We start from the raw sequence: 57,671 nt of genomic DNA, 5'->3' as shown, positions 1-57,671 counted from the left end.
CTCGAGTTGGGAGCTCCTTTAGAAAACTCCGAACTCGGATCCAAAAGATCGTCCTTAGCCGCGGTATAAAAACTCCTCGTCTCAAGCCGGAACCAATCGGCAAAAAGTCCTTTTGTGTCGGTTGCAAACGAACCGGTATAACGATCATATCTTCTATGAACTCGGTTAGTTTGATTGGAGCCCGGCCCTGGAAGACCGTGAATCCTATGATTAAAATCGTTTAGGAATTTAAGTTCGGTCTTTCCAATCTGATATTTCAGGGTTCCAAAAAGAGCCGCTCTTTCAAAGGCGGCGTTTTTCCTGCGGTCAACTGTGTCGTCTAATGTGTTTAAAACCACCGTACCGTGATCGTTTTTAAACGAAAAGTTTTGATCCGATTTTTCACCCAGCGCTAAAAAACTTGCGCCCACTCCGTTGTAAGTTCCGGTATGAGAAACACTCGCCTTTCCGGTGTTAAATGAACCGCCTCCGATGTTGATTCTTGTTTTTGGCTTCCCGGAATCTTTTCTTGTCACAAGGTTCACCGATCCGCCGATTGCGGAACCGGAAAAACCGATAGGATTGCCGGACCGATAGACTTCCACACTTTCCAGACTGTCAAAAGGAAGATCCGCGAGATTGACTTCTCCACCCTGCGAATTGTTCAGAGGAATTCCGTCCAAATAAATCCGAGACTGATTCGGATTCGTTCCACGAATCGAAAGGGTGGAATAGGAACCGAGACCTCCGAAAGAACGGACTCGAAGTCCCGCTTCCCTTTCTAAAACCTCGGGCAAAGACGTATAACGCGCCGAAATATCGTCGAGTTTGATCGCTGATTGAAAGCCGCTCGGATTCGAGCGGAAATTTAGGGAGCCGAAGTCCTGCGCCTTACCGAGAACCTGAACCGTTTCCGCCTTTTTAGTCTTTGGAGAATCCGGATTCTCCTGAGCGAAAAGACCTGCTGCCGAAACAAAAAACAGTATTATTTTAGAATATTCTAAATATCGAATGTATTTTCTTGATCCCATTTTTCACACGGTACGGAGTAATGGGAAAGAAAAATTGGAGCTATTTTTCAAACCCGACTTTAGCTCCCGAAAGTCCTATTTGTTTGTTATGGCTTGTTAGGTCTTCTGGCTTTCACCGGCTTTGTCGCCTTCCCGTGTTAGCACAGTGGCATTCTTGACAAAACCTCTTTGGAGGTGATTACAGCTGCGGGTTCAGCTCCGGAATCGAACCGGATTCCCTTCCTCTTTTACGAGGACGAACAAGCTACGATTCCAGAATTCAGGGTGCGGACTCAGGGAGCAAGAGAAAAGATTTTATACCTTTCGACGAAATCGTACGGAAAGGTATAAATTTAAGAATAAAAATGGGAATGAAATCCGATAATTCTGGATGATTCCGTAAAATCTGTTTCGAAAAAGGACTTTTTACGCTCCGGGTAGAATCGTTCCGTCTTCGGAAATTTTAGGACCCTTGGAAGGGAAATCTTCCCTGGTTAGCTTTCTCAAAAGATCGATCGTTTTCTTTTCAGGATCGTATTCCGGAATCGAAGCGGAATCCAATTGAAGAGGAATGATTTTTCCTTTTACAAACTTCCCTTGAGAATCCACTTCAGCCTCCAAGACCAGAGAATAACCGACGATCCCCCGTGAAGAAAGCGCTCTATAACCCATAAAGTTACCGAGAGAATACGCGATCAACCGGCCCTTATACAATTCCATAGCGCGTACAAGATGAGGACCGTGTCCAATGACAAGATCCGCTCCCGCATCGATTAAAGAATGACTGAATTCAACGAGATTTCCTCTATATTCTCCGTAAAAACGTTCCATCTGATTTTTAACGTGAAGAGCGGGACCACCTTCCGCTCCCCCGTGAAAGGAAATAAAAACGAGTTGGGCCTTTTTCTTTGCTTCTTTAACGAGAGCAACACCTTCTTCGATTTCATTCACATTGTTATGCGACTTCAGATGCGAGAATCCGATCCATGCTACGGAAACGTTCTTTACGTTCATATAAGTGATCATTCCCTTTTTGCCGGTATACCGAATTCCCGCATCGGAAAGATTTTTCTGAGTATCTTCAAAACCCTGTTGATGAAAGTCTAAAGAATGATTATTAGCAATGCTTAAAATATCAAAGCCGACTTCCTTCAAGACCTTCGCGTAAGAAGGAGGAGTTCGAAACGCAAAGATCATTTTCCTGGAAGTGTCTTTCGAAGTATTCGGATATGTGGTAAGAGTGCTTTCAAAATTTCCGAAAAGTATATCCGCACCTTTTAGATGATTCTCTACCTTTCCAAAAAGAAAGGTTCTCGGATCTTGAATATTGAGCGATTCCGGATAATTCGTACCGGGCACCATGTCTCCGACCGCCTTGATCTTGATGGTTGTGTTTGCTTGCTGATCGGCAAGAAGAACGGAGGAAGTCAAAATTAAAAAGGAAAAAATGGAATGAACTACTACCTGTTTCATGTCCTTTCATGAGTTTCACGGAGAAGATCCCCGTAAAGCAGAATTTCTATCAAAGTATTTGAAGCTTAACCCGATAGGAATAATAGAATGGAACGTATCCCCTGCAATACCTGCGGCTCCTCGAAGTTCAAACCGCTATTTTCAAAATCCAATCATAAAAACGAAATTTTTCAGATTGTTCAATGCGAACGTTGCGCTCTCGTCCAAGTAAGTCCTCAACCTTCACCCGAAGAGGTTGCCTCTTATTATTCTGAGGAATATTTTTTAAAACGAAGCGACAGAGGTTATGACAATTATTTCTCGGACGGAGTCAGAAATGAGATTTCTCGCGTTTTCGGTCTCAACTTAAAAGATTTGGAATTCGAGGCTTGGGAAAAAAAACTACCCTCCGCGAAACGTTGTCTGGACGTCGGATGCGCCGCCGGCTATTTCGTGGACTACATGCAACAAAGAGGATGGGATTCCTACGGTACGGATATCGCGGAGGCTCCCGTAAAATTTGCACAAGAAAAACTCGGGCTCAAAGTAGAACAAAAAGATTTTTTAGAATGGAAGGAAGATGAATCGGAGAAGTTCGACCTCATCACGTTATGGGCCTCCATCGAACATTTGCACAAACCGAAAGAAACATTAGAAAAAATTCATACACTTCTCAAACCCGGAGGAAGGATTATTCTTTCCACCTGTAGATGGGGGATCCTTTCAAAAGTCCAAGGACCATCTTGGAGATATCTCAATGTTCCGGAACATCTCTACTACTATTCGCTTTCCGGCATCATTCGACTTTGCGAGTCATTAGGATTTCAAAAGAAAAAACACGTTTCCTACGGGAGCGGATTGACCGCAAAAAAAAACGCGGGAGTACTTTATAAAATCCTGAAATACTTAGCCGATCCGACGGTAAAACTTTTCGATCAGGGAGATATGATGGCTCTCTGTTTCGAAAAATTAAATTCCGAATCCGTAGACGATTGGAATCCTCGACCATAGGCTCGGCATTTCGAGACATAAGGATAGGAGGTTTTTCTTCGAACAGAATCTTACGAGATCCATCGATTGATTTCAAAACCTCGAGCTTTCGTCCTTTTCCTCTCGATTTTATAAGAATCGAATATTCCTTTTTTAAATACGCAACACACGACGATCTCGGTTTTTTAGAAAGAAGATTATCGAGGTATTTTGACAAAAGCCAGCACAAAGATGGAAAGAGAAAATAAATTCTTGCCTTTCGCATCATTAGTATACTATAATACTGAATAGAAAGTGATAATTTTTAAGTTTTTCTTGCTATTTTAAATACATTCAAGTAAAAAAGTTATCTCGATTTTCGTTCTCCAAACGGTGTTTTCTTATTCGTTTCTATTCGGAGACGGCCTTGGTTTAGTTTGTTTCCATTCTTTCTATAAGGTTTAGGGATTTCTTGAAGAGTACGATTGAAAAGAACGTCATCCTCGGAATTATAGTCATCATTCTTCTGAATGCGGTAATTGCAGGATCCGCATTCTACGCAATCAATCAATCATCCGATCTAAGAAAATGGGAATCCCATACTCAGGAAGTTCTCACAAATCTGGAAGAGAGCCTTTCCGCCTTTAACGAAATGCACGCGTCTCTTAGGAGTTATATTCTTTATAAAGACTCGAACCTATTGGAAGCATATCATAATAACAAAACGATCCTCCTCGCCGCGATGGAAAATTTAAGATCGTTAACGATCGACAACACACTACAACAAAGTAGAATCTCCGTATTAAAACCACTGATCGATGAAAAGATCGATTTTATGGAATTCACCGTAGTAAAGCAAAACTTAAAACCTCCTGGAAGTTACGCGGCGCCGTTTCATTCTTCCAAAGGAAACACTCTGAGTGAAAGAATTCGAACCCTTCTAAAAGAAATGAAAAAAGAAGAAATTCGTCTTTTTCAACAAAGAAGGGAAAGATCGGAATCCAATCTAAAATTCGCGGTAGGCCTTATCTTTGTCGCGATAGTTCTGAATCTTTCCTTTATTTCGTTTCAGTATATTCTAATATACAAAGAGAATAAAAGACGTCTTGAAGCCGAGATTCTAATCGAAACTTCGAATTCTAACCTGAAAAACTATTCTTCTAAACTCGAAAGATCCAACAGAGATTTGGAATCTTTCTCCTATTCCGTTTCGCACGACCTCCGTGCCCCAATCCGAGGTATATCAGGATTTTCTAAAATTCTTATGGAAGATCATGGAAACGTTTTATCGGAAGAAGGAATAAGAATCCTTGAGATTATAATGAAAAACGCGGAAAACATGGGTCAACTCATAGACGATCTCTTGGAATACTCCCGTCTTGGAAGAAAAGAAATTCAATTTACAACCATCAACATAAAGGATATGGCGCAAAAGGTTCTGGAAGAAGTTGCCAATTCTTTTCCGAACTCAAAAGTTAAGGCTACGGTCGGAGAACTTCCCACAGCAAAAGCGGATTCCGGACTCCTAAAACAACTTCTTTTTAATTTAGTTTCCAATTCCTTCAAATACTCGAGCGGAAAAGAAAATCCGAAAGTTGAAATCGGATCTTTCGAAAGGGATGGAGAGAACGTCTTTTTTGTAAAAGATAACGGAGCGGGTTTTGAAATGAAATACGTGCACAAGTTGTTCAATATTTTCCAGAGGCTTCACCATTCGGATGAATTTGAAGGAACCGGCGTTGGCCTCGCGATCGTAAAAAGGGTCATCGAAAAACACGATGGAAGAGTTTGGGCTGAAAGCAAACTGGACAACGGCGCTTGTTTTTATTTCACATTGGGAGTTCACGACAACGATGCAAAACATAGAGGATAACTCGATTTCGATTCTTTACGCGGAGGATAACGCGCAGGATTCCGAACTTGCTTTGAGAAGTTTAAAAAAGCATAATCTTACCAATCAGCTAAAACTCGTGAAAGACGGAGAGGAGGCTTTAGAATATCTTTTTGCAACGGGGAGATACGAAAACAGGGACAAAATGCAGCTTCCTTCCTTGATTTTACTCGATTTAAAAATGCCGAAGGTCGACGGGATCGAAGTTTTAAGAAAGGTAAGAAGTGAAGAACTCACAAAACTCATTCCAGTTGTCATTCTTACCTCTTCCGCTGAAGAAAAGGATATTGTGGAAAGCTATCGTCTAGGCGTAAACAGCTATGTTGTAAAGCCGCTCGAATTTAATAAATTCAGCGACGTGGCGTCGGAAATCGGATTTTATTGGATTCTAATGAACAAACGCGCTTTATGATGATTCAGAGAAAAATCTACATCGTCTGTATAGAAGACAATCCGAACGACCTTGGTTTAATGATCCGCCAGATCAGTGCGAGCGGTTTAGACTTTTCTTATAAACAAATCCAGACAAAGGAAGAACTCATTCAAGAAGTGCAGGCGAGCGAACCGGACTTGGTTCTCTCCGATTTTTCTTTACCCTCCTTTGACGGAATGGAAGCGCTGGAGATAGTGAGAAAGTATCATCCTTACGTACCTTTTCTTTTTGTTTCCGGCTGGTTAGGAGAGGACGCGGCGATTGAAGCCTTAAAACAAGGTGCTACCGATTATATCTCAAAGAACAAGATCACAAAACTTAATTATTCCATAGAAAGAGCTCTCAAAGAATCGGAAGAGAGAACACTTTTGGAAGAAGCAGAAAAACAGAATGAAACACTGAAGTCTCAGTTGATCCAAGCCCAAAAACTGGAAGCGATTAGTCTTCTCGCAACTGGAGTCGCTCACGAAATAAACAATCCTCTTACGATTATCATCAACTACGCGCAATTGATTCTGGGTCAAAGTCAAGATGACTCCATTCTTAAATACGCAAGCAATATACTTGATGAAGGAGAAAGAATTTCGAAAATCACTAAGGATCTCTTGAGATTAGCTAGGCAAGAAAAACACGTTTTCTCCAGAGTGAATTTTCAGGAAGTGATCCAAAAGACGGTTTCTCTCTGCCAGCAACTTTTCAAAAAAGATACAATCCACATAGAAATGCAATTTCAAGATTCTCTGCCCGACGTTTTCTGCGTACCTCAACAAATTCAGCAAGTAGTTCTCAATCTTTTGAACAATGCAAGAGATGCTCTCAATCAAAAATATCCGAAATACGATTCCAATAAGATCATCGTAATTAAGGCTAAAAAATTCGAAAAGGACACCAACCTTTGGATTCAGATGAGCATCGAGGATCGTGGGATCGGAATTCCGAAAGAAGAAGCAAAAAAAGTATTCAGTCCTTTTTTTACAACGAAAAAAGTGGACAAAGGAACCGGACTCGGCCTTTCCGTAAGCACAGGAATTATCAAAGATCACGGCGGGGAAATATATTACGAAAGTAAGGAAAACGAATATACTCGTTTTTATATCAATCTACCCGTACGCCCCGAAATAAACGAAGACCCCATTCCCCATTCGCAAAAGAATTTTGCTTAACGCGAATCTTAGAAAAAACCAAAAGAAATAACTTTGAGTTCCTTCCCGTCAAAGTTTGGAATCAGATTCAATCTCTGAAAATGTCACGGTTTCTAAAAATAATTCTTTAAGAGAATATGTATCATTTTGTATATTCTATTTGCTAAATATGATTCTGAAAACCAAAAACTTTAAGACCCTCCTATGGCTGTTCTTAGAATTCACATTCTTAGAATGCAATCTTATCGTCGATGCGCATAAGATGTCCGACGGAAGGGCCGATGACTACAAACAAAGAAAATGTTTTGTGGAATGTATGGAAAAAAAGGTCCTTCTGTATCCCGATCCGGATCCGAATCAATACTTCAAGCTCTGTTTGCTCGCTTATACTTTCGGATGTCCAAATTGAAAATTCGAATTTACGTTTTGATTTTACTCCTTCCGGTATGGATTCTTTGCCGAGTCAACGACAACTTGGAAACAAGAAGGGAAGTAAGGCCCGAACTTCCGACCAAACTTATGTCGAGAGAAGAAATCGAAACGATCAAAGCCTGCAACATCAAACTCGACTTTTGTCTCAAAGAATGCGACAAAGTATACCCAGATACGAATGCCAAAGACCAACGGAGAGGAAACTGTCGAGACGTATGTGTACGTCGATTGCAAGGAGAAGAAGGTTGTCTGATTCATTATAATTCCATCCGTCCCAATCGATATCGATCTTCGGTTGCACCCTATCGAGATTAGCGGAAAGAAAGCTGCTCAAGAAAAACTCGATTTGCGGTTTCGAACGTCCAAGAGGAAGGATTCGAAAAAACCGAAACTCAAAACGCAAACGAATTTTTATTCAAAAGTCGATCAGTCTCCGAACCCACAATCGGAAACTCACAACTCCTCTTCTGAGAAAATTTCTACCTTTCAGGGACCTTTTTTTTCGAAATAGAAACGTTCGGATTCCAGCTAAGACTTCAAAGACAAAGATTGAGCGTAAGAATAAAAAAAACGAAAGCTCATTTTAATCTTTCCAGCAATCCTTTTCGCTTAACGATATTCTTGTAATCCCATTGGATCTTCTTGGATTTAACAAGCCAACGCCTTAAATCTTTTTTGTGAATCTGATCGGCATTGGTATAACGAACCTCCGCGGCTTGAAAACTACCTTCCGGCTTTAAACCCTCTTCTTCAAAAGATCGCCCACTCCAAAAAAGAAGTCTGATTCCACCTTTCAGTTTACTGTAGCCGACGATAGGATTTCCATCCAAGAACCACACAGGATGGGCGTGCCAGATTTTATTTTCGGCTTTGGGAAGCTTGAGTTGAATTTCTTGAAAGAGGATTTCACAAATGAGTCTTTCCTCTTTGGATTCTAAACTGCTGTTGTATTTCAGGACGTCTTGGTTCATAGCCTTCCAAAAGATTGAATTTTAAAAATGACTCACTGCGACATAGGAAACAAAGTAAGAAACGAATTTCTATCTTATTTTGAATTTCGTATCACAAATCCGAATTCGAACGTTTCCATTTTCGGCATAGAATTTCCACGCCGACCCGAATTTACGAATTTTATAATGATTGAAAGTAGCGCATCGGATCCCTAGAAAAAGCGCTTCTTCCAAAAAAAAGATTTTCTCCGGAAATCCAAGATACTTGTGATCCCTTCCAAAAATAAGTCCATTCTAAGAATAGAAACTTTTCTCCAACCTTCTAAGAACAAAACGTTCAAAATAAAGAATCATATCCTCGTTCTCGGAAATCAAATCCCGGCCTGAATCCTTTCACTTAGACACAAAATCGAATGAAAATGCGTAAGCCTTTCCAAGACAAGAGGTAATTTTATGAAGCTCACCATCTCAAAAACGATCATCGTATCGATAACGATCTTCTTATCGATTCAATGTAATTCGAATAAAAAAGGACCGGCAGATCCCTCAACGGAGGATCTAATCTTGGGGTTTTTATTATTGAATCCGAATTTCAGCATTTCCGGCGGTTTGAGCGAAACGGGAAAGATTGCTTCGGATCATAGTCAGGCATCCGCAAGTCAAATCCAAGTGACAACGTCGGATCTTGGGGCAGGATCTCTTTCCATATCCGACCTAGATGTATTGGCAAGTGTGATGGATCCAAGAATAGGCTCGATTCTAAAAAGTCCCGTAAAACGATCCGCACCGAATCGAAGTTTTTTTACGATCGAAGGCGGTAACGGAGGAACAGATGGAAACGGTACGTTCGAAATAGCGGGCGACATCAATGGAGAATCGATTTCCTTTTTTATGATGGATCAAACCGTACGACCGTTTTTAACCTGCCCCATTCAGCAAACGCTCGTCAGTTCCATTAGCAGTCCTCAGGGTTTTGTCACGGTCGCAGACGGAGGACAGCTTGTCATCAACGGATCTCGCAAGCCGTTTTTGTCGTCCGGATCGCAATTTATAGGAACGACTCAAATTTCCGGCGCCTTTACGTTTACAGATTACGGAAAGTTAACAGCCGATGATGCGGCCTTCGTTCGGGTTTTAACTCCGGAAGGAAAAGCCGAAATTTTGGCTCCTTACAACGATCCGAACTTAACCCCTTGTGAACAAGCACAACAAGCGTTCCAGAACGGCGCCAGAATCCTTTCCCGTTATATCATTGTTAAAGCGGGAACGGCAGTGATCACGACAAAAACGAGCAGCGTCGAAAACAAAGACGGTTCCACAACTCACGAGAAGATTACGGATATTCATGCGCCGGAAGGGTTACTGATCGAACGCAGAAATTATCCGGAAAATATAAGCGAAGTGTTAGAATCCAAATTGGTTCGTTTTGATAACGTTCGTTTTACGAGTAAAGAAACCTCGGACTATTCTTCGATTTTTTCATTGAGGATTGATCGCAAAGTTACTGTCGACGGAGTCATCGACGGAAAAACGGTTCACGAGGATCTGCAGGCCAAGATCGGAAGATAAGGAAAAGAATTGGGATTCGTTTTGAATGCGGATCCCGATTCTACCGTTCCTTGGATCCGAAAAAAGTAAAAATCAAAATAACCTCCAAAAACAAATTCTCTTTTAGATCGATTCCGTTTCCCGAGAGAGTTTCAACATCGAAACAAAAATGCAAAACCTTGAGAACACGATCCAAAAGGATTCTCCATCGCATCCGGAATAGATTTTGAAAATTTAGAAAAACGGAATATTCTTTAGAACATTCCTATTCGTGCAGAAAGTGATAGATTCTCTCCCATACCTTCGGGTCGCTTAACAAAGAAGAATGTTCAGCATCGGAAAGAAAACTTTTGTGAACGATTTCGTCGGGGGGAATCGAACTTGAAAGCCCTTTTACCCAAATCAAGTGAAACCGATAAGTTTTTCCAAAGTAAATTCATTGCTCTTTAAAAAGATTCTGCGTTTCCTCGAAAATTATTGCGACATCCAATATTTCGTTCCTGAAAAACGCGATTCCGCCCATTCTCTTTAGCTTGATACAAAGCCCTATCGGCCTTGGTGCAAGCCTCCTCGAATGTTCCGCCGATCTTTCCTTCTGCAACTCCTATACTCAGTGTTACGGGAGAACCATCTTTCAAAAAGATTCTTTGCTCGACCTCTTTACGCAGAAATTCAGCGAGTTGAAAAGACGTTTCGGGATCTACATTGCATAAGAGTATTGCAAATTCTTCTCCTCCCCATCGAGAAACGAAATTAGGCTTTAGAACAATGGAATCTATCAACCGCGCAACTTGAACCAAAACCAAGTCCCCCATGTCGTGACCGAACCGATCGTTGACATTCTTAAAAAAATCAATATCAACCATTAAGACCGCCCAGGGCTCCCCTTTACGATTCAGCGTAAGATAATTCTGAACAGAAGACAAAAAATATCTACGGTTCGATATACCCGTTAGATAATCAGAATTAGAAAGGTGAGAGACTGTTTTCAGAGACTTTTTTAGTTTTGAATTCAAAATCATAAGTGTGGACAAAGTTAAGATTAATGCCCAATATGGGATTAAATTTTTTAAAGACAGATAAATGAACTCAAGGATCGATATCTTATGTATCAGAACCATCTTTCCTTCGATTACCTTATACGCAGTCCAAAAGTATTTTCCGGTCATATTTAACTTTTGATAAGAATCGGGTGTGATCCGAACAGAAAAATCCGATAAATCACAGGATTCTCCTTTGCCTATACAATGATCACGCGAATCTAAAAGATAGCTCTCACCTTTGCTGACGCCGGAATTCAAAATCAAATGAGCTTTTTCCAAACTTACATCGACTGAGACGGCCCCTATAACTTTCCCCTTCCAGAAAACCGGTTCAGAAAAGCTGACTATCAAATTTTTGACGGACGGGTCATTATAAAAACCCGAAATCTGTAGAGAATGTCCAAATCTTGAACAATCTGACACATTTAGCAAAAATATGTAGCTACATAAGTCTTTTATAATATAAGGATCTCTCCAACTTCCTTTAGGAAAGGAATAGAAAAAATTTTGTCGAGAAGTATAATAGGATCTTACGATTTCTCTGTTTTCCTTCGTTAATACTTGCATCTGTCCATCCAAACTAAATACCCCCAGCATTTCCTTGCTTAGCGAAGAATTTAAGGTATCAGCAAACAATCCGTTTTCAATAAAAAGCTCCCCAACAAACGGAATTTTCTTCCGGGCATAGGCTATACTTTGAATCGAACGCAAATTCTTTCCAATCTGTTTATCAAACCTCACGTCAAGTGTCGGATGTTCCCCCATCCTAGAATTTTTATTCAAATTGTCGGAGAACGTCACTGCAAAAGCTTGAACTTGAACTTCAAATTTCTTGAAATAGTCGCGCATAAGATTGGTGCGTAAAGAAATCACCTGTTGAGTATTAAAAAGTGTTCTATGAATTTCATAGGACAATGTCGCCAACATCAAGAGAATCACAAATACAAATGCCGCCCAGATTCTTTTTCGTTCCATCCTATCTCCCGTCAATCTCAAGAATTCAACTTAAAAGTTTAGGCCTTCATCTCATAGTAACATATACTAAAATCAAACCTTTTTCAAAAGGCAAACGTCAACAAAATAATGTCGCATTAATTTTTATAATATCGTTCCTTTATATATTCTTTTATACATTACATTTTATTCATTCATTACACCCATCATGTTTCGATAATTCAAAGTCCATATTTTTAAATAAAAACTATACTGAATTTATAAACTCAGTAGCATGGCGGAATAAATAAGATTAAAATAAATAGAAAACTTAGGAGTTAATTACTTTTCCAATGTCTCACGATTTCTATTTTGCAAGCTCATTAGAGTATCTTGCTTTGGGCCTAATCTACCTTTTCAACAGAAGGGAATATTTCCATAGAAGACAAGCCTTGGCTTTAATCTTTATCGGATTTAGTTTGCTTTTATTCTCTATTCAAAATTACTTCGATCAAAGAGCCGTCCGCATTGTCAGCGATTTCTTTTATCTATTATTGATAATTGCGGGAACAATTCTCGTTTTTTTGATTTCCAATAAATTACTAAAGAATAAATCTAATAAATATCTATCGGTTTTCAGAAAGGAACTTTTCTTTCTTTCCATTCTGTTGCTCAGCGCAAGCACGATCATGCTTCTATTCTTGAACAGATCGGAAAACAGATTCCTGCCAAATGTATTTTCATTAGTAAGCGAATTATCTATTTTTATCTTAATTCTATATTGTTTTGCATACCGATATTTAGCGAAAAAGATTTACCTAAAAAAAGGAATGAAGTTGGTTTATCTAATAATCATTCTAATGATCGCGGAAAAAATTATTCCTTTCTTCCAGATTGAAACAAACGGCTTTATCTGGAACCTGAGCGAAATTATTTATATCGTCTCGCCCATATTCCTGTTCAACAATCTGATTTTTTTTCAAAATGAAAGACATAAAACAGATAACACAACGACACAATCCGAAGAACAAAAATTAATGAAGTCGAACTATTATATCACTAACGTAGTTTTAAAAGGAATAGATATCGAAGCAATTAACAATAAATTATACAACCTTCTTGAAAAAGAAAAGATATTCTTTGATGAAGACATAAGACTCCCAAGCGTCGCGGAGGAAATGGGAATTTCAACGCATGTTCTTTCCGCTTTTATCAATCACCACCTCAACACAAACTTCAATACTTTGATAAATTACTATAGAATCAAAGAAGCCATATCCTTACTCAAAGAGGAACCAGGTAGAACCGCAATGTCGGTGGGATTAGCGGTCGGTTTTAATTCAAACTCGACTTTTCAAAGATCTTTTTTGCATTTTACCAAAATGAGCCCGAGCAAATATCGGGAACAAATCCGAAATGGCTACGACTTTGAAATAGACCCAACTTTACGGCTTGATTATAACGATCCCCTCCACGCACCCAATTCGCTCGAACCGGCGTAAATCTTTCGACTTCCATTCAACAAATTCCTACAAATGAATAAAGCTCTCTGTCTAAATAAAAAATGAGGGCTGTCTCTTAAATTGAAGTCGGCTCTTACCTGGTTCAGGTTTTAATTTTTGAATTTATTAGAAGCAAGGTTTGACGGTATCCTAAATGAAAGAAATTTTATTCTTTATATTCCATCACTTAGTCGGGTTTGGAGGAGTTCTTTCAATTATCTTTGCCTTTATTCATATCTCAAAAGGAAAAGCCCTGAAAAATGTAATTTTATTCTCTATTTTCATTTCAATGGGTTTCTTTCTCATCAAAGGTTTGATGCTCTTAATTGGATTCGGGATACAGTATTCGCATTTCTTTTCGATAGAGGTCTTTTTTATTTTTTTAATTGGACCTTCTCTTTTTATATATTTTAATATGCTTCTATTAAATGAAGATATAAGAAAACGAGACATTTTAGTACATTACACACCGTCCTTTATTTTTTTGATCGGATTTTCTTTCGATACTTCCATTTTGATTTTCAAAGGGATCGATTTTCCGGATCTCAATGAAAAATTTCAAGGCAGATACGATATTTTTTACGGTATATCAACCTTGATAACCTTTGTCTACTTAGTAATCATTTTAATCCGAGTATTACGATTGATCAAAGGAACAAACATCGATTCCGTGTGGCCGAAACATATGATCGTAATTTTGTGCATTGGGTTGATGGGGGTGTTAGTAAACCTAATAATTGACTTTAGATTTTTATTCTCTCTCTATGATTATTTCATCGAATTGTATATATTAAGTCTATCGATTCTCACAGCTCTAATCCTTTACGCCTTCGTAATCAGCCAAATTCATCCAATTACATTCAACATCGTATCGGAAACCTTTCGGAAAATGAGCTATCAAAGAAGCACACTTCAAAACATTGACTCAGATTTTGTTTCCAATCAACTAAACAAGTTAATGAATGAAGAAAAAGTATTTCTAGAAAGCGATCTAACGCTTCAAAAGTTAGCAAACAAACTAAATATAAAATCTCACCAACTGTCAGAACTTTTAAACAATAATCTAAATAAAAGTTTCTTCGCCTATGTAAATCAATTTAGAATTAACGAATCGAAAAAGTTACTCTTAACCGAAAAGGATACTACAATCATAAAGATCGCTTTTAACTGCGGATTTAGCTCATTATCAGTATTTAATGCGACATTCAAAAAGGAAGTCGGAATCGCTCCTTCGCAATTTAGAAAAAAAAATCTTTAGAGTAATTTTCGAATTTCACTTTTCTCAGAATCCCGAGATTTTTTTTCAAGATTACTACTTACGCCATCTTCAGATATATCTTTGTAATTATTTCAATGCGATCAAAATAATATGAGTTAATCGCTTTATAGATTCAGCTGATTCTTCAATGAGATATTGTTACTCTTAATCTATCCTAATCAAATACAAATTTGGGAGAGGTTATGAGTATTAAAAATAGATTGTTGCTGGATAGAGTTTATCTTTCCTTTACCTGGCATATTATCCTTGTACTTCAGTTTCTTTTTTTGAATTGTTTGCCGGCCAAAAACGGAAACAAAGGGTTCACAATTTTCCCGCTGAATATCGGGCAGTTTTTTTCCGCGAATGATAGTTCAACTACCAATGCGAACCTTCCTGCGGCAACCGGAACATTGACCTATTCTTCCCAAAACACAGTCTATGTGAGCGGACAAACCGGCGCTTTCGAATACGTAGACGTCCGTTGGAGCAGTTCGCAATCGGCCGATTATGAAATCCGCTATTCTTCAACAAACTGTAGTGATGGGACAGTGGATTCGCAAGGTTCCGTGAGCGCAGAGACTTCAACGATTTCCAGAATTCATGCAATCGCCGGAACAATTCCGTTGAATATCGGAAGCAATTCCGTTCGGATCTGCCTATACAATGTAGGCAAAACTTCGCTCTGGGATTCATACGGTCTAACGGTTCTAAGAGATGACACAGCCCCGATCGTGAGTTTTACGCCGGCTGGCGGAGTTTACGGTACTTCCGCTCCGAACGTTACGATTTCTTGCGCCGACGTAGGAAACTCAAACTGTAACCGAATCTCCTATCGCACAGACGGTAATTCCGCCTCGATCGGAAACGATGGAAGTGCACCGAGCGGAAATGTTCTCTTTTCTTCAGCAATAGCTTTAGCGAACAATACTGTAACGAACTTTAGCGCCATAGCAGTGGACAACGCTGGTAATATAGGAGTTGCAAACACCGCCTCTTATACTGTAGCGTTCGGAAATCCTACCATTACAATCGTGTCTCTCAGTAAGTCCGTAATTAGAAGCGTCGATAATTCTACTCTAACTTGGAAATCCGACATTGCCGGCAATTACTCCATACAAAGTAACGGCACAAATTGTACGGACGGAACCGTTTTGCTTACCGGATCTGCAACGGCAAATACCAACGTTAGTAGTGCTATTTCAGGCTCGACTCTAAACGCCGGCTCAAATACAATTCGAGTTTGCTTTACTACCCCAGGTTCCAATCAAGGCACGACCTCGACATCAGTCAGTAGAGACGATATCGCTCCGAAGATCATAACAGCCTCACCGGCCTTAACTCCGAATGCCGCCGCTTTCGGATTGAGCGTGAATCAGAAAACATTTAGCCTAACGTTCGATGAAGATATGGACACGTCCATATCGCCAATTCCCACACATTGGGACCAGACTCAAGGTGACAAAGAAATCAAATGGCCCGGAGCTATCGGTTCATGGAGTGCAGATAAAAGAACGTATACCTTAAACGTTCAGAGCAATTTACCAGAGTGGCATAAATTCTACTGGCGTTATTCGGATACTTCATTTAAGGATATAGCCGGAAATGTCGTCGTTTCGAGCCCAACAGTAACAATCTCAGCAGGGAATATCAATCTAAACTATGGAACGATTCAGGATACAGCTTATTTCTTTCCGTTAGATACGGAACAAAGTTTTTGCGCTGATCAGAATGGAAATACGATTCCTTGCAATGGCACCGGACAAGATGGCGAAGTTGGCGGTGTAATACCGGTATTGAGTCCTAATACTTTTTTCTCTTTCCCAATGAACATCAATGGTTTTGCAAACGATTTTGTTACAATAGATACCAAAAACAATCGCTTTTGGAGGACTTGTGAGCCCGATTACGAAATGGTTATAGGTTTGAATCTATGTGTAAAAATATGTCCTGGACAAAACAAATGGAATGGTTCTTCGTGCGTAGCCGAATTCGAAAATCCGATGAAAACATTCAATCAAGCGGTGGAAAGTTGTTCCGAACTGAATGGAAGAAATAACGGCACCGGCTACGCGGGTAGAAAAGGTTGGAGAGTACCCACTCTAGCGGAGTATAACACAATTCTTGAATATGATTCGGGCGGATTCGGAAATGAAGCCATTCCGGAGCGTTTCTTTCCAGGACTTTCGCGTAGCAACTACCATAGATTTTGGACCAGTTCGAACTCTATAACAATCAATACGACGAATATTTATACACTAACACCGAATATCGATCTATTGTCAAACGGCCCAATCAATTACTCTGCGATTTCCTCCTTACAATCCTGGGGAGCATGGTCCATTTCGGTTTTTGACGGTATATCGATACCTTACAATAAACTAAAAAACGACGGATGGGATTCAGGGTCTTATTACTACACCACACTTTGTATTTCGGATTAATTAGGAGTTTATATGAAATCACTTTTTATCAATATCATTCGATGTCTGTTTACTTTTATCATAAGCGGCGCCATATTCATAAATCCAATCTATCCATTGGACGGGCCCTTTACGGACAATTTGGACGGGACTATCAAAGCGGGAAGCTTACGTATATGGCAAAAATGCTCTAAGGGTCAAGGCACAATAGTCTGTAACGGATTTCCTGCAGCGACAGCGGACTGGACTTCGGCTCTCGCCTATTGTAATTCGTTAGTTTTAGCTGGTCGTGTTTGGCGATTACCTACTGTGAAAGAACTGCAAAGTCTTGTGGATTTCGGCAGAACCGCATTCCCCATTATCAACACTTCATCCTTTCCGGATACGGTTGGAGGCTATTATTGGACTTCTACTACTGCGATGTCGGCCGGAATCAGCCCAAACACTACCACTGGCTCCGATCCCAAAGCATACAACGAGACGGTCGGAAACAAAAGCGCATACCGAATACCGAACAATACACCTTATAGGAGTATGGCATACATCGTCGATTTCAAAATGGGAGGAGTCATCGAATTTCCAAAAGCGAACAACACAAACGTCTATGTTCGCTGTGTAAGCGGGCCTTAAAATCGGATCCTAACTAATCTCCAACTTCGAGTATGTGGCACACAACTCCAACTCCTCTTTCCCTCTCGCCACATACTCATTTTTTTAAAATTTCAGTCTTTGCATTAATCAAGATTTCAAAAAAGAAACTCTTTGCCCTAACGTGAGGAAATGTCTTCCTTAAATTATCTTTGCCCATGTTGATTTATGCTAAGATTCATAGATGAACATTCACAACAAAAAGGATGAGAAAATTTTTAAGAATCCGTTCCAAACAAAATATTTATTTTCTAAATATCGATCTTTTTCACTCAAGCAAAAGAAATAAAGAATAAATACGTTATGCGGTTATGAATGCGGACTTTCATATTAATAAAGCCAGATGCAATTTATAAATTTCAGCCCATCCTCCAAGGAATTACCGTATTATGAATCTTAGTCAAAATCAGAATCAAAGAAGAACAGGGACAACATGGAAAAGACAATCAATCTAATTAATATATCCCCTAATCAAGGAATTCAATGCAATTGTCGAAAGCAGTGCAATTGCCCTCGTATCATAAATCGTACTCTGAGCGACCCGAGCAACGAATCTCTATCAGACAAAGAAATCGAAGAATGTATCTTGGAATTAAAAAACAGCGCAGAAAAACCCTTCATCGCGGCATATTTGACTGAGGTCCAATTTATCTTTCAGGATGTGACTGAAGAGCCCAATATTTCTTTGTATCAAGAAGCTCTAGATTGTATCTTAGAGTCCGTTCATTTCCTTACTAAAACAAAAATACAAATGTTTCAATTATCCAAAAACAGAATCTTATTATTAATGCCGGTCGAGGAAAAGTTTGACATAGTCACTCTTCCTAGGCAAGTAATCTCTATCATGAACCATCCGATTCGTAGCAATGAAACGGACTTTTTCTTTAAAATTTCTATGGGAGCTTATTTTAGCAAGAAACCCTATGAGCCATATACTGATATCAAGAATAAGCTCACGGACTCCTTTATCAAAGCAAGCCGATATCCACATAGCCACTTCATAGTAGGCGATCTGGAAAAAGAGATTCAAATGATATTCGCACTCAAGGTTGCAAATTTCAATAAGGAATTTTTTCTAAAATATCAGCCTATTTTAGATTCAAAAACAAAAAAAATAGAATATATCGAAACCCTGACAAGATGGAAACATCCGATCACTGGAAATATAAGTCCGGAATTATTCGTTCCCCTGGCCGAAAAGTCCCTCCTCATTTTAAAGTTAGGGGAATGGGTAATTCGAAATGCGGTTAGAGAATTTGCGAATCTTCGAAAATTCGCGGTTATCCAAGAAAGTTGTAAACTGACAATTAATATCTCTCCAATTCAGCTGATTCATAAAAATATTAGCGAAACATTATTAACCGTAACCGATCAATTCGGAATACGACCTGATCAAATATTAATAGAGATTACAGAAACTTCGGTAAATGTGAATAACAATGAATTTTTTAGATTCTGCGAAGAAGCCCAAAGTCTTCACTTTCACGGATTTCAAATTGCGATCGATGATTTTGGAAAAGGACATTCAAATTTTTCAAGATTAGATCAATTTCAATCTGATATTATTAAAATCGATAAAAATCTATTAAGTGGAGCTTTGCAAAATTCTTCAAAGAGAAAGTTGCTCGGTTCAGTGATCGAGATTATGCATACTATGAATAAGAAAGTCATCATTGAAGGAGTGGAAAACCAGGAATATGAAAAAATAGCGACCGAAGCCGGTGCGGACTTTCTTCAAGGCTATCATTATTACTCCCCCATGGATCTTGAGGGATTATCTCAAATCTTCGGAATCAATTTTCAAATCTCAGTTTGAGTATTGTCTTCGAAAAAATAACTTTCTGATATCGAAAGATATTAAGAAAAAAGGAGTAAAGGATGTCTGCAATTCTCTCTTGGAAAGAAAGACTCATAAAACAAATCATTTTTATTATACAATTTACAATGATTTTACAGACTGTGAGTTTCGGATTATCCTGTAAAGGTGGGGCACGTAACAATGATTTGTTGATACCTTTAATAGGTCCTTTAGAGGAACAAGCTAATTCTGAGCTGAAACCGGAACCAGAGTCACCCAATGGTCATCCTCTTTTAAACGATTTAACTGTACAGACTACATACAGAACTGGAACCCCCGACGATCAAAAAATCGAAGTCCGTTTTTCGTTTCAGAAAACGCCTGCTTCTCCCTGGCCATCCATAAAAGCATATCTCGGAAGACCCAACGTCATGACTCTCAATCCGAACGACCTAAGCGTTAATAATTTCATCTTAGAAGAAGCAACCCCTAACCCATTCTTTCCAGATCGTTTCATATTCTTTTCCCCCGAAACTTCCCAGCCCTATAAGATCATAGTTGTCGTATCCAATCCTTTTGGTAAATCCTTTAAAGAAATCAATTCCGTTCCTCCTACGCCTCCTCAGGGACCTTGTTACGGTGCAATCTCGGCTCCAGTTGCCGTGGGAAACTGTGATCAACACTGCATTCAAGTTACTGCAAACGGAAATTTGATAGAATTCGTTGCAAAAGATACAACAGCTTCTATTCAGAATTATTTCTATTTAGATTTAACCACAACCACTCCTGCTGGCGGCGCTACACCGATCCCATATACTTACATCGAGTTTGGTCTTGACGACGCCCAAATTCCGATTGCCTCCTATTCAACTGCCAAGAAAATTTTGGATACGCAAACTTACAATGATGCCTGCGTCAATGTAAGTTCGTATCGAGCTATAGATGGCAACAGCGGCTTTTTCGATAATTTTATCGAACAGAAGATCATTGTCCCTTAAATTCAACTCAAACCTCTTTGGATTGTTTTGTCCAAGAGGTAAACAGCCTATCGGACATAGGTTACGGAGTCTGAAATGTGATTACGATCCAGGATCCGATCGTGGAAGCCAAACCGGATTTATAAAATCCGGTCCTTTGAAAAGTTCGTGCGGATCGATTTTCATCCTAAGAACTTCTCTCCCCACAGAAAAATCCAAAAGGATTCTCCATCGCATCCGGAATAGATTTTGAAAATTTAGAAAAACGGAATATTCTTTAGAACATTCCTATTCGTGCAGAAAGTGATAGATTCTCTCCCATACCTTCGGGTCGCTTAACAAAGAAGAATGTTCAGCATCGGAAAGAAAACTTTTGTGAACGATTTCATCGGGGGGAATCGAACTTGAAAAAGTAACCCTTCCATCTCCCGGCGCAGTCTCCGCATTCTTAAAATCCCAAAACCAATGATCCGGATTTTTTTCGGGTTTTAAAACCCGCATCGTAGGTCGATTCCGAGCGTGGACTACAAGAACGGGCGGATACTGAGTTCCTTTTTTCGGATCGAGAGAATTTCGAAACGCAAGAGCTAAATCCAATCTCGACTGAAACTCTTTCAAAGAAGGCGGCGGCTCACAATGAGCTTCGTGAGAATACGGTCCCAACTCATACTTCTCCCAATCGGAAGCATTAAAAAAACGGAATGGAATATTCTTATCAGCCGAGTCCTTGAGAGGATCCTTCGTATCAAAACTTCCTTCTCTCGGAAAAAAAGTATAAACCGAAATAAAACTGGAAACAACACAAGCGCTCGTAATTTCAGGATTGAGCCCGGTGGAAACTCCCGAAATCAGATCTTCCATAAATCCGATTCCTCCACGAAAAGGAACTCCTACAAAAATCACCTTCGAAGCCGAACTCGGCTTACGATTGATTACGGAAAGAATAAGATTTCCTCCGTTGCTATGACCTACAAGAACGGGCGCGACTCCCGCGTTTTCTTTTTGAACTTTTTCTAAAAAAACTTCCAGAGCTAAAGAAGTTTCTCCGTTATCCTTTCTCCAATCGTAAGGAAAAACATAAGGTCTGATTCTCGCAGAAGTGGAAAGCCACTCCAACCAAGGTTGATAGACTTTCACGTCGATCAATAACGGAATCAGAGTCACGGAAGATAAAACTCCGCCGACTTGAACGTTATCGTTCTTTTTCAAAGTCAGATCGGGTGCGGTAAAATTCAAAGCCTGCCAAGGTGTAAGCCAAATCCGATCCAATGAACCCGATTCGGTTTTTTGAAAAAGTTCGGAACCCTTATAACCGGGAACAAAAACGAGAGGAATCTGCATCGCAACCGTGGAACGACTTCCCCCGGATCCTTGCCCCTTCCATAAGCCCGGACCGTAACTCTGTTCTTTATTACCGGAACAGAATAAAAACGAAAGCAGAATCAAACCCTTTGTTGTAAAGATCGGTAATTTCACGATACAAAGTTTGCGGAACGAAGAAAGTCTGTCTATGGCAAAAACGATTTCTTCTTCGAAATGGATCTTATCTTTTGGAAACGAGATGGATTTCCCTTTTTGACTTGTCAGCCGGAGGCTCGCTGCTTCTGATTGAGGGATGAATTCGTATTGTAAGATTCTTTTAAGAATTTGGATTCTTCTTGGATCTTTTATCGTTCTCGATTGTGCGACATACTCAAGAACCAACTATTCCCAATTCGAACAGGAAAAGTTAGTCAACATAAGCGGAGTTTCTTCGAACAGACTCAGCCTTCTTACTACCCGTTATCTCAAAAGCAACGATCTTGACGAAAAGTTCGAAGATTCTCCCTTGGTCGTCATCTACGACTTGGACAATCGACTTCTCGCTTATAAGTCCAGAGAACTCGCATACTATCTTTCCGAACTCTGTTATCTCACTGGGAATTCCTTGGATACGGATGATCCGCAGTTTGCAAAGATGTATGCTTCCGCATTAGTATATTCTTATACGTATCTTTTTGACTCGAAAGCGACCCCGGCGCCCGATCCCTTCTCGGCCGAGTTTCGTTTCGCCCTCCTCACATACAACCGCTCCTTAGCGCAGTTGGTGCGTTATGCGAAGAAGAATCGAAAATTAGCGAACGTTACCGATCTAAATCTTCCACTCATCCGCGGAAGTCTTGTGATGGACGGCGCCGAAGTTGAAACTTCCTGGACGCCTCAAAATTTTCTACAGATCGAAGTCGCATACGATTATAGAACCAAAGGATTTTCAAACCATATCAGCAAATATGGAATCGGAACCCCCTTAATTCTGATCCGAAAATTTCCGGAGAACGAACCTCAAAAAAGAATCCAGTATGAATTTATCAACGGAGTCGGACAGGCTTATCCCGGAACCGCTTTCGTAAGTCTGAAAGAATCGTATCTCGGAAATCGAGATTTGATGAATCTAAAAGCGAAGATCCACGTCTTTGATCCCGTCTTTCGGGATAGAATCGAATTTGAAGGAATGAGTCTGCCGATGGAAAGCGATACGACCACTCCGCTCGCGTATATGCTAACGATCGCGCAAAAGCGGGACAGTTTGCTTGCGATCTTTGACGGGGAGACAAGTATTTCCAGAAAGGGACTTTATCTTGTCTATCCATACCGCAAAGACAAAATACCGGTCGTGTTCCTGCACGGACTCGCTTCCTCTCCGTTTATATGGTTTCCGATGATCAACGAACTTCTCGCGGATCCTTCCATCAAGGAGAAATATCAGTTTTGGGTATATTGGTATCCGACCGTAAATCCGATGCTGCTTTCGGCGGCAGACTTTAGAGATACGTTATATGATTTACGAAAAGTCTACGATCCCGATCGGGAACATAAAAGTTTCGACCAGATGGTGTTAGTCGGTCATAGTATGGGAGGACTGATCGCGAAGCTGGCAGTAACCAAGGGGAAAAAAGAAGAATGGATGACCGCGGCCAATGTTCCCTACTCCGCTTACCAATCCATGAGCGAAGAATACAAAAAAGAGATCAAAAGGGTCTTCGATTTTGAACCGGTGCCGTTTGTAAAAAGGGCGATCTTCATCGCGACTCCGCACAGGGGCTCCAGTTTGGCGGAAGGAATTTTAGGAACGATCGCAAGATTTCTTTTTATTCTTCCGAAGGAAGTCGCCAAAAAATTCGAAGAGGGTTATAAGTTTCTGATCGTAAACCACAAGGACGGAGATTTGGTCCCTGGAGTTTACGGAGTCGACGGACTCGCACCAAAAAGCCTTTTTATGAAAGTCACGGGAGAATATAAACCTCTCGTAAAATTCCATTCTATCATAGGGAATTCTAAACTTGCGGATCTGGATTGGATCAGCGATTCCGTCGTCCCTTACGAAAGTTCGCATCTCGAACATCCGGAGTCCGAATTACTCATCCAATCCGAACACTCGGTGCAAAATCATCTGCCCACATTTTTGGAGGTAAAAAGAATTTTAAACGAACACGTAAAAGCGGGAACTCCTTAGAATTCGCATTAGAATATTATTTTTTTCTCAACTCTTCAGCTTTATCGATACATCGCTGACGGTTTTCCAACATCGCCTTTTCCACCATAACGCGCGCTTCCTCAAAACCTTTTTCATCCAATTGTCTCGGAATCAAAATTGGTTCTCCGTAGGAAACCACGAACGTCGTAAACGGTTTCGGAATTCTATGTTTATCCCAGGATCTTTCTGCGATCCATTGACGAGTACATTCGTAGTGAAACGGAACGATGGGAACCTGCGAAACTTGACCACAAGCGATCAAACCCGGCTGAACTACGAGTGCGGGCCCCCGAGGCCCGTCCGGCGTGATTGCGGCGGGAAGATTTTTTTTGAGATGAACGATGAGGGCCTTCAGCGCTTTGGATCCGCCCTTGGAAGAACTGCCTCGAATGCTGTAGTTGTCGAAACGATGTACGACCTCGTTGATAAAATCCCCGTCCTTGGATTCGGAGATCAAAACGGCGGCGCCGGCCTTACGATTTAAGTAAGGAGAATACAAAACGTTGGTATGCCAGATCGAAAGGATATAAGGTTTTTTTTCTTTGCGGAGTTTGTCCAAACTTCCGTCACCGATATTGACTCTTCGTGAAGTAAAGCCGATCAGCCTTTGCAGATTGACTACAAGAAAAGGAATCAACCAAACCAGAAATTTTCTTTTGAACGATTGTTTTTCGTCTACTTTAGAATTCTCATCCATGTAACACGAGATTTTTTTGAAATCGAAAATCCATCACCTCTTTTTTAGAATCCGATCCGGCGCAAATCAAGGATAGATTTCCCGAGAATCGTAAAGAGAAATAAACTCCTTATCCCTTGGAAAAAGAATCAGAATTCCCAAAAAGAAAATTCCCATACCGATCCAATGAATCGAATCCGCGAAGATAAAATAAAAAACTCCGTGGATCGTATAACCGAAATCCAAAAAGATAACCGCTCCAATCCTTGGGAAGATTTCCGGACGGATTCGCCGAAAGAACAAATACAATTCCGAAAAGAATTAGGGAACAAACAAAAGCGAGGTAAATGATTTTTAAGTTTTTCATTACTTTTCCCTTTTACGAAGAACAAAAAATCTAATTCCGAAAAATACTTTGTCAAGATATTACAAAAGAAGAACGTTCGATTCTTCTTTGAATCTTAGATTTAGTTCGGACTTTTTGTAATTTGGAGATCGGTGGTCGTCCCAAGGTAAGAACCTTTACCGAGACCCCAAATTCTTATAAGATTTCGCTCAATCGTTCGATAAAAAAGAAATCGGAAATCCCAAACGAATGTAAAATTCGGAAGAATCAAAAATTCAGTCGACTGGAGATGAAAGTTTTTATACAGAGTTTGAAACAAAAAATAGGTTTATATTATGGAATCCAATTTACTAACAGCCGTGTTTCTTCCGCTCGCGTTAGGAATCATCATGCTCGGGATGGGAATGTCTCTCACGATCGACGACTTCAAAAGAATTTTTATTCTTCCCAAGGCGGTGTTGACCGGTCTCACCTTACAGTTGTTACTCCTACCGATCGCGGGTTGGCTCATCGCCGACTTTTCCGGGCTTCCTGGAGAATTGGCGGTGGGTTTGATGTTACTCGCGATCTGCCCGGGTGGAGCCACCTCCAATCTGATCACCCACCTCGCAAAAGGAGACGTAGCTCTTTCCATCACGTTAACCGCAATCACTAGTTGTGTAACCGTCGTTTCTATCCCTATTCTGCTCAACTTTTCAATGCATCATTTTTTGGGAAGCGGTCAGATGATCGAACTCAACGTTCCACAAACGATCTTGCAGATTTTTTTAATAACGGTGCTTCCGGTTTCGATCGGTATGATCCTTAACTCCAAAAAACCGGACCTTTCTAAAAAGTTTGAAAAAGCGGTAAAAATTCTCTCCGGAGTTTTTTTAGTTTTGATCATCGCAGGAGCGATCGTAAGAGAAAGACAGAATATCATTCCGTTTTTTATTCAGGTCGGACCTGCGGCGCTGGCGCTCAATTTGGTGACGATGGTTCTCGGATTTTTAGGAGCCACTTTGATGAGGGTAACAAAAGCGCAGAGGACTTCCATTACGATCGAAGTGGGAATTCAGAACGGAACCCTGGGGATTGCAATCGCCTCTTCAATTCTGAATAACGCGGCAATGGCGATTCCTTCCGCGATTTATAGTTTGATCATGTTTGCAACCGGAGCGATCTTTTCAGTTTGGATGCATAGAATTCCGGACGAAGTATAAAAAACTTTGTAAAAAAGATCGACCGTGGTTTTGATCTCGATCGTTTTGTCTTCGGTGAAAAAAAAAACTTCAACCCCCGAAGACAAAACGGTTTCCTTCCCATTTTAGAAATTGCTTTCCCGACCTTTCCGGCGCCGATCAAAGAACACTGAGTTTTCTACGACGTAGGAACTCCAATTCGAGTGAAACAAGGATCGGTCTTTTCGAAAGTGATCAGTCATTCTAGGAAAATGTGGGAACTCCCCCTTTTTATCGTAGCCGTCCCGGAGCATTCGTATTCTTAGCGATTCCCGTTCAAGTTGTGCAACCACCTTGGAAAATACACGATACATAAGGATTGATCGAAAGTGGACGTCCCACTCGAATCGGAAAAAAACGAAGCAGGTCCCCGCTAATAAAAAAATCTATTCTTTTTGATTCTAAAATAATTGTTCCGACAAAGGATATATTCGTAAAAAATGCTGGAAATCGAATCTCGAATCTGCGACTTCGAAAATTTTTCTCTTTCCATTTTTTGAAATCCAAGAGATTCTCTTTTTTTGTTGGAAATTTTTCCCCAACGAACATAAAAGCAAAGTGTTCACTACTCCTAACTCCGAAAACGGAAAAAAAAATTTGCAAAGACCCGCCGAAATAATTCTCCTTATACTTTGTATTTTTACTCTTTCCTGTACGACAGTCGGCTTTCATAGAACTTCGATTCGGGAAAAGATCGATTTTGGAAAAGAAGAAACACTCAAACTCTGCGTATGGAAGGACAAAAAAATCACTAAGGACGAACTGGAAGGACTGATCGGTGTTTGGAACGAAGAATTAAAACTTTATAAAATCACGATTTTGTTAAGCGAAGTACAAGAATGGGAACGTCCCGGTTGGACCGGGTCCGCAATCATGGATCAAATATTCACTGCAGACCTTCCTTCTTCTTGCGACCGGCTTCTCGCGGTTGCCGGTGGAAAGTTAAGCGACACCGCGTTCGAAATCGTCGGTTTGTTCTTTGCTTTTTTCGGAATTCCGAGTTTTCAAATCCTGGGCGCGGTCGAAACCAAAACCGGAACCAGAGGATATATACTCGGACAAACCAGAACCCTTTCTCACTGGTTGTCCGGAGGAGCCGAAGGAACCCTGATCCACGAAGGATATCATCTTTTGGGATGCGGACATTCTTTTTTTCTAAACAAGTGTTATCTGCAGATCCAAAAAGTGAAAGAGCTCAAACGTAAGAATGCGGAACAAGGGGAGACTTTCTTTCCTTCGGTGGACGAAGAAGGGCAGATTTTTCTTAAAAATCCTTGGCATTCTTAGAATTTGTTTTGTTTCATTACATCCGGTCCTTTCGAGGATGGGTTTATGGAAGTGTCCGAATCCAAATGGAAGCCTTTTTTAGGAGCCTCTCTCGTATTGGCCGGAGCGGTTTTTTTTTCGGCCAAAGCGATCTTTGTAAAACTGATCTATAGATACGATATAGATTCCATTACGGCCCTCACTCTGAGAATGTTGTTTGCGATTCCGGTCTTTGCCTGGATCGCGTTTCGATCCAAGAAAAAGGAGAATTCGGTAAAACTTTCCAACAAAGACTGGTCGCTGATAGTGGCTCTCGCTTTTTTAGGGTATTATCTCGCAAGTCTTTTCGATTTTATCGGTTTGGAATATATTTCCGCAGGTTTGGAGAGACTTACTCTTTTCGTCTATCCGACGATCGTGCTTGTGATCAGTTCCCTCCTTTACAAAAGAAAAATCAAAAGAATCGAGATCTTTGCGATTTTACTCACCTATTCCGGAATTGCAGTCGCGTTTTTCGGAGACATTCAAACGGAGGGCCCGGAAGCCGTCAAGGGTGTGCTTTTTGTATTCGCATCTGCGGTCGCTTATTCTTTGTATCTGGTCGGAAGTGAATCCCTGATTCCAAAAATAGGATCGGTAAAGTTTACTTCGTATCTGATGCTTCTTTCCGGTTTGATCGTCGTCGTTCATTTTTTGATTACAAAGGATCCATCCCTTTTAGTTCAATCACAACCGGTTTATCTTTACGGATTGGCTTTGGGAATTTTGACGACGGTGATACCTGCCTACTTTACGTCGGAGGGGATTCGTATGATTGGATCTGGCCGGGCCGCGATCGTTGGTTCCGTAGGTCCGATTTCCACCATTCTTCTTGCATGGATTTTTTTAGGAGAGGCGATCACTTCAACGGGAATTGCCGGAACGTTTCTCGTTTTAGCAGGGGTTCTTTCGATCGGAAAAAAGAAATCCGATTCTAAGATCGGAAGCTCAGAGTAGAATTTGAATATTCCAATGATTGAATGTTCTGAAAAAATCGTATTTTCACTAAGAGTTGATCCAAAACTTCAAAAGAATCCGTTTTCAAAACCTGCTCAAGTTCGCAATCAGGATGCTGGAAATCCCCCCAGATTCCGTCGCTTTTGCGATTTCTAAACTTTCCAAGGCAATTTTTTCGTTACTTTTCGACTGGAGCTCCCACATTCCGCGAAACTCAGCGTTTTGTTTTTTGAAAAAGTCGAAAGGTTTTGAGGAAAACCCTAAAGATAAAACTTATATCAAGGTCCGTCTTTTACACATCTTACTGAGAGCGAATAAATCGCGTCGGTCTTTGATACAAATGCATAAGAAGCGTCGAAACTAAACACACCGATATTTCCGGCCAACTGACTGACGTTGCTCGTCCAATAACTTCCGTTGCTGATATTCTCAGGAAATACGCTTAGATCGATACTATCCGTTCCCGAGAGCAAATCGAATCTTGCTATGGAAAGATATTCTCGAATGTTCGGAATTCTCCAGCGGCTTCCGGTCGTCGGCAATCCGTTGCACTGCGTAAGTGCGTTCTGCCAATCATAGGAAGTGGTCGCCGAAATTTGACAAGAGGATCCTGACTGACCGACGGAACATTTTTGCCAGAGAAGATTCGTATTCTTATCCAAAACGGTTCCATCTCCAAGATCCGTAAATTTTTGGGACGGATAACTTCCACCCGTAACACAACGAACCGGAAGTGTGTTGGTTTCATCGGAGATTTGGTTGTAACCGTTGGTATAATTGAAAGTCCAACGTCTTGGAGTCATAGAAGCGGGATCAGCCTGAGAACGGGACCAGAAGGTTTCATTCCCTCCGGGGAATACTGTCGTGTTGATGTAGGGAGCCGGGCTATCGTAGGAAGCAAGAGTGAACTGTTCTTGCAGATCCGGGAGTCTCCAATTTTTCAAACCGGCGTATCCGTTTACGTTGAGATTAGAACAAGCAGTTCCCGCATCCGAATAAGTGAAAAGTGTAGGAGCGGCTAACGCTGAACAGTCGATCGGGTTGGTTCCTTCCTTACAAGTTTTCCAGATCAACCCTGTGATTTTATCGACGACGACCGGATGTGAAGAATCGTCTGTTGGAGTCACTCTTTCTAGGAGAGACGCAACTGCGACGTGATCAGCGTCTTGTCCGGGGTAGGCTCCTTGTCCGCAAGCGATCACCGAAGCCGTATTATCAAAACACTCTGTTTGTCCCGCGTCTGTGATCGGAGTAAGAACGTTCACCGTAACAGTGTAAATTTCTTTTTGACCGTTTTCGGCCAGGACCTCATAAGTCAATGGAGAAGAAAAGTTGTTGGAAGTCACACCGCTTATCTGTTCTACTTCGTCGATTAGGATCTTAGAACCCGGAGAGGATTCAAAAGCGGCTTTTAGACGAGAGACCGCTCCGAAAGGGATTCCGGAAACGAGGATCTGATTCCCGGATATGGTCGCAGAATAATCTTTCAAAAGATAATTCTCTCCTGCGCGAAATTGAAAAGAAGTGATCTGTTTTCCGGTGGCTGCGTTTCTGAAAAAATTGAAACCCGCGTTGAAGAGAAGCCCCGCACTCGAAGAAGCATCAAAGCTCACCCGATCTGCTTGTGCGCAATGAAAAAATAAAAAAGCAAAAGGAAGGAGAAGAATGTGGAACTGGATCTTCATCTTAAGTCTTCTTTTACCAAAAAAAGAATCATCTGATAAACGTTTAAATAGTTTTTTATAATCAGCAATATTTTTTAAAAGCGTTAGGATGTCTTTTCTTGGAAATTTTCGTGAGATTTTGTAGAGGCAATGGATTTTGCAAATTTGGCCCAAACGTGTAGGAAAAAAGATCTCCTTTCGGATAAATTTTCGGTTTTCACAGATTCAAAGACCAGAGCCGAAAAGATCTCTCCGACCGCGCTTGTGTGGGAACTCCCCACAAGCTGACTGGATCTTAAAAATGCCTGTCGGAACTACGACGGCTCCTCCGTGAAAGTCGCGCGCCCCACCCAAATTTCGGGTGGAGGGGTGGGAGGCGGGAAAAACTCCAGAAACTTTCCCCTATCACAAAATCAAACTTTTCGCAAGAAAAAATTCTCATGTAGGAACTCCTACCAAACCCTTTCTTGTAAGACGACGATTCCCGTTTCCTTTGCCTCTGCAGGAATACGGCCAAACATCGGATTTTGTGGGAACTCCTCGGTTTCCAAGCAAGGACAAGAATTGGTTCGACAACCGGAACGAAAATTTGTAATAGTTCCTACAAAGCCATATATTTGGGCTTCTTTCGACTTTCAAGAGACGGGCTCCCTCGATTGAAAAAGGAGGAGTTCCCACACAATTACCGATTTCGGAACAGGCTCCAAATACAAAAGTTCTGAATGGGGACAAGACGATCGATTCAAGAATCTCTTTTACCTGAACGAGAGTCCATTTTCCTCTTTAGAATCGTAAAAAAAAACTTCCTAAATCAATAGATATCCATCACCAGAAGAGCGATATCGTCCCCAAAGTTGCCGGCTGAATACGCAAAGATATCCGAAACGATCAATTCGATGTATTCTTCTATAGATTCGGCATCGAGATATTCTCCAAGAATCGAGATCAAACCGGGAAGATCTAAAATGTCACCTTCGGCGTTGAAAATCTCATACATCCCATCGGAAAAAAACACAACCCGATCCCCATGCAAAAGATCGATCGATTGATCGTAGTATTGGGCGCCGTCAAAGGCCAGAAGCGGGAGATTCATTCCGTCGAGCTCGATTTGTTTTCCGTCTCGAAAAAGAAGAATCGGAGGATGACCCGCATAAGCATAGATCAGTTTTTTTGTTTCAGGAATGTATTTTACACGAACCGCGGAAATGTGATGATCCACTACAAGAGATCTCAGGTCTTCTACGATTCTTATCAAACCCTCCGCCGGAGAAAGACCGATCCTCGAAGAATTCTTAAACGAAATCACAACCATCCCGGAGACCATCGCGGAAGAAATCCCGTGCCCCGAAACGTCCGCAAAAAGAATGTCAATACTTCCGTCTTCATTCTGAATCGTGCTTATGACGTCCCCGCCCACTTTTTCAAAAGGACGAAAGTAGGTTTCCATTCGGAAATACGGAGAATTAGGAAAGGTCCGATCCACAAGAGAACGTTGAGTCAATCTTCCCAACTCGAGATCGTAGTGCATTCTATCATAAAAGGCGTTTAACGTGCCTTCTTTGATTTTCCGATCGAACGCAAGCAGAATCAAATCCCCGATCAAACCGAGAATGTTGATCTCCTCCTCGGTCCAAGTCCGGTCCTTTTGTGTCATATCCAAACCGAAAAAGCCGATTTCCTTTCCTTCGTAAGTAAGCCCGATCATCAAAAGAGAACGAATCCCCTTTGGGAGCAGAAGATTTCTTAGAAACGGATTTTCATTTTGAATTTCTTCCACGGAGTTGAGAGCGAAATACCCGAACTTGCGGACTCTTTCGAATCTTTCCTTAGGGATTTGTTCCACCGGAATATTTTGAAAAAAATCCTTTTGAGACGAAATTCCTTCCTTACACCATTCGTATGTGTTCGAAAGGTGTTTATTGGAACTTGAGTATTCTATAATATACGAACGATCGGCTTCGCAGATTCTTCCGGCCCTCTCCAAAGAATTTCGAATCGCCTGATCCAATTCTCTCGGCGGAACCGTGATAAAACTTTTGGAAATATCCGTCAGATTGCTCTGAAGAAGAAGAGAGTATTTCAGTTTGTCTTCGCTCTTTTTGAGAGGAGTAATATCCCTCTGCGAGCCCCAGATTTGAGAAAGTTTTCCGTCCTTTACGACGCCTACGACGCTGTTGAGAAAGTATTTCGAATTTCCAAAACGATCCAATTCCCTGGATTCCACGTCCTTCATGTTGTAACCGGATCGGACAAAGGTAAAAAAATGTCCTAGATCCTCCGGAGAATCGGACGGAATCAACTGAGAAAGGGAGAGCCCCATGAGCTCGGAAGCCGCTCCGTATCCGTACATTCTCGCCATAGAATCGTTACAGAGCGTTAGGCGGGCATTCGACAGAAGAAGGGATACTTGTTCCGCTTCCGCCAAACGGGCGTCAATCGGAGCACTCAGATCGAAACACCAAATTCCCTCGGCGCTCTTGAGAAAAAAATCTCGATAACGCTCTAACTCCGTCGCTTCCGCTTTGATCCGCATAGATTTCAATTCCAAGACTACGGCCTTTATTGTTTCCGTCAGCAACAAAGGTCAAAGGTTTTTATTTCGGAAATCGCGAAAACGATCGCACCATTCCCCAAAAAAAAATTCCGATTTCATTCGAAAGTCCCCTCCTCGCGACTTTTTTGTCCCGGGGTTCCTGTATTCTGAATTTCAGATCAAGGAGCAAACGACATGCAAACAAACGACTCGGAATGGATGGACGAAAGAATCGAGGCAATCGCGGAAATCCTCGCGGATAAACTCATAGAAGAGATCCGGAAAAGGGCCCTCGCAAAAGACGCGCTTCGCAATTCGGAAGCCGCCTAACTCGAACACTGCGGGAACAGTAGAAATTCGAACATCCCGAGGATTTCAAAAAAAATCCGAGGACAAAAAAGCCAAAGCCAAAAGGAGGAAAAGAACATGGCAGAATACGCTCTCAAAGAAAAAAAAGGAAGTCTCTTTAGCAACGCGACCAAAGAAAGGGAAACACAACCGGATTATACCGGAAAGGTTTTGCTGGAAGGCAAAACATATCGTCTCGCCGGCTGGATTCGAAAGTCGGCAACCGGAAGAAACTATCTATCCTTAAGTATCTCCGAGCCCAATCCTGAAAAAAAATCGGGAGGAAACCAAGCCGAAGAGACGGACGGGAACGATTTTACGGACATAGAAGAAGATTTTCCGTTTTGAAGAAAGAAAAATCTGTTTACGATCGGAGTCTAAGTGTAAAAGAATCAAACCCCTACAGGAGAAAAGAATTTCTTGAAAACGAAGATTCTATCCAAAGTGTTTTTGGCTTCCATGCTGGTCCTTGCGGTCTTGTCTTCTTCCAACTGCGGTTACAACACGATCCAGGAAGAAGACGAGGCCGTCACCGCTTCTTGGGCTGAAGTTTTAAACCAATATCAGAGAAGAGCCGATCTCATTCCCAACTTAGTCAACACGGTAAAGGGTTATGCGGCTCAGGAAGAAAAAGTGTTAACCGAAGTGACCAGAGCGCGGGCCGGAGTTGGATCGATCCAAGCCGACGAAAAAACCCTGAACAACCCGGAACTATTTAAGAAATACGCGCAGGCACAATCACAGATGACTTCCGCACTTTCCAGACTTCTGGTAGTTGTGGAAAAATATCCCGATCTAAAATCCAACGAAAATTTTCGGGACCTTCAGGCTCAATTGGAAGGAACTGAAAATAGAATCACCGTCGCAAGAAATCGGTACATCCAATCCGTACAAAAATACAACGTAACGATCCGTCAATTTCCGAGCAATCTAACCGCAAAGGTCTTCGGATTTCAGACTAAACCTTCCTTCACGGTAGAAAACGAAAAAGAAATCTCCAAACCACCGGAAGTTAAATTTTAAGAATTTTGAATCTACTTCGAATGAACAGAAACCTATTCTTCTTTATAAGTTTTCTATTGTTGACCGCGGGTTGGAACGTAAGAACCGAAAATTCTTTTTGGATTCTTCAAAACGAAGAATGGAGAGCGGAAGATCCTGAAATTCCTACACTTAGAACTCAGATCACCGATATGACTTCGACTCTGACCGATTCTCAAAAATCGGTTCTCACAGGACGTCTTGTTCAGTTTGAAAAGAGAAAAGGAAGCCAGATCGCTGTCTTAGTCATCGGTTCCACAAAGGATTGGAGTATAGAAGAATACGCGGTCAAGGCATTTGAAAAATGGAAACTCGGACGCAAAGGTGTGAGCGATGGCGCCTTGGTCGTGGTCGCGATCCAAGACCACAAAACCAGAATCGAAGTAGGATACGGATTGGAAGGTGCGATTCCGGACGCGATCGCCAAACGGATCATCAGCGACTTTATGATTCCTCAATTTAAGAATGGGAACTACTACCAAGGAATCTCCGACGCGATCGACCAGCTCATTGCCGTGGTCAACGGAGAGGAACTTCCGGAAGGAACCGGCCGTGTAGCGGGTTCGGATTCGGAAACCGGAGGCGAGGATCTGCCCGAACTTCCGAACAAACTCATCACCGCCTTTATCCTATTAGTCGTTCTCGGTAAAATATTCGGATTTTTATTCGGAAACGGATTGTCCGGAGGAATCAGCGGAATCATCTTTATCGTGTTAGGTTTGTTCTGGTCGATCACACTTTGGATGTTGATTCCGGGCGCGCTTCTGCTTTGGTTTTTCGTCCTCGCGAACGGCGGAGGAATGGGCGGTTCCGGCTCGTCCTGGGGATCGTCCTCCTCCGGGGGTGGAGGATCTTGGAGCGGCGGAGGCGGAAGTTCCGGAGGCGGAGGAGCTTCCGGAAGTTGGTAAAGAGGATGCGAAGATGACTTTAAAAAATCAAATCAAAGAAAAATCCAAATTCCTCAGAATCGGAAATCATCTTATAGAATCCTTTTTTTCGGCGTTCTCGTTTTCTCCGGATAAATCCAAATCTTTTCTTTTCAAAAAATTCTTCAGTAAAGAAGACTTAAAGAAAATTGAATCTTCGGTTTCCCAATCTGAAAAGTTTCATACCGGAGAAATCAAGGTAATCCTGGAAGGAAATTTTCCCCTTTGGAGAATACTAAGAGGATTGAACGCCAAAAGAAGGGCCGAAGAACTTTTTTCCGAAAGAAGAATCTGGGACACGGAAGAAAACACGGGAATTCTGATCTACGTCCAGTTGGTGGATAAAAAGATAGAACTACTAGCGGACCGCGGGATCTACAAAAAAATCGGACAAGATACGTTAGACGAAATTTGTGACAAAATGGAAAAAGGATTTCGTTCCGGAGAATATCTAAAAAGCATCCTCGATGCCGTAGAAGAGTTTACAAAACTTCTCAGAAAACATTTCCCTGCGGGAAAACAAAATGCGAACGAACTCTCGGACCGTCCTGAATTGATATAAGAGATGATTAGAATTGTAGCTAACGATCCCAGATTCGAGCCAATTCGAAAATTCGCACTTTCTTTACCTTTCGCGACGGAAGACATCAAATGGGAAAAGGACCTTGTCTTTTCAGTTCACAAAAAAATGTTCTGCGTTCTTATGACGGAAGAACCGTTTACTGTCAGTTTCAAATGTAATCCGGAAGACGCGGAAATTCTTTCCCGAAAAAAAGGAGTCGCCCCCGCTCCGTATCTTGCGAGATACGACTGGGTCCAGTGCGAATCCTTGAGTACATTGACATTGAAAGAATTGGAAACGAGAATTAATAATTCTTATCAGTTGATCTGGGACAAACTACCCTTAAAACTTCGAAAAAAGAGTTAAATCAAAAATGAATATTCCGTTCTTTGTATATTTTTAGTTTGGTCGAAATTTCCGATTTTCTTCCAACTCGTAAATTCCGGATTCTAAAACAATAGAAACAACTTACTCCCGTCCGGAATACTATCGAACCACTTATCCACAACTTCGTTGATGAGTTTTTCATCCAAAATTTCATTCTCGGCAAAAACCTCGCCGATGGCAAGAATCCGACCGTCCTTCACGGAAACCAATTTTCCGGTTAGAGTCACTTCATAATTCTTAACATAAGCTCCTCGAACTTTAACTTCGATCTTACTGAGCATAATTAGATCAGCCGTTGCGAGTTTTCCGATCTGAATATTCTTTTCATTATCAAAAAGACCCGTTTGATAAAGAGAGGATTCTTTAAGTAATTTTACGATTTCGGATCTCTCTAAAGGAACCAATTTTTTGGATATAAGAAGCGCATTCATCCGATTGATAATCTTGTTTTCCAATCGCGACAAGATCTCTTTCGTCTTTAACTCGGTATTTTTTACGGCGTGTTCGTAACGATCGGATCTTCGCAGGATTCCTTTTTCTCTTTCGGCGTCGGTAAGTTCATTCGTAGTCTCCAATTGTCTCCTGATATGTTCCATGAGCGAGTCGCCCGCTAACGCATTCGCATCGAATTCAACGGAAAGAACCGCAACTTTATTTTGCATCTTGTAATCATCGTGACTGGTAGAATGCACTTTTGAATAATTTTTACTACACCCGATCGCGAAGATCAGGAGGATTAGCGATTTCATTTTACGAATGTCCTTTGTCCAAAAATTCCTTAAAAAACTTATAGAGAAGTGAGACCTATTTAGGTAGAAATAGGTTCCTCCACAAATCATAAACAAAGACAAAGAATCTTCGGCTTGAATCAAATCAATGAATTCAGTTTTTCCCAACTTTCAAAATCGAAAAAATCTTAAACAAACCCCTCAAAAATCCCTCTTTCGATCGAAATCCCCAAACGTTTGAGCATCGCTGGCATATCAAAACCCTTTCGTTCGTATTCGGCGAGGACGTTTTTTTTGGCGTTTTCTAAAGCGGCCTCGTCTTTCCAAACCGCAAACGTAACAAAAAAAAGAAGACCTCCTTCTTCCCTATAATATGCAGAATCTTGAATAAACCCGGGAATCGTTTTGATAAAGTCACGATTGATCTTGACTCTTTGAAAAAATTCTTCTCGTCCCGGTTCAGGAACGATAAAACGATCGATTAAAATTTTTTGCATTCTTCTTCTCCTTGTAAGAATCAGAATACGATAGGATTAAAAATTAAAATTGTATAAATTCAGGAATTTACCAAAGAGGAGGAGTTTTAAAAAAATCCTTCGGAGTTTGACCGGAAAAGGATCGAAAATCTCTGATAAAGTGAGCTTGATCAAAATAGCCCGCCTCAAGAGCCGCATCCGTAAGTGATCCAATGGGAGAATATCGTTCGATGAGGTTTGTAATTCTTATTAAATTCGCGAACTGTTTCGGGGAAGTTCCAATCGTTTGTCTGAATCGTTTTTCATAAGAATCCCGGCTGATCGGCATTCCTTTCAGAAGATCTTGAATCCGAAGATTCCCTTTTGAATTCCGAATCTTTTGGATCGAGTCCATCACAAGGAGGTCCTCGTTGGATTCCCGAAAAATGGAAAGTAAGAATTTTTCTACGATTCGGATTTTTTCTTCGTCCGATTTTGTTTCCGAGAGTTTTTCTTCCAGCTCGGAAGTTTTGGATTTGGGAAGGAGTTGATCCAGGGATAAATTCACTCCGAAAATTTCGTTCATCGGAATTTTGAAAAATCTTGCAGCGCCTCCTTCTTGAAAATTTACGAGAAGCATGGACGCTTTTTCGGAATAACGGATGAGACGCGCACTTTTTCGAAGACCCGCAATTCCTAAAACCGGGATTCCGTTCTCCTTCGAACGCTCCTCAATACGAACGTCTCCGCGAATTCTAAAAGTGAGAACAATCGAAGAATTTGGTAAGATTCGATTCTCCCTTTGCGTTTCACTTTCCAAGATCCTATATTCTTTGATATAAGATTTTAAAAAACGGTTTGGAGTAAAGGTTTTGATGTTCATCGATTCTAAGCTTGAAATTCGTGAAACAAAGTCAAAGCTGACATCCTTCAAAAATAAAAGAACCCTCTTCAAAAGTGGTTGGAATCTCAAGACAGATCGTCGTCAGATAGACTCTTTCCGTGGAAGGTTCGCGACCCGACTGAGAGCGGAGATCCTTGCCCAAAAGCCGTCTGGATCTTCAGAGAATCCGTCGGAACTCCGACAATCCTCCGTAAAAAGTCGCGCCCCGCCCAAATTTCGGGTGGTGGGGAGCGGTGGCGGGAAAACCTCGGGTCTCTTTTCTATATCACGAAATCCTAATTTTGCAACAAAAAAGCACGCGTCGGAACTCCGACAATTCCCTCTTCTCGAGACGATTCTCATTGCAGTTCCTCTCCATTTGTAGGTAGGTCTCTGAGATCGATCAGTCGGAGTTGGCGCTGAGTTTTTTGAGAGGGTGGCGAAAAAATCAGGGGACTTTTTCGTTCTCTAAAAATAGTTTTTTTGCAAGCACAAAGTCTCCTCACCCTTTTGCGGGAATTCTAACAAAATGCCATCGATCTCTTTCTCGCAGAACCCGTTTTCAAATTCCTTCTAAGGATCTGCAAAAGAGAACCGAGTATTCAACTATTTCTAAGAATGTTTACCATGGAATAAAGACCGTTTCGTCTAGACATCGAAAGATGTTTGTCGAGTCCGATCTCTTTTAAAAATTCGAGGGAGGCGTTCTTGATCTCTTCTCGGGTTCTTCCGGAAAAAACCCGAATCAGAAGAGCGATCATACCTCTTGTGATCGCGGAATCGCTGTCCGCTTGAAAAAGAACTTTTCCATCAGTTTCTTCCGAAACGATCCAGACGCGAGATTGACAACCCGGAACAAGACGTTCTTGAGTTTTTAACGAATCCGGAATAGAACCGAGTTCGTCCCCCATTTCGATAAGAAGTTGATAACGTTCCTGCCAATCCGTACATTCTGAAAATTCCGAAACAATCTCTCTCTGAATTTCTTCAATACCGGCCATAACTTCTCCTTCCAGCTTTTCCGAAAGATGCGGGCAAGCAATCAGAAAAAGGAAATCCTGGATCGGACTGAAACATCCGTTTCTTAGACGATTCTTAACTTCGATCGAACTCCTATTTCTGTTTCCGACGGATCTAGAAGAATTTGAACCGAAACATACCGATGTAAAAGTAAAAAATGAGTTTTCCTGCAAGGTATTTCTCAGAAAACATTCCCAGAGATCCGGGAGAAAATCGTCTTTATGAAAGTATATGAAATCCAAAATCAATTCGGACTTGAGAATTTAAGAATCGCGGAACGCCCGGATCCAACTCCGGCACACGGAGAAGTTTTAGTAAGAATGCGTTCGGCTTCTCTGAACTACAGAGATTATCTGATGGCGATCGGAAAATACAATCCGAAACAGAAACTCCCTTTAGTCCCCCTCTCCGATGGAGCGGGAGAAATCGTTCAGGTTGGTTCGGGAGTCACCAAGTGGAAAGTGGGAGACAAGGTCTGCGCCAACTTCGCTCAGACTTGGTTGGACGGAGCTCCGGACATAGATATGCTCAGAAACACTCTCGGAGGTCCGTTAGACGGAACACTCTGCGAATTCAGAATTTTCGGAGAACAAGGTTTGGTTCCGATGCCGGAGAATATTTCTTTCGCCGAAGCTTCCACTTTACCTTGTGCGGCTCTTACCGCTTACACCGCGATTGTGACACACGGAAATATTCAACCCGGAGCGACAGTAGTCATACAAGGGACGGGAGGGGTTTCCATCTTTGCATTACAATTTGCTAAAATGATGGGAGCCAGGGTGATCGCCACTTCCTCCAGCGACGATAAATTAAAAAAGGTAAAGGCTCTCGGTGCGGACGAGATTATCAACTATAACGAAAAAACGAACTGGGATCGGGAAATAAGGAAGATGACGAACATGAAAGGCGCCGATCTCGTCATCGAAGTCGGAGGCGCCGGAACTTTGCAGAAATCCATTTCCAGTACGAAACCTTGGGGAACCATCGCGCTGATCGGCGTACTCGCGGGCGGCGAAAGCAACAACCTATCCCTTTTTCCGATTTTGATGCAAGGAATCCGAGTGCAAGGAATCATCGTGGGGAGCAGAAGAAATTTCGAAGACATGAACAGAGCGATCAGTATAAACGGAATCAAACCCGTAGTCGATGAAATCTATCCTTTCGAAAAAACGCCGAAAGCGTATGAAGCTCTCAAAGCGGGAAAACATTTCGGAAAAGTTTGCATCGAGATCTGAGAATTTATGAAGTAAACATATTCTTTTTATTGAATTTACTTTTATTCGAAGAGGTTGCGGAATTTTAAAAATCGCCTCTCGAACTTTTCTCCAAGAAATATAAGAATCAGGTCGATGCAAAATTCAATTTCGGTCCACGACCGAAGCGATCCTTGCCGATGACAGGATCACGATTCGTGTGAAAACGCTTTCTCGTTTCTAAATCGACCGAGAAGAATAAACTCAATCCACCAAGCCCGACGAACAAGATTTCAGAAACCGGTTTTTCGGATGAAAAAGAATCATTCATCTCATCCGAACCGTCTCCGGAACAAAATCGAAGTCGGAACTCCGCCGACCAGAAAACGACCAAAACGCCCCGAGCTTTCAAAAATCCATCCCTTGGTGAATAGAATTTTTTCGGATTTGCCTTCCTGGAAACAATTCAATGAGATCCCTGTGATTTCCGTTTTAACGAACGTATTTTATTCAAGAATCTCGTCGCAGAGGATTTGAGTTCTAAAAATGATCTTGTGCAGAATGTAAAATATTCTATTCATTTTCAAAGTGAAAAGAATTTCGAAAGAACCGTCTAATCCTTAGCAAAAACTCCTCTTTTTAGAATCAAGTGTCAGCCCCTGCCCCTTTCGACTGATTCGTTTTATTAAATTTTATTCTGCTATACTAAATTTTTCTTGTGCTCCGGGAAAACCACATTCTTATCGTATTTAAAAAATACCTTTTCCAAATAAATCATTGAGTAGGATCTGGAAATCTTTTCGAGGGACGTTATACATCATGGCGACAAAAACTCTTACTAAACCGAAGTCAAAAGGAAAGACTCAGTCTAAACCGAAACCGAAGTCGGTTGCTCCTAAAAAGGCGGGTGCAAAGTCCGCCCCTTCCTTACAAAAAGGTTTTCTGGATTCTACAAACCCTCTTCCAGTCGTCTATCGGCCGAGTTCACCCGATCAAGCCGCTAAATCTTCTTTGATCCAGTGGATCAAATCCAACAAACGCGCGTTAAATGAAGATCTGAAAGAATACGGCGCTATCCTTTTCAGAGGTTTCGACGTAGTATCTCCTCAAGACTTTGAGGACGTAATCTTAAACGTGGATCCGAATCTAAAGAATAATTATCTTGGGACTTCTCCCCGCAATCAGGTGACGAAGTATGCCTTCACCGCGACCGAACTGCCTCCCGCTTATCCGATCATGCAACATGCGGAGATGAGTTTTTTGGATTCTCCTCCTCGGAAACTCTTTTTCTTTTGTGGTCAAGCTCCCGGTCAATTCGGGGAAACTCCGATTACCGATCTTAGAAAGGTCCTACAAGAAGTCCCTCGATCGATTCGTGATAAATTTGAAAAGGAAAAAATTCAGTATTCCAGAGTTTACAACGGGCCCACCAATCAATCCCGCTTTCAGTTTTGGAAAACAAAACGTTGGGATGAAATGTTTCAGACCAAAAATCGGGAAGAAGTCGAAAAGGTTTCTAAAAAACAGAACTTTAATGTGGAATGGTTCGGAGAAGATAATCTTCGACTGATCAATACCACACTTGCAGTCCGTAAACATCCTGACTTCAAAACGCTTGCCTGGCACAATCATTCGCAAGTCTTTCATATCGATGCAGCGAGAAAAGAATACTGGCATATCTTTGCTCGTCAGAAAACGATTCGCGGTTTTTTTATCGGAATCGCTCTCGAAGTTTTAACTCTTCTCAAAAAACTCACGACGAAAAAAGAATATCTGGATACACATTGCAGCTACGGCAACGGAGATGAAATTACCTCAGAAGAACTCGTTCAAATCCAAAAGGTATTCTGGAAAAACATCTCTCTTTTTTCCTGGCAAAACGGAGACGTGCTAGTGATCGACAACTACTCGGTCTCGCACGGAAGACATCCTTTTACTGGACCAAGACAAATTTACGTGGCTTGGGCGGATTAAATCGATGCAGGAATTGGACGCAGTTCGGATTAATTTTAACGAAAGCGGATTATTGTTTTTAAATCTTTTATTGGGGCTGATCATGTTCGGGATCGCCTTGGAGCTTAAATTAGAAGATTTTAAACTTCTTTTTAAAAAACCGAAAGCGTCCATTACAGGAATCGTTTCGCAATTTGTATTGTTCCCGTTTGCCACTTATCTCCTGCTCTGGATTCTAAATCCTCCGCCTGGAGTCGCGTTAGGAATGCTTCTCGTCGCGGCCTGCCCCGGAGGCAACATTTCCAATTTTATCACATCACTTGCAAAAGGAAACACGGCTCTGTCAATTTCACTGACCGCGTTTTCATCTACGTTAGCCATCCTTGCAACTCCGTTTAATTTCTTTTTTTGGGGAAATCTTTATCCTCCTGTACACAACGCGTTGAAAGAAATCACCCTGGATCCTTGGGATGTTTTCAAAGCGATCCTGATGATCCTGCTGATTCCGATCACTCTTGGAATTCTGACGAATCGTTTTCTACCCGCGGTTTCCGCCAAAGTAGAAAAACCCCTGAAACTTCTTTCAGCCTTAATCTTTGCGGCTTTTCTGATTGTGGCTCTCGCGGCGAACTTTCAGGTATTCTTACAAGTCATTCACAAGGTCTTTCTTTACGTTTTTCTAATGAACTCGGTCGGGTTCCTTTTGGGTTACTACTTTGCTAAACTGATGAAACTGGACGAAAGGGACTCGCGATGTATTTCGATAGAAACCGGAATTCAAAATTCAGGACTTGGCCTAGTTCTCATCTTCGCCTTTTTCGGAGGGCAAGGAAGTATGGCGATCATCGCCGCCGTCTGGGGAATTTGGCACGCAATCGCAGGAGTGATTCTCGCTTGGTTTTGGTCCAAACGAGTGAAATTTCTAAACGTCTAAACCGTTTCGAAAGGATTTTGAGTTTTATAAAGTTCGGAAATTTTTGGGCGAATTCTCGATTTCGTAAAAAATCGATTATCGTTTAATTTGCCCTTGCGTATTTCCTTTTGTTTTTCCTTCGGCAAATGAAGAACCGTTTTGCATTCTTCCGTACAACAACCTTCGAATTTTTCGGAGCAGTTCTCGCATTGAATAAAAAGAATATGACATCCGGGGTTTGCACAGTTAACGTGACGATCGCTTTTCTGAGCGCATTGATGACAGGTAGAAATGATTTCAGTTCCGATTTTTTCCTGCAAACGTCCGTCAAAAACGAAATTTTTGCCTTTGAATTTGGACTCCAATCCTTTTTCGGCGACTTCGTGAGCGTAAGAAATAATACCGCCGTGAAGTTGATTTACGTCTTTGTAACCGTGGTGTTTTAACCAAGCGCTCGCTTTTTCACAACGTATGCCTCCGGTACAATACATTAGAATTTTCTCATCTTCTTTTCCGTTGAGCAATTCGAGAAGCATTTGAAGTTCTTCGCGGAACGTATCCGACTGAGGAAGAATGGCCCTTTCAAAATGACCGATCTCGCTCTCATAATGATTTCGTACGTCCACTACGATCGTCTTTTCCGATTCTAAATGTTTATTGAATTCTTCCGCGGAAAGATGAGTTCCTACGTTAGTCACATCGAATGAGTCGTCGTCCAGTCCGTCGGCGACGATTTTTTTTCTGATCTTTAAATCCAATTTTAGAAAAGACTCACGATCGTCTTCGACCGCGATCTTAAACGGCATATCTTTGAATTCTTCTCTCGAATCCAAATTCTCCCTAAATTTTTCGAAGTTGTGGGTAGGAACCGAAAGTTGCGCGTTAATTCCCTCTCTCGCGATATAAATTCGTCCAAGAACTCCGAGAGCCTCCCATTCCGAATAAAGTTTATCTCTCAGATTTTCTGCGTTTTCTAAAATGACATAACGATAAAAAGATAGGGTAGTTCGAGGGAATTTTTCAGACTCAAGACGTTTTCTAAGAATTTCCTTTCCATAAATATTATGAAGAGGACGTTTTTTCGTCTTCGTGCTTTTTTTCGTTTCTTCCCGATTTGCCATACTTTCTTAACTCTGGAATTCAAACGGTTTCTGACAAGCCTTTCTTCTAACGAATGGCCGACTTCTCCAGGCTTTCCTTGTTCTCTAAGGAACAAAGAAGCTAAAAAAAGGCTCTGATTTTTTGTTTAGAAGCGAACACAATTCGCCCTCGAACAATCCTTTTTTCAACGGTCTGCATTGTAGGAGCTTTCCGTTTTTAACTTTACGAAACCTGGTAGACTCGTTTCGAGTCCAGCCTATGTCCGAAAAAAGCGATCAAAGAATAAAGAACAAGTGCCTGAATTGCAAACTGGTAGATATTATCCGGCACGGGAGCAAATGGATTGATGAGGATCAGGAGTAAAAAGATCAAACCTAAAATCGGCATCCCCCACCGCCCCGAAAAACCTTCTCCACTTTTGCTTCCTCTCAAATAATAAACGAAGGAGGAAACAGTCAACGCGGCCTCGATTCCGACGGTTAGCCAGAGATTGTTCCAAAGACCGAAACCCAACTTGGTTCCGGAATCGCCGAAAATCGGAAGATCCGGAGTGTGCACCGGTAAATCTAAAAAATAGTGCGAAAGAACTGAAAGAAAAACCGCAAACGGCGCCTTCCATCGATAAGAATCGATCTCCGATTTGAAATAAAAGTAAAATCCTAAAAACGCAAAGATCGCCCAGAAGATTCCCGCGATAAGACTGTGAGTATAAGGCATATAATAAAGATCGAATGGATTGCTTGCCGTAAAACCTGGAATCAATCTCATGTGTTCGATTCCAAACACGACAAAAATCATAAATAAAAAGTCGACAAGCTGTACTCCGACAAGAAGGGACCAGAGCGGAGTTTTTGGGACGGTCTTTTTTAAAACGAAGGCCACGCTGTAATGCCCGATAAACATGGAATTCTCCTTTTCGGAAAGGTATAAAATCGGACTGAATTGGATACGTTTGTTAAAACGAAGTCAATCTTTTACTACATTCTCGGATTTAAAAATAGTATTGCCTGGAAGGTTAGACTCGATACCAAAGAACGATGAAAGATTCCCTAATCGTCTCGAAGGCCGAAAATGTTCGAAAAACCTTGCAAGAGTTAGGCGATCCAATCAAAGCACGATTTCTTTCCCGCTTTTTTAAAACCGCCCCGGGCGAATACGCGGAAGGCGACATCTTCCTCGGAGTTACGGTTCCCAATCAAAGAAAAATCGCCAAACAACACAAAACACTTCCCCTCAAAGAAATCGAAATTCTTTTACAATCCGAAATTCACGAAGAAAGACTCACCTCTCTTTTTATTCTCTGCGAACAATTTGAAAAAGGGGATGAAAAAAATCGAAAAACTCTCCATCAATTTTATCTAAAACACTTAAAAAAGGTTAACAACTGGGACTTAGTCGACTTGAGCGCGAGGGTTTTGATCGGGGAATTTCTTTTGGACAAGGATCGCAAAATTTTGTACCAGCTTGCCAAATCGAAAAATCTTTGGGAAAAAAGGATTTCCGTCCTTTCCACTTACGCATTCATCCGTAAAGGCGACTTTAAAGATATTATCAATCTTTCCGAACTCCTTTTGAACGATAAAGAGGATCTCATCCACAAAGCGGTCGGCTGGATGCTCCGTGAGGTCGGCAATCGAGATAAAAAAAATGAAATCGCTTTTTTAGATCGTTTCGCGGACAAAATGCCCAGAACAATGCTGCGTTATTCGATCGAAAAATTTCCGGATTCCTTGAAAAAAAAGTATATGGCTTCTGGGAAATCTTCGAAGCCAAATCCGAAGCGAATTGACTCTTTCGAAAAGTCGAAACTTCCGTAAAACAAAAAGAAAGCCTGAGGAAAAAGATACTTTACCCTTGATAATGAATAATACATTCTAACTTTCGGAACTCCTATGAAAATAAAAATTCACTATATTCTTATTTTATTATATACTTTTTTGTTTATTAACTGCATCGGTAATCTTAAAGGAAAACCCACTCCTTCCGATCCGAATCTGAGCGGCCTTTATCTTTCCTCCGAAACCGACGCATGGAGCAAGGATGGAAAATTAAAGATCGAAATCCTCAGCATCTTTCCAAAAGCAAACGGCGATCTCGCGTTTGAACGAAAAACGATCGTCCGACTTTCTTTTTTCGCAAGCGACAACAGAGAGGAATGGAGAATTCGATCCGGCGGAGTTGTGACAAGTCAGAATGAAATTCTACTGCAGGAATTTTTATATCAGGAATACCACGTTCTTCACATGGGTGCAAGGGAATCCGATCCTAAAAAATGGAAACTCAACGAAATGGGCGCCCCGGCAAAAGTGCGAGAAGTCGGCAATGTAACTTCGAGCGGCAATCTTTTAGGTGAAATTTCACCGGACGGAAGAGAACTGAAATTCTCCAAAGCGATCTACCGAAAAATCGGCAACGCGTTTTTAGGTAGAATAACGACTAACGTAAATCAGAAAAAAATCACTTTGGACAACGAAATCGCGGGAGTCGTCTTTTACAAAGGCGGAGAAAACGTCGAAGATAGAATCGTTGGAATATTTTCGAAGACGGATTTTATCAGACCCGGAATGGTCTTCTTTGTGGGAAAGGAAAAAGCGCCTTGTAAAGTAATCGAAGTCTTTCAACAATCGGCGACGTTGGAGCCCATTTCTAAAAAAAATCTCTCCGTCTTTATCGGCGATCCGATTCTTTTAGAAGGAACCGTCGACATAAAGGCGTTTAACAAAAGAGCGACGGCCGACGAACTCATTCACAAATTAAAATCGGATCCGAACGTAAGCAAGGAAGAACTGATCCGGGAAATCGAAAAATTAAAAAATGAAAAGTAGAATTTTAGAATATTCTAATTTAATCCATTTTACTTCGAGGTGATTTTGATACGCAGTTTTTGAAACGGATATTCGATCAGAACATAGAGCGGGAGCGCCAAGAGAAGGACAAAAAGGAATACTAACGAAAATTGAGCGAAAAATATTAGGTCCGATTCCGGCGCGGATTTGACACCCAGGATCGAAATAGAGACTCCGATCAAAACCAAATGCCAGAGATAAATTGTAAAACTCATCCTTGCAACAGGAACGAATATCCTAAGACTAAAAAATCTATGTAAAAAACCCCCAAAACGAATCACGGAAAGGAATAAAATTCCCGCAAAACCGATGTTCAGAAAGTTGTATCGAATCGTATGGGCAAAAACGGTATTTTTTTCCTCTTGGATCCAGTGTGCGGCAAACAAAAGAAAAACAAAAAAAAGCAAAAAGGAGTAATAGACGAGTCCGTCTTTCCGGAATCTTGAAACGATACGTTTGTGATTTACATAAAGGTCCATCGTGATCACACCCATTAAGATGGAATCGAATCGAGTGTGAAAAGGAAAATAAATCTCCTGAAAGTATTCGGGAGTGGCGGGATAGCTCGTAGTTTGAAAGATCCAAAAACGGGTTAAAGTTGGAATCAAAAGAAGGAACCACAGTGAAAACTGCCTGACTCTGGGGTTTCTTTTAAACAAAACCCAGCCGCAAAAAAAGGGAAAAACCAGATAGAACTGTTCTTCCATAGAAAGAGACCAGGTATGAATGTTAAATCCTTGGACATAGTTACCGAGAAAAACGAAATCTCCCCAGGAATTCATCAGGGAAAGACTCAGCCGATTTGTTTGTTGCAACATCTCTTTCTCTTGAGCGAACTTCAGAGCAAATGTCAAAAACGCAAAGCTTATCGCCAGAAATAGGAAGTAAGAAGGAAAAATACGAAGAGTCCTTTTTAAAAAAAAGGTTTTGTAATTGATTTTTCCGTTTTTTTCCCAGTCCTTCCACAAACCCATCGAAATCAAAAAACCGCTCAGAACGAAGGAAAGGTCCACTCCCGACCAGAAAAAAGTTTCGGAATGGAACGTCCCCAACTCTTCCCATACAAGGGCGTAATGATTCAAGATTACTAATATAATTGCGAAAGCGCGAAGTCCGTTGAGAGATCGAATCTCCGATTCTCTATGAAACCAAATATCTTTTATAAAAGCTTTCATGCTTTCTCCAATTTTATTATCAGGACTTTTAGCAAGCCGCCTCCTGTCAAATTCAAATCAAAATAAACTTCATTTTGCATTTAGACTCAGATTGATTTTCACTCTTCCCATATTTTTTATACGGATTTAGAAGTAAAGAAGGCCAAAAAAAAATAAAATTGAATTGGAAATATATTTCTGATTTGATTGGAAGCGTTTCTAAGATTTTAGAAACCGAATGTTTTAAACCCGGTTCCATTCTTCTTGATTAATTTTTCCGAATATATAGAGTAATATATTCAATGATAAATCCGCACTCTTTAGAAATTCCGGAAGTAAGATTCAATTTATAATATTATTTTCAAAAAGAAAACAATGCACTACTTACAAAGAATGTATGGATTCGTATAACTCTTTGGGATTGAAAGAAAGTAGGAACTCCTCCGAGAGATGAATTCGGGCGCGCCCCTTATCTTTCTCAGAGATTGTGAGACGGATCCTTCCATCGGGTCAGGCTACTCCGGGCTCCGCTACGCTCCGCTCCGGTCTTTCAGACCAAGCCCTCCGTATCCTTCGCGCGGAGATCGTAAGAGTTCCTACAAGACCTTATCGATCCAGGATGTTTTGCGGGAGTTCCCGCAAAACAGGAAAAGCTACGGTGAAAAAGCGGAGGAGTTTCTACTTTCGAAGAATCTCCAATCAAGAACGGAAATCCTTTGAGCTTAAGTGTGAGTTCCTACAAAAGAAGCCTTTTCTGGAAAGTTTAGACTCCCGGAAGAAAGTCCGGTTCTAAAATTCTAGGACAGTATTGAAAGATCACGCTGAGATAATGCCTCCCAATCGAATGAAAGAGCCATTCTTTCGGTTGAAAAGAACTGAAGTTCGATGGAAAGATTTTTTTAGAAAGTCTTCAAAGGAAGAGCAAATAATTCAAAAGAGAAAAAGAAAGAACCGCAGGTCCTTGTTGGGGGAGCTTGCGGTTCTATTTTTTTTATTTGTTACGCTTACGCATATTTGCGTCGAGGTATTTCTTACGAAGTCGTAAACTCTGAGGAGTTACTTCCAGAAGTTCATCGTCGTCTAAGAATTCAATATTTTGTTCCAGAGAAAATTTCCGAGGAGGAATCAAACGAATCGCCTCATCCGCTCCGGAGGAACGAACGTTACTCAGCTTTTTCTCTTTCACGGGATTCACTTCGAGGTCATTCTCGCGAGAATGGATTCCGATGATCATTCCGGGATACACCGCCGTGTTTGGTCCGATGACCAATTCTCCTCTTTCCTGAATCTTCCAAAGTGCGTACGCGGTCGATTCTCCCGAGTCCATAGAAATGAGAGCGCCGTTCTTACGACCCGGGATTTCTCCTTTGTAGATATCAAAACGGAGAAAACGGGAAGACATCACACCTTCACCGCGGGTTTCAGAGATAAAGTAACCTCTGAAACCGATGATTCCTCGTGTCGGAATTACGAATTCAACGCGAGTCATTCCGGAGGGATGCGCGTCCATCAATTGAAGTTCACCCTTTCTTCGGTTGAGTTCTGAAATGATTTGTCCTGTAAATTGGTCGGGAATGTCCATCACCAAATACTCGTAAGGTTCTAATTTCTGACCTTGTTCATTGGACTTTAAGATTACTTCCGGACGAGAGACTTGAATCTCAAATCCTTCTCTTCTCATCGTTTCGATAAGAACCGATAAATGAAGTTCTCCTCGTCCAAGAACCTTAAAACGATCCTTGTCTTCGGTTTCTTCCAATCTCATCGCTACGTTGGTTTCCAATTCTCGATCCAGACGTTCCCGGATGTTACGAGTGGTTACGAACTTTCCTTCTTTTCCGGCAAATGGAGAATTGTTCACCATAAAATACATCGAAACGGTCGGTTCTTCGACTTCAATCGCCGGTCTTGGAGCCGGTTTTCCAGGCTCACAAATCGTATCTCCGATAAAGACGTCGGGAAGTCCCGCGATCGCGATGATATCACCCGCTTCCGCTGTGTTGACTTCGTTTCTTCTCAGGCCTTCGAAGTTGTATAATTTTGTAATACGAAAGAGAGTTGTGTCCGCAGGCGCCGCAGTGTCCGATTTTTTTGCGGCTAATTGAATCACATTCATTCCAAGGGCCATCTTCCCGGCATAGATCTTTCCGACTGCGATTCTTCCCACATAGTCGTTATAATCCAGAGAAGTCACTTGGAATTGAAGAGGAGCTTCGTTGTCTGCTTGAACCGGAGGGACGTGGCTAAGGACCGTATCCAAAAGTGGGTCCAGATTCGTGCCCGGAGATTCGCTGAGGTTGTTCACCGCCCAGCCTTGTTTTGCAGAAGCATAGACAATCGGAAAATCCAACTGCTCATCGGTCGCGCCTAAGTCGGAGAAAAGGTCAAAAACCATATCCACAACGGCTTCCGGTCTTGCTCCGGGACGATCGATCTTATTGATGACGAGAATGGGTTTGTGTCCGAGTTGAAGGGATTTGCCGAGAACAAAACGTGTCTGAGGCATAGGTCCATCAAACGCATCCACGAGAAGAAGACAAGAATCCGCTGTGGAAAGAACGCGTTCCACTTCCCCGCCGAAATCCGCGTGGCCTGGGGTGTCTACGACGTTGATTCTGGTTCCCTTGTAAACGACGGCAGTGTTCTTTGCTTTGATCGTGATTCCTTTTTCCTTTTCGAGGTCATTGGAGTCCATGATCCGATCTGTGTCTTCTTTGGCAGTGACTGCTCCGGTCTGACGGAGGATTCCGTCTAAGAGGGTGGTTTTCCCATGGTCGACGTGGGCGATAATAGCGATATTGCGGATTTCCATTCTAAGACCAAAAATTTCGGAAGCCTCCTGGTGTAAACCCGGTTTTTTGTCAATTTTTTAAGGACGCGCTTTTCGGAAGAATTGGAACTATAAAAGAAAGTAGGAACTCCTCCGAGAGATGAATTCGGGCGCGCCCCTTATCTTTCTCAGAGATTGTGAGACGAAGCCTTCCATCGGGTCAGGCTACTCCGGGCTCCGCTACGCTCCGGTCTTTCAGACCAAGCCCTCCGTATCCTTCGCGCGGGGATCGTAAGAGTTCCTACAAGACCTTATCGATCCAGGATGTTTTGCGGGAGTTCCCGCAAAACAGGGAAAGCTACGGTGAAAAAGCGGAGGAGTTCCTACTTTCGAAGAATCTCCAATCAAGAACGGAAATCCTTTGAGCTTAAGTGTGAGTTCCTACAAAAGAAGCCTTTTCTGGAAAGTTTAGACTCCCGGAAGAAAGTCCGGTTCTAAAATTCTAGGACAGTATTGAAAGATCACGCTGAGATAATGCCTCCCAATCGAATGAAAGAGCCATTCTCCGGCATTCTTCAGAGAGTCTTTGAATTCAGGAACGGGATAACCCTTTCTTCGAAAGAGGGAATCCAGATCCCAGTCTTCTTCTCCGGGAATCACTTGGATTTTGAGCATCGCATAGAATGAATGATTTTCCGGATCGTATCGAAAGACGAGCGAACGCGAGGCCAGTGGATTTCGAATCGTAAAAGTGGCCCAACTTCCCTTGGGACCGAATTCACCTCCGCTCAAAGAATAGAGTTCATATCCGTGTTCTTTTTCTTCTCCGAAGAATTCTTTGAATTCCGAGTAAAACGCTTCCGCGAAATCTTTTTGTAATTTGAGAATAGGATCGGATTCCTCGGACATATTTGGAAAGTTTTTTGTCCCTTTTGTTCTTGGGAAGCCTTTTGAAAAAGAGGGAGTTCCTACTTCGGGAGAATTTCGGAAAAAACAGAACGGGCCTGGATAAAAGTGTGAGTTCCTACTTTTTCCCTTTTAAAAACGCCTTCCACTTTGGATCCGCTTAAGGAGTTCCCGCATTCTAAAATTGGGAAAAGCATAGAGCTTTTTAGATCTTCGCGTGAGTTCCTACTTTTCGAAGTTTTTTAAAAACGTTTCCTTTTTTTCAAAGATTTTCTTCACCGGCTTTCTCCGTAATTCCAACATTTTTTCTGAATCAGCGGAAGGTCTTCTTTTTTCCATCCGCAAGGGACAGGGAGGGCTTGGTCTGGTAAAAAGACGGGCGCCCCAATTTTTAGAGCGCTCTCCTACCAGACCGAGCGGGAATCCGCGAGCCCGGACTCGGCCCGGTCCGCCCTCTTTACAAACGCCCTTCCGTTTTCTCCGTGTTTGGCGGATGCGGCCAAAACTTATTTCTTTGCATCCTCCAAGAAATCGGATAAAATTCTTGCTGATTCTGAAAGATCGGATTCCATCGACCGGTCTTTGAGAGGAAATTCATGAGCCAACAAACCCACTTTCGTTCCTGCACTCTCTGTGAAGCCATGTGCGGTCTTCGTATCGAAGTCGAAGACGGTAAAATCTCCGCCATCCGCGGCGATAAGGACGATCCTTTCAGTCGAGGTCATCTCTGCGCGAAAGGCCCCGAACTCAAAAATCTCTACGAAGATCCGGATCGCCTTAAATTTCCTGTTAAGCGAACTCCCGAAGGTTGGGTGCAAGTTTCTTGGGTGGAGGCTTTGTCCGAAACGGCCAAGGCGCTTTTTGAAATTCAAAACAAATACGGGAACGATTCCGTCGCAGTTTACAACGGAAATCCGAACGTCCACAACTACGGCTCGATGCTCTTCGGTCAGAGATTCTCCAATCGCCTCAAAACAAAGAATCATTACTCCGCGACTTCGGTGGATCAACTTCCTCATCAGCTTCTTTCTTTTCTCATGTTCGGTCATCAACTCCTCATTCCGATCCCGGACATCGATCATACGAAATACTTTCTCATCTTAGGAGGAAATCCTTTCGCTTCCAACGGAAGTCTTATGACGGTCCCCGACGTAAAGAAGAGATTGAAAGAACTCCAAGAAAGAGGCGGTAAGTTTATCGTCGTCGATCCGAGAAAAACAGAAACGGCGACTCACGCGGACGAACACGTCTTCATTCGTCCCGGCGCGGACGCGTTCTTTCTATTAGCAATCTTGCATGTTTTCTTCGAGAAGAATCTGGTGAAACCTTCTTCTCTTTTTGATTCCAAGGATCTTTCCTTTATTCAAAATCTTGCATCCGAATATTCTCCCTCCAAAGTGGAAAAGGTGACCGGTGTTCCCGCTTCTACGATCGAAAGAATCGCTCTGGAATTTTCTTCTTCCGAAAATGCGGTCTGTTATGGGAGAATCGGAGTTTCCACGCAGGCCTTCGGAGCCCTCTCTCAGTGGCTCATCAATCTCGTAAACATTCTCACAGGGAATCTGGATAAGAAGGGAGGAGCGATGTTCACTCTTCCAGCAGTCGATCCGGTCGATCCCAAAGGGGCTCTCAAGAGTTCTCCCGGAACCTTCAACACGTTTCAGACCCGTGTGAGAAAACTTCCCGAGTTCAGCGATGAACTTCCGGTCGCAGCTCTCTCCGAAGAAATGCTCACTCCGGGCGAAGGTCAGATCAAAGCCTTTGTAACCTCTGCCGGGAATCCGGTTCTTTCCACTCCGAACGGCGCAAAATTAGAAGAAGGTCTAAAGAATTTAGAGTTTATGGTCTCCGTCGATTTTTATATCAACGAGACGACCCAACACGCAAACTACATTCTTCCTCCAACTTCTACTTTGGAACACGATCACTACGATATCATCTTCAACGTCTTTGCGGTTCGAAATACCACGAAATACGCACAACCGATCTTCGATCCGGAACCGGGAATGCTCCACGACTGGGAAATTTTTACCGATCTTACAAAGAGATTAGAATTGTTGAGAGCCGGGAAACCCCTTCCCGATCAATTGATCACTTCTAAATTAGGACCTTCTTCGATCATTGACTTCGCACTTCGAACCGGACCTTATGGCGAAAAAGGGAAACACAATCGAATGCTCAACATTCAATTGTTAAAAGACAATCCTCATGGAATCGATCTCGGTCCTCTTATGAGTTGTTTTCCCGAGAGGCTTCTTACGGAAGATAAAAAGATTCATCTTCTCCCCAAACCCGTGTTAGACGATCTTCCGAGACTGAAGAAAAAATTCGAAGAATGGTCCGAACCGAAAAAAGAAGTAAACTTTCTCCTCATAGGAAGAAGACATCTTCGGAACAACAATTCCTGGATGCACAACATGCCAAAGCTCATGACCGGAAAGAATCGCTGCACTCTTTTGATTCATCCCGACGACGCGAAGAATTTGGGAATCTCCGAAGAGGAAGAAGTTCAAGTGGAATCTAGAGTCGGAAAGATTTTGATTCCTACAGAAATTTCTGACGAGATTATGCCCGGGGTCGTCAGTATTCCGCACGGTTTCGGTCACTCGAAGAACGGTGTCCGTCTGAGTGTCGCGAAACAATTCGCGGGAGTGAGCATTAACGACCTTACGGACGAAGAATCTCTGGACGAACTTTCGGGAAACGCCGCTCTTTCGGGAATTCTTGTGAGCATTCAAAAGCGATAAAATCGCTTTTTTAGTTCTTCTTTTGAGAGAAAGAAGGGAGTTCCTACTTTTAAAACAGGGGCTCTTCCGAAAATGTGAGAGTTCCCACATCCCTTTGGTCTAACGATCATTCCTGGGGATCGAAATTCTTTTCTCAGAGAAAGGAACAATGAGAGTTCCTACTTTTAAAACAGGGGCTCTTCCGAAAATGTGAGAGTTCCCACATCCCTTTGGTCCCCAAAAAAAACTCCTCAACCGGGTAAAGGAATCCGATCCACTTCTCCTGGAACGGAAGGGAAACGTTCTTCCTTCCATTCCAATTTGGCTCTTTCAATTCTTTCCAGAGAAGTGGAGACGAAGTTCCACCAGAGGTAACGTCTTTCCGGAAGAGGAACTCCGCCAAGGAGAATGGCCCGAACGCCTTCTCTGGAAGAAAAAGAAATTTTTTCTCCAAGATCAAAAACAGCCATTTGACCGACTTCGACTTTATTACCAAGAACCTCCAAACTTCCCCGAGCGACATAGAGAGCGGATTCCTGATCGAGAGGAATATTCCATTCTCCTTTTGCTCCTCCTTTTGCTTCCAAGTCGCCGTAAAAAAGAGGAGAATAAACTTTCACCGGAGACTGTTTCCCGGAAAATTCTCCGGCCGCAAGTCGGAACTCCCAGAGATCTCCCGAAAGAACCGGAATTTGTTCCCGATCCAGATGAAAGAATTCCGGATCTACTTCTTCCGACTCTTTGGGAAGAGCAACCCAGGTTTGAATTCCTTCCAGGAAAGAAAACTGAGGATCCAATTGAGAACGTTCACTGTGAGCGATTCCGGAACCCGCGGTCATCCAATTGATTTCGAAAGGACGAATGGGCATCTCGGTTCCTAAGCTATCCCGATGAAGAATCACCCCGTCGTAGAGATAAGTGATCGTCGCAAGCCCGATATGGGGATGAGAGCGAACCAGGAGTTCCTTTCCGGAATCAATCGGAACGGGGCCCATGTGATCCACAAAGACGAAGGGTCCGACATGACGCGCATCGAAGGAGGGAAGAATTCTTCGAACTCGGAAATTATCACCGAGATCTTTGAGAACGGAAGAGATGATTTTCATAAGATTAAAACTTAGACTCTTCTCCAAAGCGCTTCCGGTAAAGAAGGAATTTCGAAAAAAAGAAGAAAGAAATTTCTTTCCTAAGAGGCTCAAAAATGGATCGAAGAAGAGAAGGTTCGTTTTTCAAAAAAAAATGGCGGCTTCCTTCCGAAGAAAAAACAGAAAGAGGAAAGATGAATCCGAAAAGCGGAAGGAACCGGGCTCTCCGCTTCAATCAGCGAAGCGCCATCGGAAAAAAAAGTTCTCCAAAAAAGAATTTTCCGTAAACACGACGGCGCATCGCCGGATTTCCGCTTCGATCCCTTCCGCAGGGCATTTCGAAAAAAGAGGGAGTTCCTACTTTTAAAAAAGATCTCCCCGCGACAGGGATCGAACGGGGGCAACGGCAAAAGGAAAAAACGATCTCTAAAGGAGCTCAAGACCTCGCCGTTGACCGGAGTGAGAGCCCGGTCCTGCGCGGTTCTTCTCAAAGATTCCCGATTCTTCCGGTTTCTCCCGCGCAGGAGTCGCCCGAAAGATTCTGGCTTCCGAAATGAGTTCCTACTTTTTTCAAAGAGGAACTCTCTCCGAAAAATGTGAGAGTTCCCACACAAGTTTGGTCCGCCGATTTTTCCCGAGATTTCAAGACTCGATCTCTGTCTCGGAGAAACGGAAGAAAGGAGTTCCTACTTTTTATCCTCGAACTTAGGAATGATGTTTCCTCAAAGATCCCACGGCGATCCAAAGACTGAGCGCCGTCAACCCAGTCCCCATCCAAAGCGGAGCCTCCGGAGAATAAACGGGCGCGCCCTTTGCGGTAAAATAGGCAAACAACCCCGTCATCAAGATGGGGCCGATGATCGCAGTCACACTCATCAAACTGGTAAGAGCCCCTTGCAATTCTCCCTGTTCATTGGCCGGAACCTGAGAAGACATGATTCCCTGGAGAGGAGGCATCGCGATTCCTCCAAAACAATAAGGAACCAAAAAAACGAACATCATCCAACTTTCCGTGGCAAGCGCAAATAACGCGTAACCAAGAGCGCTCAAAGCCAAACCGAGGTAAATACTACGATTCTGACCCAAGACCGGAAGTATCAATCGAATCAGTCCACCCTGCGTGATCGCATAGACAAATCCCACAACTCCGAGAGAATATCCGACCATGGCTTCGTCCCACTGAAACTTCTCCATAGTATAATAGTTCCAAGTGCCTTGAACCGCATGTGCGGCGGTATTAATTAAGAAAAAGGTTACGACCAATCCTAAGATCATCGGATAACGTTTGAGACTCAGCAAAGAACCGATCGGGTTTGCTTTGGACCATTCAAACTCTCTCCGATTCTCCTTGGATAAGGATTCGGGCAGGATAAAAAATCCGAAAAGCCAGTTGATGAGGGTTAACGCGGCCGCCGCTAAAAAAGGAGCCCTCGATCCAAACTGCCCCAAGGAACCTCCGAGGACGGGCCCGATGATAAATCCGAGACCGAAGGCGGCTCCTAAAATCCCAAAATTCGCCGCCCGTTTTTCGGGAGGACTGATGTCCGCGATGTATGCGTAAGCGGTCGTAAAACTCGCTCCCATAACACCGGCGATCACACGACCGACAAACAACCAAAAGATGGAAGGAGCAAAGGCTAAGAATAAGTAATCAAGGGTAAACCCGAACAAGGAAGCAAGAAGAACCGGTCTTCTCCCAAATCGATCACTCAGACTTCCCACAAAAGGGGCGCAGACAAACTGAACAAAGGAATAAGCGAACATCAGAAAACCGCCGTACAAAGCGGCGTCGCTCAAAGTCCCCCGGGTCAATTCTTGAATCAACTTCGGAAGAACGGGAATGATGATTCCGAATCCGATCACATCGATAAGAACGGTAATAAAGATAAAACCCAAAGCGGCGGGACGTCTAACATTCATAAGGAACACTAAACAAACGGTAAGCAGGCGATCAAGAAAAAAATAAAAAAAGATAGTTCTCGATCTTGGAATCGTGTCCCCACGCACTACTGAACTATTATAAACGCAGATAAAACAAGACTAAAAAGTATAAAAAAATATCTAAAAACGA

General features: G+C 42.1%; 49 protein-coding genes, 1 pseudogene and 1 riboswitch (1 of these 51 running past the window's edge). Of the genes and pseudogenes, 29 read left to right on the top strand and 21 right to left on the bottom strand.

Going from position 1 to position 57,671, the window contains the following annotated elements; translation table 11 throughout:
• Window positions 1-1,010 carry the 5' end (the start) of a TonB-dependent receptor plug domain-containing protein gene (locus tag JWG45_RS08060; RefSeq protein ID WP_205279257.1) on the bottom strand. Its footprint begins 1,123 nt before the window's first position, so 1,010 of the gene's 2,133 nt are visible here — the first part of the coding sequence; the start codon lies at window positions 1,008-1,010; the stop codon falls past the left edge of the window.
• Between the two features lie 78 nt (window positions 1,011-1,088).
• Window positions 1,089-1,269: riboswitch (cobalamin riboswitch) on the bottom strand.
• A gap of 146 nt (window positions 1,270-1,415) precedes the next feature.
• Window positions 1,416-2,462, bottom strand: coding sequence for a CapA family protein (locus JWG45_RS08055; protein WP_205279256.1), 1,047 nt, complete (start codon window positions 2,460-2,462; stop codon window positions 1,416-1,418).
• Between the two features lie 87 nt (window positions 2,463-2,549).
• On the opposite strand from JWG45_RS08055, the gene JWG45_RS08050 reads away from it, so the two are divergent.
• The 6 genes from JWG45_RS08050 to JWG45_RS08025 all read left to right on the top strand — a co-directional run bounded on the left by JWG45_RS08050 (window position 2,550) and on the right by JWG45_RS08025 (window position 7,623).
• The gene (locus JWG45_RS08050) at window positions 2,550-3,452 is read left to right on the top strand and encodes a class I SAM-dependent methyltransferase (protein WP_205279255.1); all 903 of its coding nucleotides are present in this window, start codon (window positions 2,550-2,552) and stop codon (window positions 3,450-3,452) included.
• 430 nt (window positions 3,453-3,882) lie between these two features.
• Window positions 3,883-5,283 (top strand): sensor histidine kinase, encoded by a 1,401-nt coding sequence (locus JWG45_RS08045; RefSeq protein WP_205279253.1) that lies wholly within the window; start codon window positions 3,883-3,885, stop codon window positions 5,281-5,283.
• Window positions 5,264-5,713 carry a response regulator gene (locus JWG45_RS08040; RefSeq protein WP_205279252.1) on the top strand — a complete coding sequence of 150 codons (450 nt, stop codon included), beginning with the start codon at window positions 5,264-5,266 and terminating at the stop codon, window positions 5,711-5,713. Before JWG45_RS08045 ends, JWG45_RS08040 begins: the two co-directional genes overlap by 20 nt.
• The gene (locus JWG45_RS08035) at window positions 5,683-6,897 is read left to right on the top strand and encodes a sensor histidine kinase (RefSeq protein WP_205279251.1); all 1,215 of its coding nucleotides are present in this window, start codon (window positions 5,683-5,685) and stop codon (window positions 6,895-6,897) included. The genes JWG45_RS08040 and JWG45_RS08035 overlap by 31 nt, the downstream gene beginning before the upstream one ends.
• 148 nt (window positions 6,898-7,045) lie before the next feature.
• Window positions 7,046-7,285 carry a hypothetical protein gene (locus tag JWG45_RS08030; protein WP_205279250.1) on the top strand — a complete coding sequence of 80 codons (240 nt, stop codon included), beginning with the start codon at window positions 7,046-7,048 and terminating at the stop codon, window positions 7,283-7,285.
• Window positions 7,282-7,623, top strand: coding sequence for a hypothetical protein (locus tag JWG45_RS08025; protein WP_205279249.1), 342 nt, complete (start codon window positions 7,282-7,284; stop codon window positions 7,621-7,623). Before JWG45_RS08030 ends, JWG45_RS08025 begins: the two co-directional genes overlap by 4 nt.
• A 263-nt stretch (window positions 7,624-7,886) precedes the next feature.
• On the opposite strand, the gene JWG45_RS08020 is transcribed toward JWG45_RS08025, so the two are convergent.
• On the bottom strand, window positions 7,887-8,279 hold the full coding sequence (locus JWG45_RS08020) for a DUF1801 domain-containing protein (protein WP_205279248.1): 393 nt from the start codon (window positions 8,277-8,279) through the stop codon (window positions 7,887-7,889).
• A 432-nt stretch (window positions 8,280-8,711) separates the two neighbouring features.
• On the opposite strand from JWG45_RS08020, the gene JWG45_RS08015 reads away from it, so the two are divergent.
• Window positions 8,712-9,827, top strand: coding sequence for a hypothetical protein (locus tag JWG45_RS08015; protein ID WP_205279247.1), 1,116 nt, complete (start codon window positions 8,712-8,714; stop codon window positions 9,825-9,827).
• A gap of 425 nt (window positions 9,828-10,252) precedes the next feature.
• On the opposite strand, the gene JWG45_RS08010 is transcribed toward JWG45_RS08015, so the two are convergent.
• Window positions 10,253-11,824 carry a sensor domain-containing diguanylate cyclase gene (locus JWG45_RS08010; protein WP_205279245.1) on the bottom strand — a complete coding sequence of 524 codons (1,572 nt, stop codon included), beginning with the start codon at window positions 11,822-11,824 and terminating at the stop codon, window positions 10,253-10,255.
• Window positions 11,825-12,618: 794 nt separating this feature from the next.
• Here JWG45_RS08010 and JWG45_RS08005 point away from each other — a divergent pair.
• From JWG45_RS08005 to JWG45_RS07980, 6 genes are all read left to right on the top strand, one after another.
• Complete coding sequence (locus JWG45_RS08005) at window positions 12,619-13,284, top strand: helix-turn-helix domain-containing protein (RefSeq protein ID WP_205279240.1); 666 nt, start codon at window positions 12,619-12,621, stop codon at window positions 13,282-13,284.
• A 154-nt stretch (window positions 13,285-13,438) separates the two neighbouring features.
• Window positions 13,439-14,542: an AraC family transcriptional regulator gene (locus JWG45_RS08000; RefSeq protein WP_205279239.1), complete on the top strand. Its 1,104-nt coding sequence runs from the start codon at window positions 13,439-13,441 to the stop codon at window positions 14,540-14,542.
• Between the two features lie 203 nt (window positions 14,543-14,745).
• Window positions 14,746-16,986, top strand: a complete 2,241-nt coding sequence (locus JWG45_RS07995; protein WP_205279238.1) for an Lcl domain-containing protein — start codon at window positions 14,746-14,748, stop codon at window positions 16,984-16,986.
• A gap of 12 nt (window positions 16,987-16,998) precedes the next feature.
• Window positions 16,999-17,595: an Lcl C-terminal domain-containing protein gene (locus tag JWG45_RS07990; protein WP_205279237.1), complete on the top strand. Its 597-nt coding sequence runs from the start codon at window positions 16,999-17,001 to the stop codon at window positions 17,593-17,595.
• A 604-nt stretch (window positions 17,596-18,199) separates the two neighbouring features.
• Window positions 18,200-19,429 carry an EAL domain-containing protein gene (locus JWG45_RS07985; RefSeq protein WP_205279236.1) on the top strand — a complete coding sequence of 410 codons (1,230 nt, stop codon included), beginning with the start codon at window positions 18,200-18,202 and terminating at the stop codon, window positions 19,427-19,429.
• A 62-nt stretch (window positions 19,430-19,491) separates the two neighbouring features.
• Window positions 19,492-20,409 carry a hypothetical protein gene (locus tag JWG45_RS07980; RefSeq protein ID WP_205279235.1) on the top strand — a complete coding sequence of 306 codons (918 nt, stop codon included), beginning with the start codon at window positions 19,492-19,494 and terminating at the stop codon, window positions 20,407-20,409.
• A 267-nt stretch (window positions 20,410-20,676) separates the two neighbouring features.
• On the opposite strand, the gene JWG45_RS07975 is transcribed toward JWG45_RS07980, so the two are convergent.
• On the bottom strand, window positions 20,677-21,864 hold the full coding sequence (locus JWG45_RS07975; protein ID WP_332476375.1) for a lipase/acyltransferase domain-containing protein: 1,188 nt from the start codon (window positions 21,862-21,864) through the stop codon (window positions 20,677-20,679).
• 139 nt (window positions 21,865-22,003) lie between these two features.
• On the opposite strand from JWG45_RS07975, the gene JWG45_RS07970 reads away from it, so the two are divergent.
• On the top strand, window positions 22,004-23,881 hold the full coding sequence (locus JWG45_RS07970) for an esterase/lipase family protein (RefSeq protein ID WP_205279234.1): 1,878 nt from the start codon (window positions 22,004-22,006) through the stop codon (window positions 23,879-23,881).
• Window positions 23,882-23,897: 16 nt separating this feature from the next.
• Here the strand turns inward: JWG45_RS07970 and JWG45_RS07965 are convergent, their stop codons facing one another.
• Together JWG45_RS07965 and JWG45_RS07960 are read right to left on the bottom strand one after the other, a co-directional pair.
• Window positions 23,898-24,599 (bottom strand): lysophospholipid acyltransferase family protein, encoded by a 702-nt coding sequence (locus tag JWG45_RS07965; protein ID WP_205279233.1) that lies wholly within the window; start codon window positions 24,597-24,599, stop codon window positions 23,898-23,900.
• 66 nt (window positions 24,600-24,665) lie between these two features.
• Window positions 24,666-24,945, bottom strand: a pseudogene (locus tag JWG45_RS07960) (hypothetical protein).
• 314 nt (window positions 24,946-25,259) lie between these two features.
• On the opposite strand from JWG45_RS07960, the gene JWG45_RS07955 reads away from it, so the two are divergent.
• The 3 genes from JWG45_RS07955 (at window position 25,260) to JWG45_RS07945 (ending at window position 28,406) form a co-directional block, all read left to right on the top strand.
• A complete protein-coding gene (locus JWG45_RS07955; RefSeq protein WP_205279232.1) occupies window positions 25,260-26,126 on the top strand; it encodes a bile acid:sodium symporter family protein in 867 nt (288 codons plus the stop codon).
• A gap of 615 nt (window positions 26,127-26,741) precedes the next feature.
• Window positions 26,742-27,431, top strand: a complete 690-nt coding sequence (locus JWG45_RS07950) for a hypothetical protein (RefSeq protein WP_205279231.1) — start codon at window positions 26,742-26,744, stop codon at window positions 27,429-27,431.
• A gap of 45 nt (window positions 27,432-27,476) precedes the next feature.
• Window positions 27,477-28,406 carry a DMT family transporter gene (locus tag JWG45_RS07945; protein WP_205279230.1) on the top strand — a complete coding sequence of 310 codons (930 nt, stop codon included), beginning with the start codon at window positions 27,477-27,479 and terminating at the stop codon, window positions 28,404-28,406.
• Window positions 28,407-28,684: 278 nt separating this feature from the next.
• On the opposite strand, the gene JWG45_RS07940 is transcribed toward JWG45_RS07945, so the two are convergent.
• Both JWG45_RS07940 and JWG45_RS07935 read right to left on the bottom strand, forming a co-directional pair.
• A complete protein-coding gene (locus tag JWG45_RS07940; protein ID WP_205279229.1) occupies window positions 28,685-30,091 on the bottom strand; it encodes an Lcl C-terminal domain-containing protein in 1,407 nt (468 codons plus the stop codon).
• A gap of 790 nt (window positions 30,092-30,881) precedes the next feature.
• Window positions 30,882-32,603, bottom strand: a complete 1,722-nt coding sequence (locus tag JWG45_RS07935; protein WP_205279228.1) for a SpoIIE family protein phosphatase — start codon at window positions 32,601-32,603, stop codon at window positions 30,882-30,884.
• A 195-nt stretch (window positions 32,604-32,798) separates the two neighbouring features.
• On the opposite strand from JWG45_RS07935, the gene JWG45_RS22415 reads away from it, so the two are divergent.
• The 6 genes from JWG45_RS22415 to JWG45_RS07910 all read left to right on the top strand — a co-directional run bounded on the left by JWG45_RS22415 (window position 32,799) and on the right by JWG45_RS07910 (window position 35,846).
• Window positions 32,799-32,933: a hypothetical protein gene (locus JWG45_RS22415; RefSeq protein ID WP_269750282.1), complete on the top strand. Its 135-nt coding sequence runs from the start codon at window positions 32,799-32,801 to the stop codon at window positions 32,931-32,933.
• Window positions 32,934-33,029: 96 nt separating this feature from the next.
• A complete protein-coding gene (locus JWG45_RS07930) occupies window positions 33,030-33,299 on the top strand; it encodes a DUF736 family protein (RefSeq protein WP_205279227.1) in 270 nt (89 codons plus the stop codon).
• Between the two features lie 72 nt (window positions 33,300-33,371).
• Entirely contained in the window at window positions 33,372-33,974 is a 603-nt protein-coding gene (locus JWG45_RS07925) for a LemA family protein (protein ID WP_205279226.1), read from the top strand.
• 20 nt (window positions 33,975-33,994) lie between these two features.
• On the top strand, window positions 33,995-34,900 hold the full coding sequence (locus tag JWG45_RS07920; RefSeq protein WP_205279225.1) for a TPM domain-containing protein: 906 nt from the start codon (window positions 33,995-33,997) through the stop codon (window positions 34,898-34,900).
• A 13-nt stretch (window positions 34,901-34,913) separates the two neighbouring features.
• Entirely contained in the window at window positions 34,914-35,480 is a 567-nt protein-coding gene (locus tag JWG45_RS07915; protein ID WP_205279224.1) for a TPM domain-containing protein, read from the top strand.
• A gap of 3 nt (window positions 35,481-35,483) precedes the next feature.
• The gene (locus JWG45_RS07910) at window positions 35,484-35,846 is read left to right on the top strand and encodes an MmcQ/YjbR family DNA-binding protein (RefSeq protein WP_205279223.1); all 363 of its coding nucleotides are present in this window, start codon (window positions 35,484-35,486) and stop codon (window positions 35,844-35,846) included.
• Between the two features lie 83 nt (window positions 35,847-35,929).
• On the opposite strand, the gene JWG45_RS07905 is transcribed toward JWG45_RS07910, so the two are convergent.
• From JWG45_RS07905 to JWG45_RS07890, 4 genes are all read right to left on the bottom strand, one after another.
• The gene (locus JWG45_RS07905) at window positions 35,930-36,616 is read right to left on the bottom strand and encodes a CsgG/HfaB family protein (RefSeq protein ID WP_205279222.1); all 687 of its coding nucleotides are present in this window, start codon (window positions 36,614-36,616) and stop codon (window positions 35,930-35,932) included.
• A gap of 167 nt (window positions 36,617-36,783) precedes the next feature.
• Entirely contained in the window at window positions 36,784-37,092 is a 309-nt protein-coding gene (locus JWG45_RS07900) for an antibiotic biosynthesis monooxygenase family protein (RefSeq protein WP_205279221.1), read from the bottom strand.
• A 67-nt stretch (window positions 37,093-37,159) separates the two neighbouring features.
• Entirely contained in the window at window positions 37,160-37,933 is a 774-nt protein-coding gene (locus tag JWG45_RS07895) for a helix-turn-helix transcriptional regulator (protein ID WP_205279220.1), read from the bottom strand.
• A gap of 602 nt (window positions 37,934-38,535) precedes the next feature.
• Complete coding sequence (locus JWG45_RS07890; RefSeq protein WP_205279219.1) at window positions 38,536-38,934, bottom strand: SufE family protein; 399 nt, start codon at window positions 38,932-38,934, stop codon at window positions 38,536-38,538.
• Window positions 38,935-39,174: 240 nt separating this feature from the next.
• On the opposite strand from JWG45_RS07890, the gene JWG45_RS07885 reads away from it, so the two are divergent.
• The 3 genes from JWG45_RS07885 to JWG45_RS07875 all read left to right on the top strand — a co-directional run bounded on the left by JWG45_RS07885 (window position 39,175) and on the right by JWG45_RS07875 (window position 43,033).
• On the top strand, window positions 39,175-40,188 hold the full coding sequence (locus tag JWG45_RS07885; protein WP_205279218.1) for a zinc-dependent alcohol dehydrogenase family protein: 1,014 nt from the start codon (window positions 39,175-39,177) through the stop codon (window positions 40,186-40,188).
• A gap of 777 nt (window positions 40,189-40,965) precedes the next feature.
• The gene (locus tag JWG45_RS07880; RefSeq protein ID WP_205279217.1) at window positions 40,966-42,120 is read left to right on the top strand and encodes a TauD/TfdA family dioxygenase; all 1,155 of its coding nucleotides are present in this window, start codon (window positions 40,966-40,968) and stop codon (window positions 42,118-42,120) included.
• Between the two features lie 4 nt (window positions 42,121-42,124).
• Window positions 42,125-43,033 carry a bile acid:sodium symporter family protein gene (locus tag JWG45_RS07875; RefSeq protein ID WP_205279216.1) on the top strand — a complete coding sequence of 303 codons (909 nt, stop codon included), beginning with the start codon at window positions 42,125-42,127 and terminating at the stop codon, window positions 43,031-43,033.
• Here the strand turns inward: JWG45_RS07875 and trhO are convergent.
• Both trhO and JWG45_RS07865 read right to left on the bottom strand, forming a co-directional pair.
• Entirely contained in the window at window positions 43,030-44,133 is a 1,104-nt protein-coding gene (gene trhO, locus JWG45_RS07870; RefSeq protein ID WP_205279215.1) for an oxygen-dependent tRNA uridine(34) hydroxylase TrhO, read from the bottom strand. The two genes, JWG45_RS07875 and trhO, sit on opposite strands and share 4 nt — an antisense overlap.
• Before the next feature lie 202 nt (window positions 44,134-44,335).
• Window positions 44,336-45,016: a hypothetical protein gene (locus JWG45_RS07865; RefSeq protein ID WP_205279214.1), complete on the bottom strand. Its 681-nt coding sequence runs from the start codon at window positions 45,014-45,016 to the stop codon at window positions 44,336-44,338.
• A gap of 134 nt (window positions 45,017-45,150) precedes the next feature.
• On the opposite strand from JWG45_RS07865, the gene JWG45_RS07860 reads away from it, so the two are divergent.
• Both JWG45_RS07860 and JWG45_RS07855 read left to right on the top strand, forming a co-directional pair.
• Window positions 45,151-45,930 (top strand): DNA alkylation repair protein, encoded by a 780-nt coding sequence (locus JWG45_RS07860; RefSeq protein WP_205279213.1) that lies wholly within the window; start codon window positions 45,151-45,153, stop codon window positions 45,928-45,930.
• Between the two features lie 75 nt (window positions 45,931-46,005).
• Entirely contained in the window at window positions 46,006-46,938 is a 933-nt protein-coding gene (locus tag JWG45_RS07855; protein WP_205279212.1) for an LIC12353 family lipoprotein, read from the top strand.
• 29 nt (window positions 46,939-46,967) lie between these two features.
• Here JWG45_RS07855 and JWG45_RS07850 read toward each other — a convergent pair whose 3' ends face one another.
• The 3 genes from JWG45_RS07850 to JWG45_RS07840 all read right to left on the bottom strand — a co-directional run bounded on the left by JWG45_RS07850 (window position 46,968) and on the right by JWG45_RS07840 (window position 51,792).
• Window positions 46,968-48,134 carry an acyltransferase family protein gene (locus tag JWG45_RS07850; protein ID WP_205279211.1) on the bottom strand — a complete coding sequence of 389 codons (1,167 nt, stop codon included), beginning with the start codon at window positions 48,132-48,134 and terminating at the stop codon, window positions 46,968-46,970.
• A 970-nt stretch (window positions 48,135-49,104) separates the two neighbouring features.
• Window positions 49,105-50,925, bottom strand: coding sequence for a translational GTPase TypA (gene typA / locus JWG45_RS07845; protein ID WP_205279210.1), 1,821 nt, complete (start codon window positions 50,923-50,925; stop codon window positions 49,105-49,107).
• A gap of 426 nt (window positions 50,926-51,351) precedes the next feature.
• Window positions 51,352-51,792, bottom strand: coding sequence for a hypothetical protein (locus JWG45_RS07840; protein WP_205279209.1), 441 nt, complete (start codon window positions 51,790-51,792; stop codon window positions 51,352-51,354).
• Between the two features lie 638 nt (window positions 51,793-52,430).
• On the opposite strand from JWG45_RS07840, the gene JWG45_RS07835 reads away from it, so the two are divergent.
• Window positions 52,431-54,536: a molybdopterin-dependent oxidoreductase gene (locus tag JWG45_RS07835; RefSeq protein ID WP_232380589.1), complete on the top strand. Its 2,106-nt coding sequence runs from the start codon at window positions 52,431-52,433 to the stop codon at window positions 54,534-54,536.
• A 230-nt stretch (window positions 54,537-54,766) separates the two neighbouring features.
• Here JWG45_RS07835 and JWG45_RS07830 read toward each other — a convergent pair whose 3' ends face one another.
• From JWG45_RS07830 to JWG45_RS07820, 3 genes are all read right to left on the bottom strand, one after another.
• Entirely contained in the window at window positions 54,767-55,621 is an 855-nt protein-coding gene (locus JWG45_RS07830) for a pirin family protein (protein ID WP_205279307.1), read from the bottom strand.
• 466 nt (window positions 55,622-56,087) lie between these two features.
• Window positions 56,088-56,246 (bottom strand): hypothetical protein, encoded by a 159-nt coding sequence (locus tag JWG45_RS07825; RefSeq protein WP_205279207.1) that lies wholly within the window; start codon window positions 56,244-56,246, stop codon window positions 56,088-56,090.
• A 59-nt stretch (window positions 56,247-56,305) separates the two neighbouring features.
• Window positions 56,306-57,520, bottom strand: coding sequence for a TCR/Tet family MFS transporter (locus tag JWG45_RS07820; RefSeq protein ID WP_205279206.1), 1,215 nt, complete (start codon window positions 57,518-57,520; stop codon window positions 56,306-56,308).
• Window positions 57,521-57,671 lie beyond the last annotated feature (151 nt).

This window comes from Leptospira ainlahdjerensis (assembly GCF_016919175.1).
GTDB lineage: Bacteria > Spirochaetota > Leptospiria > Leptospirales > Leptospiraceae > Leptospira > Leptospira ainlahdjerensis.
This window is presented reverse-complemented; position numbering and strand designations above follow the sequence as displayed.

What these genes read in the sequence shown, in the direction of transcription:
- JWG45_RS08055 (WP_205279256.1), bottom strand. Translation starts at nt 2,462, where the DNA reads ATGAAACAGGTAGTAGTTCATTCCATTTTTTCCTTTTTAATTTTGACT.
- JWG45_RS07920 (WP_205279225.1), top strand. Translation starts at nt 33,995, where the DNA reads ATGAACAGAAACCTATTCTTCTTTATAAGTTTTCTATTGTTGACCGCG.
- JWG45_RS07895 (WP_205279220.1), bottom strand. Translation starts at nt 37,933, where the DNA reads ATGAACATCAAAACCTTTACTCCAAACCGTTTTTTAAAATCTTATATC.
- JWG45_RS07875 (WP_205279216.1), top strand. Translation starts at nt 42,125, where the DNA reads ATGCAGGAATTGGACGCAGTTCGGATTAATTTTAACGAAAGCGGATTA.
- JWG45_RS22415 (WP_269750282.1), top strand. Translation starts at nt 32,799, where the DNA reads ATGCAAACAAACGACTCGGAATGGATGGACGAAAGAATCGAGGCAATC.
- JWG45_RS07865 (WP_205279214.1), bottom strand. Translation starts at nt 45,016, where the DNA reads ATGTTTATCGGGCATTACAGCGTGGCCTTCGTTTTAAAAAAGACCGTC.
- JWG45_RS07835 (WP_232380589.1), top strand. Translation starts at nt 52,431, where the DNA reads ATGTGCGGTCTTCGTATCGAAGTCGAAGACGGTAAAATCTCCGCCATC.
- JWG45_RS07880 (WP_205279217.1), top strand. Translation starts at nt 40,966, where the DNA reads ATGGCGACAAAAACTCTTACTAAACCGAAGTCAAAAGGAAAGACTCAG.
- JWG45_RS08020 (WP_205279248.1), bottom strand. Translation starts at nt 8,279, where the DNA reads ATGAACCAAGACGTCCTGAAATACAACAGCAGTTTAGAATCCAAAGAG.
- JWG45_RS08030 (WP_205279250.1), top strand. Translation starts at nt 7,046, where the DNA reads ATGATTCTGAAAACCAAAAACTTTAAGACCCTCCTATGGCTGTTCTTA.
- typA (WP_205279210.1), bottom strand. Translation starts at nt 50,925, where the DNA reads ATGGAAATCCGCAATATCGCTATTATCGCCCACGTCGACCATGGGAAA.
- JWG45_RS08000 (WP_205279239.1), top strand. Translation starts at nt 13,439, where the DNA reads ATGAAAGAAATTTTATTCTTTATATTCCATCACTTAGTCGGGTTTGGA.
- JWG45_RS07830 (WP_205279307.1), bottom strand. Translation starts at nt 55,621, where the DNA reads ATGAAAATCATCTCTTCCGTTCTCAAAGATCTCGGTGATAATTTCCGA.
- JWG45_RS07995 (WP_205279238.1), top strand. Translation starts at nt 14,746, where the DNA reads ATGAGTATTAAAAATAGATTGTTGCTGGATAGAGTTTATCTTTCCTTT.
- JWG45_RS07915 (WP_205279224.1), top strand. Translation starts at nt 34,914, where the DNA reads ATGACTTTAAAAAATCAAATCAAAGAAAAATCCAAATTCCTCAGAATC.
- JWG45_RS07860 (WP_205279213.1), top strand. Translation starts at nt 45,151, where the DNA reads ATGAAAGATTCCCTAATCGTCTCGAAGGCCGAAAATGTTCGAAAAACC.
- JWG45_RS07970 (WP_205279234.1), top strand. Translation starts at nt 22,004, where the DNA reads ATGAATTCGTATTGTAAGATTCTTTTAAGAATTTGGATTCTTCTTGGA.
- JWG45_RS07840 (WP_205279209.1), bottom strand. Translation starts at nt 51,792, where the DNA reads ATGTCCGAGGAATCCGATCCTATTCTCAAATTACAAAAAGATTTCGCG.
- JWG45_RS08050 (WP_205279255.1), top strand. Translation starts at nt 2,550, where the DNA reads ATGGAACGTATCCCCTGCAATACCTGCGGCTCCTCGAAGTTCAAACCG.
- trhO (WP_205279215.1), bottom strand. Translation starts at nt 44,133, where the DNA reads ATGGCAAATCGGGAAGAAACGAAAAAAAGCACGAAGACGAAAAAACGT.
- JWG45_RS07980 (WP_205279235.1), top strand. Translation starts at nt 19,492, where the DNA reads ATGTCTGCAATTCTCTCTTGGAAAGAAAGACTCATAAAACAAATCATT.
- JWG45_RS07935 (WP_205279228.1), bottom strand. Translation starts at nt 32,603, where the DNA reads ATGCGGATCAAAGCGGAAGCGACGGAGTTAGAGCGTTATCGAGATTTT.
- JWG45_RS07855 (WP_205279212.1), top strand. Translation starts at nt 46,006, where the DNA reads ATGAAAATAAAAATTCACTATATTCTTATTTTATTATATACTTTTTTG.
- JWG45_RS07965 (WP_205279233.1), bottom strand. Translation starts at nt 24,599, where the DNA reads ATGGATGAGAATTCTAAAGTAGACGAAAAACAATCGTTCAAAAGAAAA.
- JWG45_RS07990 (WP_205279237.1), top strand. Translation starts at nt 16,999, where the DNA reads ATGAAATCACTTTTTATCAATATCATTCGATGTCTGTTTACTTTTATC.
- JWG45_RS08015 (WP_205279247.1), top strand. Translation starts at nt 8,712, where the DNA reads ATGAAGCTCACCATCTCAAAAACGATCATCGTATCGATAACGATCTTC.
- JWG45_RS08040 (WP_205279252.1), top strand. Translation starts at nt 5,264, where the DNA reads ATGCAAAACATAGAGGATAACTCGATTTCGATTCTTTACGCGGAGGAT.
- JWG45_RS07930 (WP_205279227.1), top strand. Translation starts at nt 33,030, where the DNA reads ATGGCAGAATACGCTCTCAAAGAAAAAAAAGGAAGTCTCTTTAGCAAC.
- JWG45_RS07955 (WP_205279232.1), top strand. Translation starts at nt 25,260, where the DNA reads ATGGAATCCAATTTACTAACAGCCGTGTTTCTTCCGCTCGCGTTAGGA.
- JWG45_RS07900 (WP_205279221.1), bottom strand. Translation starts at nt 37,092, where the DNA reads ATGCAAAAAATTTTAATCGATCGTTTTATCGTTCCTGAACCGGGACGA.
- JWG45_RS07940 (WP_205279229.1), bottom strand. Translation starts at nt 30,091, where the DNA reads ATGAAGATCCAGTTCCACATTCTTCTCCTTCCTTTTGCTTTTTTATTT.
- JWG45_RS07910 (WP_205279223.1), top strand. Translation starts at nt 35,484, where the DNA reads ATGATTAGAATTGTAGCTAACGATCCCAGATTCGAGCCAATTCGAAAA.
- JWG45_RS08010 (WP_205279245.1), bottom strand. Translation starts at nt 11,824, where the DNA reads ATGGAACGAAAAAGAATCTGGGCGGCATTTGTATTTGTGATTCTCTTG.
- JWG45_RS07945 (WP_205279230.1), top strand. Translation starts at nt 27,477, where the DNA reads ATGGAAGTGTCCGAATCCAAATGGAAGCCTTTTTTAGGAGCCTCTCTC.
- JWG45_RS07850 (WP_205279211.1), bottom strand. Translation starts at nt 48,134, where the DNA reads ATGAAAGCTTTTATAAAAGATATTTGGTTTCATAGAGAATCGGAGATT.
- JWG45_RS07885 (WP_205279218.1), top strand. Translation starts at nt 39,175, where the DNA reads ATGAAAGTATATGAAATCCAAAATCAATTCGGACTTGAGAATTTAAGA.
- JWG45_RS07905 (WP_205279222.1), bottom strand. Translation starts at nt 36,616, where the DNA reads ATGAAATCGCTAATCCTCCTGATCTTCGCGATCGGGTGTAGTAAAAAT.
- JWG45_RS07890 (WP_205279219.1), bottom strand. Translation starts at nt 38,934, where the DNA reads ATGGCCGGTATTGAAGAAATTCAGAGAGAGATTGTTTCGGAATTTTCA.
- JWG45_RS07820 (WP_205279206.1), bottom strand. Translation starts at nt 57,520, where the DNA reads ATGAATGTTAGACGTCCCGCCGCTTTGGGTTTTATCTTTATTACCGTT.